Source organism: bacterium, assembly GCA_021372515.1.
Taxonomy (GTDB): Bacteria; Gemmatimonadota; Glassbacteria; order GWA2-58-10; family GWA2-58-10; genus JAJFUG01.
The window spans coordinates 1-41,545 of record JAJFUG010000102.1 but is presented as its reverse complement, the minus strand read 5'-3'; the positions used below and the strand labels follow the sequence as shown (position 1 = coordinate 41,545).

Annotated in this window: 40 protein-coding genes; 33 read left to right on the top strand and 7 right to left on the bottom strand. The window is 62.4% G+C overall.

The window, feature by feature from the left end:
* The 28 genes from LLH00_10075 to LLH00_09940 form a co-directional block, all read left to right on the top strand.
* Positions 1-193, top strand: a 193-nt coding sequence (locus tag LLH00_10075) for a hypothetical protein (GenBank protein MCE5271615.1), incomplete at its 5' end; no start/stop codon positions are given.
* 218 nt (positions 194-411) lie between these two features.
* The gene (proS, locus tag LLH00_10070; GenBank protein MCE5271614.1) at positions 412-1,842 is read left to right on the top strand and encodes a proline--tRNA ligase; all 1,431 of its coding nucleotides are present in this window, start codon (positions 412-414) and stop codon (positions 1,840-1,842) included.
* A 52-nt stretch (positions 1,843-1,894) separates the two neighbouring features.
* Positions 1,895-2,392, top strand: coding sequence for a metallophosphoesterase (locus LLH00_10065; GenBank protein MCE5271613.1), 498 nt, complete (start codon positions 1,895-1,897; stop codon positions 2,390-2,392).
* A gap of 82 nt (positions 2,393-2,474) precedes the next feature.
* Positions 2,475-5,687, top strand: coding sequence for a carbamoyl-phosphate synthase large subunit (gene carB / locus LLH00_10060; protein MCE5271612.1), 3,213 nt, complete (start codon positions 2,475-2,477; stop codon positions 5,685-5,687).
* Positions 5,684-6,040, top strand: a complete 357-nt coding sequence (locus LLH00_10055) for a response regulator (protein ID MCE5271611.1) — start codon at positions 5,684-5,686, stop codon at positions 6,038-6,040. The genes carB and LLH00_10055 overlap by 4 nt, the downstream gene beginning before the upstream one ends.
* Positions 6,028-6,585, top strand: coding sequence for a hypothetical protein (locus tag LLH00_10050; GenBank protein MCE5271610.1), 558 nt, complete (start codon positions 6,028-6,030; stop codon positions 6,583-6,585). The genes LLH00_10055 and LLH00_10050 overlap by 13 nt, the downstream gene beginning before the upstream one ends.
* 42 nt (positions 6,586-6,627) lie before the next feature.
* The gene (locus LLH00_10045; protein ID MCE5271609.1) at positions 6,628-6,822 is read left to right on the top strand and encodes a hypothetical protein; all 195 of its coding nucleotides are present in this window, start codon (positions 6,628-6,630) and stop codon (positions 6,820-6,822) included.
* Between the two features lie 124 nt (positions 6,823-6,946).
* Complete coding sequence (locus LLH00_10040) at positions 6,947-8,524, top strand: NAD(P)H-hydrate dehydratase (protein MCE5271608.1); 1,578 nt, start codon at positions 6,947-6,949, stop codon at positions 8,522-8,524.
* Positions 8,525-8,586: 62 nt separating this feature from the next.
* Positions 8,587-9,135 (top strand): DUF177 domain-containing protein, encoded by a 549-nt coding sequence (locus tag LLH00_10035; protein MCE5271607.1) that lies wholly within the window; start codon positions 8,587-8,589, stop codon positions 9,133-9,135.
* A 78-nt stretch (positions 9,136-9,213) separates the two neighbouring features.
* Positions 9,214-9,393, top strand: a complete 180-nt coding sequence (rpmF, locus tag LLH00_10030) for a 50S ribosomal protein L32 (GenBank protein ID MCE5271606.1) — start codon at positions 9,214-9,216, stop codon at positions 9,391-9,393.
* Positions 9,394-9,520: 127 nt separating this feature from the next.
* Entirely contained in the window at positions 9,521-10,552 is a 1,032-nt protein-coding gene (gene plsX / locus LLH00_10025) for a phosphate acyltransferase PlsX (protein MCE5271605.1), read from the top strand.
* Positions 10,536-11,519: a ketoacyl-ACP synthase III gene (locus LLH00_10020; protein MCE5271604.1), complete on the top strand. Its 984-nt coding sequence runs from the start codon at positions 10,536-10,538 to the stop codon at positions 11,517-11,519. Before plsX ends, LLH00_10020 begins: the two co-directional genes overlap by 17 nt.
* A gap of 33 nt (positions 11,520-11,552) precedes the next feature.
* Positions 11,553-12,476, top strand: coding sequence for an ACP S-malonyltransferase (gene fabD / locus LLH00_10015; GenBank protein ID MCE5271603.1), 924 nt, complete (start codon positions 11,553-11,555; stop codon positions 12,474-12,476).
* Between the two features lie 41 nt (positions 12,477-12,517).
* Complete coding sequence (gene fabG, locus LLH00_10010) at positions 12,518-13,255, top strand: 3-oxoacyl-[acyl-carrier-protein] reductase (protein ID MCE5271602.1); 738 nt, start codon at positions 12,518-12,520, stop codon at positions 13,253-13,255.
* Between the two features lie 80 nt (positions 13,256-13,335).
* Positions 13,336-13,584, top strand: a complete 249-nt coding sequence (locus LLH00_10005) for an acyl carrier protein (GenBank protein ID MCE5271601.1) — start codon at positions 13,336-13,338, stop codon at positions 13,582-13,584.
* 215 nt (positions 13,585-13,799) lie between these two features.
* A complete protein-coding gene (gene fabF, locus LLH00_10000; GenBank protein MCE5271600.1) occupies positions 13,800-15,047 on the top strand; it encodes a beta-ketoacyl-ACP synthase II in 1,248 nt (415 codons plus the stop codon).
* A gap of 97 nt (positions 15,048-15,144) precedes the next feature.
* Positions 15,145-15,846, top strand: a complete 702-nt coding sequence (gene rnc, locus LLH00_09995; GenBank protein ID MCE5271599.1) for a ribonuclease III — start codon at positions 15,145-15,147, stop codon at positions 15,844-15,846.
* 54 nt (positions 15,847-15,900) lie between these two features.
* Entirely contained in the window at positions 15,901-17,061 is a 1,161-nt protein-coding gene (locus LLH00_09990; protein MCE5271598.1) for an acyl-CoA dehydrogenase family protein, read from the top strand.
* Positions 17,058-18,182 (top strand): aminofutalosine synthase MqnE, encoded by a 1,125-nt coding sequence (gene mqnE, locus LLH00_09985; GenBank protein MCE5271597.1) that lies wholly within the window; start codon positions 17,058-17,060, stop codon positions 18,180-18,182. The genes LLH00_09990 and mqnE overlap by 4 nt, the downstream gene beginning before the upstream one ends.
* A gap of 62 nt (positions 18,183-18,244) precedes the next feature.
* The gene (locus LLH00_09980) at positions 18,245-19,771 is read left to right on the top strand and encodes a sodium:proton antiporter (GenBank protein ID MCE5271596.1); all 1,527 of its coding nucleotides are present in this window, start codon (positions 18,245-18,247) and stop codon (positions 19,769-19,771) included.
* 165 nt (positions 19,772-19,936) lie between these two features.
* Positions 19,937-20,983, top strand: a complete 1,047-nt coding sequence (gene mqnC, locus LLH00_09975) for a dehypoxanthine futalosine cyclase (GenBank protein MCE5271595.1) — start codon at positions 19,937-19,939, stop codon at positions 20,981-20,983.
* Between the two features lie 15 nt (positions 20,984-20,998).
* Entirely contained in the window at positions 20,999-21,931 is a 933-nt protein-coding gene (locus tag LLH00_09970) for an MTAP family purine nucleoside phosphorylase (GenBank protein MCE5271594.1), read from the top strand.
* A gap of 78 nt (positions 21,932-22,009) precedes the next feature.
* Positions 22,010-22,417: a 5-(carboxyamino)imidazole ribonucleotide mutase gene (gene purE / locus LLH00_09965; GenBank protein ID MCE5271593.1), complete on the top strand. Its 408-nt coding sequence runs from the start codon at positions 22,010-22,012 to the stop codon at positions 22,415-22,417.
* Positions 22,410-23,114 (top strand): L-threonylcarbamoyladenylate synthase, encoded by a 705-nt coding sequence (locus tag LLH00_09960; protein MCE5271592.1) that lies wholly within the window; start codon positions 22,410-22,412, stop codon positions 23,112-23,114. Before purE ends, LLH00_09960 begins: the two co-directional genes overlap by 8 nt.
* Positions 23,111-23,677, top strand: coding sequence for a low molecular weight protein arginine phosphatase (locus LLH00_09955; GenBank protein MCE5271591.1), 567 nt, complete (start codon positions 23,111-23,113; stop codon positions 23,675-23,677). Before LLH00_09960 ends, LLH00_09955 begins: the two co-directional genes overlap by 4 nt.
* Before the next feature lie 157 nt (positions 23,678-23,834).
* Complete coding sequence (locus LLH00_09950; GenBank protein MCE5271590.1) at positions 23,835-24,512, top strand: hypothetical protein; 678 nt, start codon at positions 23,835-23,837, stop codon at positions 24,510-24,512.
* A 32-nt stretch (positions 24,513-24,544) separates the two neighbouring features.
* Positions 24,545-24,913: a polymer-forming cytoskeletal protein gene (locus tag LLH00_09945; protein MCE5271589.1), complete on the top strand. Its 369-nt coding sequence runs from the start codon at positions 24,545-24,547 to the stop codon at positions 24,911-24,913.
* 83 nt (positions 24,914-24,996) lie between these two features.
* Positions 24,997-25,719 carry a HEAT repeat domain-containing protein gene (locus LLH00_09940; GenBank protein ID MCE5271588.1) on the top strand — a complete coding sequence of 241 codons (723 nt, stop codon included), beginning with the start codon at positions 24,997-24,999 and terminating at the stop codon, positions 25,717-25,719.
* Between the two features lie 170 nt (positions 25,720-25,889).
* Here LLH00_09940 and murA read toward each other — a convergent pair whose 3' ends face one another.
* Together murA and prmC are read right to left on the bottom strand one after the other, a co-directional pair.
* Entirely contained in the window at positions 25,890-27,155 is a 1,266-nt protein-coding gene (murA, locus tag LLH00_09935; GenBank protein ID MCE5271587.1) for a UDP-N-acetylglucosamine 1-carboxyvinyltransferase, read from the bottom strand.
* Between the two features lie 19 nt (positions 27,156-27,174).
* Complete coding sequence (gene prmC, locus LLH00_09930; GenBank protein MCE5271586.1) at positions 27,175-28,053, bottom strand: peptide chain release factor N(5)-glutamine methyltransferase; 879 nt, start codon at positions 28,051-28,053, stop codon at positions 27,175-27,177.
* 284 nt (positions 28,054-28,337) lie between these two features.
* Here prmC and leuS point away from each other — a divergent pair, with 284 nt between their 5' ends.
* Entirely contained in the window at positions 28,338-30,869 is a 2,532-nt protein-coding gene (gene leuS, locus LLH00_09925) for a leucine--tRNA ligase (protein ID MCE5271585.1), read from the top strand.
* Positions 30,870-30,985: 116 nt separating this feature from the next.
* Complete coding sequence (locus tag LLH00_09920) at positions 30,986-31,978, top strand: aldo/keto reductase (protein ID MCE5271584.1); 993 nt, start codon at positions 30,986-30,988, stop codon at positions 31,976-31,978.
* A gap of 253 nt (positions 31,979-32,231) precedes the next feature.
* On the opposite strand, the gene LLH00_09915 is transcribed toward LLH00_09920, so the two are convergent.
* Positions 32,232-32,711, bottom strand: a complete 480-nt coding sequence (locus LLH00_09915; protein MCE5271583.1) for a hypothetical protein — start codon at positions 32,709-32,711, stop codon at positions 32,232-32,234.
* 160 nt (positions 32,712-32,871) lie between these two features.
* Positions 32,872-33,582 carry a flagellar motor protein MotB gene (locus LLH00_09910; GenBank protein ID MCE5271582.1) on the bottom strand — a complete coding sequence of 237 codons (711 nt, stop codon included), beginning with the start codon at positions 33,580-33,582 and terminating at the stop codon, positions 32,872-32,874.
* 279 nt (positions 33,583-33,861) lie between these two features.
* Here LLH00_09910 and LLH00_09905 point away from each other — a divergent pair, with 279 nt between their 5' ends.
* Together LLH00_09905 and LLH00_09900 are read left to right on the top strand one after the other, a co-directional pair.
* Positions 33,862-34,470 carry a hypothetical protein gene (locus LLH00_09905; protein ID MCE5271581.1) on the top strand — a complete coding sequence of 203 codons (609 nt, stop codon included), beginning with the start codon at positions 33,862-33,864 and terminating at the stop codon, positions 34,468-34,470.
* Positions 34,471-34,517: 47 nt separating this feature from the next.
* Positions 34,518-35,237: a DUF1573 domain-containing protein gene (locus LLH00_09900; protein ID MCE5271580.1), complete on the top strand. Its 720-nt coding sequence runs from the start codon at positions 34,518-34,520 to the stop codon at positions 35,235-35,237.
* Positions 35,238-35,314: 77 nt separating this feature from the next.
* On the opposite strand, the gene LLH00_09895 is transcribed toward LLH00_09900, so the two are convergent.
* Both LLH00_09895 and LLH00_09890 read right to left on the bottom strand, forming a co-directional pair.
* Positions 35,315-38,998 (bottom strand): hypothetical protein, encoded by a 3,684-nt coding sequence (locus tag LLH00_09895; GenBank protein MCE5271579.1) that lies wholly within the window; start codon positions 38,996-38,998, stop codon positions 35,315-35,317.
* Between the two features lie 4 nt (positions 38,999-39,002).
* Positions 39,003-39,707: a DUF4159 domain-containing protein gene (locus tag LLH00_09890; protein ID MCE5271578.1), complete on the bottom strand. Its 705-nt coding sequence runs from the start codon at positions 39,705-39,707 to the stop codon at positions 39,003-39,005.
* 57 nt (positions 39,708-39,764) lie between these two features.
* On the opposite strand from LLH00_09890, the gene LLH00_09885 reads away from it, so the two are divergent.
* Positions 39,765-40,241: a hypothetical protein gene (locus LLH00_09885; GenBank protein MCE5271577.1), complete on the top strand. Its 477-nt coding sequence runs from the start codon at positions 39,765-39,767 to the stop codon at positions 40,239-40,241.
* Between the two features lie 94 nt (positions 40,242-40,335).
* On the opposite strand, the gene LLH00_09880 is transcribed toward LLH00_09885, so the two are convergent.
* Positions 40,336-41,301: a fatty acid desaturase gene (locus LLH00_09880; GenBank protein MCE5271576.1), complete on the bottom strand. Its 966-nt coding sequence runs from the start codon at positions 41,299-41,301 to the stop codon at positions 40,336-40,338.
* Between the last annotated feature and the right edge of the window lie 244 nt (positions 41,302-41,545).

Genomic DNA, 41,545 nt, shown 5'->3' with positions numbered 1-41,545 from the left:
ACTGGCCGAGGACCAGTCGTTCGATTCGCTGGTGAGCGTCAACTCGGCCGAGGCCGACCTGGTGATAACCGGGTTCTCCATCGGCAAGATGAAACAGGACGAGGGAGAGTTTCTCAAAGGCTTCGAGAATATCCAGGACCTTCTGTTCGTCCGGGCCGGACAGGACATTCTGATCGCAGAGAACGATGAGTGACGCTTTGCGAAAGCGCCTGGTGCACATTACCGCCGCGGTGTATGTACTGCGGCTTTTTTGTGCCCGTGAGGGCTGAGAAACAGTTATATCGGGCCTGCCGGGCCAGGCCCGAACGGGTTACTAACATTGACACCTCTTTCATTGACGTTTAAATTAGAGCAATTTATGTCATTTCTTAGAGCAAACTTTTAGCTTGGTTTACAAGACGCGGGGTTTGAATGGCCAGGGACCTTGTTTCACGCAGTGAAGATTATTCGCGCTGGTACCAGGATATCGTGCTCAAGGCCGAGTTGGCCGACTACGCCCCGGTCAAGGGCTGCATGGTTATCCGCCCGTACGGTTTCGCCATCTGGGAGAAAATGCAGAAGACCCTGGATGCGATGTTCCGTGAGACCGGGCATGTGAACGCCTACTTTCCGCTGCTCATCCCCGAGAGTTTCCTGAAAAAGGAGGCCGAGCACGTGGAGGGGTTCTCGCCCGAGTGCGCCGTGGTGACTCACGCCGGCGGGCAGAAACTGGAAGAACCCTACGTGATCCGCCCCACCAGCGAGACTATAATCTGGAGCATGTACCGCAAGTGGATCCAGAGCTACCGCGACCTGCCGCTGCTGATCAACCAGTGGTGCAACGTGGTGCGCTGGGAACTGCGCACCCGTCTGTTCCTGCGCACCACCGAGTTCCTCTGGCAGGAGGGACACACCGCCCACGCCAGCGCCGAGGAAGCCGAGGAAGAAACCAAGCGCATGCTGGAGGTCTACCGCAAGTTCGCCGAGGAAACCCTGGCCCTGCCGGTGATCACCGGTCAGAAGACCGAGCGTGAAAAGTTCGCCGGGGCGCTGCGCACCTACTGCATCGAGGCGATGATGCAGGACCGCAAGGCGCTCCAGGCCGGCACCAGCCACAATCTGGGCCAGAATTTCGCCAAGGCGTTCGATGTGACGTTCCTGGACCAGGACGGGGAGCGCAAGTTTGTCTGGGCCACGAGCTGGGGCGTGAGCACCCGGCTGATCGGCGCGCTTATCATGGCCCACAGCGATGACAACGGCCTGGTGCTGCCGCCGAAGCTCGCCCCGCTGGAGGTGGTGATCGTGCCGATCTACCGCTCGGACGAGGAAAAGGCCGCCGTGCTCGAGGCCGCCCACAAGGTCAAGCGCGAGTTGGCCGCCTCGTTCACCGTGAACCTGGATGACCGTGAGCAGTTCAAGCCTGGGTTCAAGTTCGCCGAGTGGGAGCTCAAGGGTGTGCCGCTTCGCCTGGAGTTGGGGCCGCGGGATGTGGCCGCCGGCCAGGTGGTGCTGGTGCGGCGTGACAACGGCGCCAAGAGCGCCGCGCCCCTGGAGGGGCTGAGCGCCACGGTCAGGCAGGCCCTGGAGGACATGCAGGCCGGGCTGTATCAAAAAGCCCTGGAATTCCGTAAGAACAACACCAAGAAGATCGACACCTGGGATGAGTTCCGTCAGTTCGTGGAGGGCGACGGTGGTTTCGCGCTGATCCACTGGGCCGGCGACTCGGCGGATGAGGCCCGCATGCAGGAGGAGACCAAGGCCACGATCCGCTGTATCCCGTTCGAGGCCGAGGAAGAGGAGGGAGTCTGCATCCTCACCGGCCGGAAGTCCACCCGCCGGGTGGTGGCGGCCCGCTCCTACTGAGGCCGTCCAACGCAGCACCGCCCCGGCGTGATATCATACAGGGGAGGGGACGATGCTGGTCGGAATCATGTCGGACAGCCACGACAACCTGCCGCTGGTAGGGCGCGCGGTGGAATTTTTCAACTCCGAGGGCTGCGACCTGGTGCTTCATGCCGGGGATATAATCTCGCCCTTTTCCATCGCAAAGCTGGGCGAGCTGAAATGCCCGTTCCGGGCGGTGTACGGCAACAACGACGGGGAGAAGGTGGGCCTCAAGCTCAAGGCCGCCTCCGTGGGCGGCTCCATCGATAACCCGCCGATCACAGTCGAAGCGGATGGCCTCAAAATCCGCATGCTGCACGACTGCGACAACTGGCAGGCCGAGGCGGCCGCCGGCGGGGCGGATGTGGTGGTGTTCGGCCACACACACCAGGTGGTGGTGGAGCAGGAGGGTGAAGCCATCGGGATCAACCCCGGTGAGACTGGGGCCTGGCTTTCGGGCGTGTCCACCGTGGCCCTGCTCGACACCGCCACCCGACAGGTGCGGATCGCGGAGCTGTGGCGAATGTAGCAGAGGGTTTTGTTGCGCCTGTTAAACTATTGAAAATCAATTGAGACGGCGGGTCAACTTAAAGCGGGATGTAAAGCAGAAAATGCCCAAACGGACAGATATCAAGAAGATCATGATAGTCGGGTCGGGACCGATTGTGATAGGCCAGGCCTGCGAGTTCGACTACTCCGGCACCCAGGCCTGCAAGGCCCTGCGTGAGGAGGGCTACGAGGTCGTGCTGGTCAACAGCAACCCGGCCACGATCATGACCGACCCGGAGATGGCGGACCGGGTGTACCTCGAGCCGCTGGCCCCGGAAATCGTGGCCAAGATCGTGGAGAAAGAGCGCCCGGATGCGATCCTTTCGACCATGGGCGGCCAGACCGGGCTGAATGTCTCGGTGGCCCTGCACGAGATGGGGGTGCTGGAGCGTTTCGGCGTGGAGCTGATCGGGGCCAAGATCGATTCCATCCGCAAGGCCGAGAACCGTGAGCTGTTCAACCAGGCGATGAAACGGATCGGCCTGGAGGTGGCCCGCGGTGGCTACGCCCGCTCGATGGACGATGCGCGGCGGATCGTGGATGAGATAGGTCTGCCGGTCATCATCCGTCCCTCCTACACCCTGGGTGGCACGGGCGGCGGCATGGCCTACGACCGCAAGAGTTTCGAGGAGGCCGCGGCCAGGGGGTTCTACCACAGCCCGGTGCATGAGATCCTGGTCGAGGAGAGCGTTGTCGGCTGGAAAGAGTACGAGCTGGAGGTGATGCGCGACCTGAAGGACAACGTGGTCATCATCTGCTCCATCGAGAACCTCGACCCGATGGGAGTGCACACCGGGGACTCGATCACCGTGGCCCCGGCCCAGACCCTCACGGATAAGGAATACCAGCGGATGCGCGATGCCTCTCTGGCCGTGATCCGTGAGATCGGCGTGGAGACCGGCGGCTCGAACATCCAGTTCGCCGTGCACCCCGAGACCGGACGGCTGGTGATAATCGAGATGAACCCGCGCGTGAGCCGTTCCTCGGCCCTGGCCAGCAAGGCCACCGGGTTCCCGATCGCCAAGATCGCGGCCAAGCTGAGCGTGGGGCTCACTCTGGATGAGATACCCAACGACATCACCAAGAAAACCCCGGCCTCGTTCGAGCCGACAATCGACTATGTGGTCACCAAGATTCCGCGCTTCACGTTCGACAAGTTCCCCGGCGCGGATGACACCCTGACCGTGCAGATGAAGAGCGTGGGCGAGGTGATGGCAATCGGCCGCACTTTCAAGGAGTCGCTGCAGAAAGCCCTGCGCGGGCTGGAGACCAACCGCTACGGCCTGGGTGCGGACGGCCGCGAGATCGCCGACCCCGAGAACCTGGAGGCCAAGCTCGCCCGCCCCAACGCCGAGCGCCTGTTCTACGTGCGCCACGCCATGCTGAACGGCATGGAGAACGAGCGCCTGTTCGAGCTGACCAAGATCGATCCCTGGTTTCTCAGCCAGATGCGCGAGATCGTGGAGTTGGAGGAGCGCCTGCGTAAGCTGAAAAACATCTCCGGCCTGAACCTGGACCTGTTGCGCCAGGCCAAGCAGATGGGTTTCTCCGACCGTCAGCTCGCCTCTCTCTGTGGCTCGGATGAGATTTCGGTGCGCAAGCTGCGCAAGGGCAAGGGGGTCCAGGCCGTGTTCAAGCGCGTGGACACCTGCGCCGGCGAGTTCGAGGCCATGACCCCGTACCTCTACAGCACCTACGAGAGCGAGGACGAGGCCTATCCGACCCGGCGCAAGAAAGTCATGATCCTGGGCGGCGGGCCCAACCGGATCGGCCAGGGGATCGAGTTCGACTACTGCTGCGTGCAGGCGGCGTTCGCCCTGCGCGAGGAGGGTTTCGAGTCGATCATGGTCAACTCGAACCCCGAGACCGTGAGCACGGACTACGACATCTCGGACCGTCTGTATTTCGAGCCGCTGACCCTGGAGGATGTGCTCAACATCGTGGACACCGAGAAGCCGGACGGGGTGATCGTGCAGTTCGGCGGCCAGACCCCGCTCAAGCTGGCCATTCCGCTGGCCGAGCAGGGCGTGCCCATTATCGGCACCTCGCCCGAGAGTATCGACCTGGCCGAGGACCGCGAGCGTTTCGGCGAACTGATTGTCAAGCTGGGGCTGAACCAGCCCGAGAGCGGGATCGCCTACAACCTGGAGCAGGCGCGCAAGATCGCCGCGCGGATCGGCTACCCGGTGCTGGTGCGTCCCAGCTACGTGCTGGGCGGCCAGGCGATGAAAATAGTCTACGACGAGGGCTCGCTGACCGGTTACATGAAGAACGCGGTGGACGCCTCGCTGGGCAAGTCGATCCTGATCGACGACTACCTGGAGGACGCGGTCGAGGTAGATGTGGACGCGATCTGCGATGGCGTTACGGTGGTGATCGGCGGGATCATGCAGCACATCGAGGAGGCGGGCATCCATTCCGGAGACTCGGCCTGCGTGATGCCGCCCTACAGCCTTCCGGCCGATATCATGGACCAGATGCGCGAGGCCACCCGCAGGCTCGCCCTGGCCCTTCAGGTGAAAGGCCTGATCAATATCCAGTATGCGATACAAAAGAACAAAGTTTACGTTCTTGAGGTGAACCCGCGCGCCAGCCGCACCGTGCCCTACGTGAGCAAGACCATCGGGGTCTCGCTGGCCAAGCTCGCCGCCAAGATCATGATCGGCAAAACTTTGCAGGATCTGGGGTTCACCGAGGAACGCAAGATCAAGCATATTTCGATCAAAGAGAGTGTCCTGCCGTTCATCAAGTTCCCCGGTGTGGACACCCTTCTGGGACCCGAGATGAAATCCACCGGCGAGGTGATCGGCCTGGACCATAACTATGGGATCGCCTACGCCAAGGCCCAGATCAGCGCCGGCAACAGCCTGCCCCTGGAGGGCGGGGTGGCGGTGAGTCTGGCGGACAAGGACAAAAAGACTCTCCTGCCCACGATCAAGAAACTGGACGACATGGGGTTCAAGATCCACGCCACGGAGGGCACCTACAACCTTCTGCACGCCAACGGCATCCATGCCGAGCGGGTGTTCAAGGCCGGCGAGGGCTCGCCCGACATCGTGGACCTGATCAACGGCAACCAGGTCAACCTGCTGATCAACACTCCGGTAGGCGAGAAGAGCAAGTACGACGCGGCGTCGATGCGGCGCGCGGCGCTCCAGCACGGCGTGCCCTATGTCACCACCACCAGTGCGGCGATAGCGGCGGTGGAGGGGATCAACGCCCTGAAGAAAGAGAAGATCACGGTCACCTCGCTGCAGGAATACTACGCCAAATGAAGACCGTACTCGTCATTGACGATGTCGCGGGAAACCGCGAGATTTTCGCCAGCTTGCTGGAGGGTGAGTACAAGGTCGTGCAGGCGGCGGACGGCAGGAAAGGTATGGAGCTGGCCGAGAGCGAGAAGCCGGACCTGATTTTCATGGATGTTTCCATGCCCGAGATCGGCGGGATGGACCTGATCCGCGAGTTCAGGAAACACCCGACCCTGTATGCGGTGCCGGTGGTGGCCATCACGGCGCACTCGCTCTACAGTGCGCGCAAGATGGTGGAACGGGGCTGTAACGACTTTCTGCTCAAGCCGCTGACACCGCACAAGATCAAGGATATGCTCGACAAATGGATCTACTGAGCGGTCCGGTCAGATCGAAACTGAGTGTGTCGCTGCTGGTGCTGCTGGGGGCGGGTTTGCTTTCGTGTGGCTGCTCGAAGGCGGTGAACAGCCCGGAGCAGGTGTCGCGGGTCTTTGTCGAGGCCCTGCGCTCCGGCTCGACCGCGACGCTCGATACGCTGGTCGACTGGGAGCGGGTGGTGCTGCAAGACAACTATGTCACGGACAGCTATTTCAGCGCACTCGGCCAGTCCGGCAAAGACAGCGTGACCGCCTCTTATCGCGCAATCTTCCGGGACACCGTGATTCCGCTGTTCGCCCGGGCGAAGATCAGCATAGTCCAGGTGGCGGTGATGCGCAAGGAGGCGGAGGGCTGGTTGGAGATCGAGTTCCAGTCACAGAGCGGCCAGATCGCCGAGGCCAACAAGTGCTCGATCAGCCTTGTCTACCGTCCGAACACCCGTCACTGGCGGATAGTCGACCTGGGGAAGGTCCTCGAACTGGCCCGGGCGGGCGTGGATTACGACTCGAAGCACTATTACCTTCAACAGCCGGCTAATCCGTGATTGCGGTTAATCCTGTATCAACTACGGGGGATGGGAGAAAAAATGAATGACCAGAGTTTTCCGACCTGCCTCAAGTGCAAGCAGGGTGTGCTGATCCCGTTGAGCGACTACGGTCGCGACGGGGCATCGATCATGTACAAGGCTTGGGTCTGCACCAACCCTGAGTGCGGGTTCCACCTGCGCATAGACAACGGCGAGGTCAGTATCGGCAAGGATATCGGCCAGTCGTTCAAGTAAGATCGGAGTCCGGGCCGGGGTGTGCTGCGCTCAGAGCGGCCCATCTCCGGCCAGAAGGCGCTTTCGGGGCAGCAAGGCGCTGAAAGCGTGGATAACTCCAGAACTCCACCGGGGAGAGAGTCTCATGCAGCCGGTGCTGACCGCTGAGCAGATGCGGCGGATCGACCGGGCCTCCATCGACGGCCTGGGTCTGCCGGGCGCGGTGCTGATGGAGTCGGCCGGCCGGGCCGTGGCCTGCGCTGTCGTAGAGTTCGACCTGACCGCGGATTGCCGCCGCCCGGTCGTGCTCTGCGGTAAGGGCAACAACGGGGGCGATGGTTTCGTGGCCGCCCGCTGGCTGACCGAGCACTGCGAGCCCGGCTGGCCGAAAGTGTTCCTGGCCGGCAGCCTGGAGGCTCTTACCGGCGCTGCCGCGACCATGGCCCGGGTGGCTGTCGCCTGCGGCCTGAACGTGCTGGAGCTGGAAAAGAGCGGCCTCGACCCGTTGAAAGACGCCCTGGGCCGGGCCAACCTGGTCCTGGACGCTCTCCTGGGGACCGGAGCGGCCGGTGCGCCGCGCGGCCTGGTGGGAGCGGTCATCGACCTTCTGGCCGGCTGGACCCGTCCCCTGGTGGCGGTGGATGCCCCCAGCGGGGTGCAGATGGATGACGGCCAGGCGCCCGGGGCCTGCCTGAGCGCCGATCTGACTGTCACTTTCGGCTACCTCAAGGTCGGCCACCTGATCCAGCCGGGCCGCGCCCTCTGCGGCGAGGTTGTGCTGGCGGACATCGGGTTCCCGGAGGCGGCCGAGGCCGGGCTGGAATTCGACACGTTCCTGACCGATTCCCTGGATGTGGGCCTCAATTTCCCGCCCCGCGAGCCAGATTCTCACAAGGGCGATTACGGACGGGTGCTGGTGGTGGGCGGCTCCACCGGATTGACCGGCGCGCCGGTCATGGCCGCGCAGAGTGCGATGACTATCGGCGCCGGGCTGGTCACGGCCGCGCCGCCCGCCTCGCTCAACGCGGTGTTCGAGGCCAAGCTGACCGAGGTGATGAGCGCGCCCCTGCCGGATTCCGGACTCGGGTATCTGGCCGCCGGGGCCCTGGAGCCGCTTCTGAAGCGATTGAGCGCCGGGGTGGATGTCCTGGCCCTGGGGCCGGGCCTGGGACGGGCGCCGGAGACCGCCGATCTGGTGCGGGAGCTGGTCGGGCGCCTGGAGTGTCCGGCCGTGCTGGATGCGGACGGCTTGAACGCGTTCGAGGGCTGTGCCGAGCGGCTGTCCGGTTGCAAGGCTCCGCTCGTGATCACCCCGCACCCGGGCGAGATGGGACGGCTGAGCGGCCTGTCCGCCGCGCAGATCAAGGCCGACCCGCTGCGGGTGGCGCGCGGGTTCGCGATGAGTCACGGCCTGGTGTTGGTGCTCAAGGGCAACCCGAGCCTGATCGCCGACCGCGACGGCCGGGTGGTGATAAATCCCACCGGGGGGCCGTCCCTGGCCAAGGGCGGCAGCGGAGATGTCCTGACCGGGATGATAGCGGGGCTGCTCGCCCAGGGGCTGGAGCCGTTCGAGGCGGCGGTCTGCGCGGTGTACCTGCACGGGCTGTGCGCCGACCTGGCTGCGAAGAAACTTAGTGAGTATTGTGTCAGCGCCACGGAGCTTCTTCGCGTTCTTCCCGAGGCGATAAACAGTGTGTCGGCGGAGGCTTACGGGACGGAATAAACGTCCAAAGCCTTGCCAGTACTGTTTTAACTTGACTTAAAAAAAGATTGAGGATATTTTACATGTCTGTACTTGTAATAGAGCTTGAAAAGCTGCGCGGCGGGTCGTGCCGCAACTCCGGGGCTGTCGATCCGGTTGAGTTGCAGTTCGCCGATCCGGCCGAGTTGGTGTTCGAGGGCCCGCTGGAACTGGATGTACGGGTCAGCACCACGGACCGTCTGAGTTTTTACGTGCACGGCACGCTGAGCTACAGGGTCAGCGCCGAGTGCCGCCGTTGCCTGCGTCCCGTTTCGGTGGAGCGCAATCCGGAAGTGCGGGGGATGTTCGCTTTCAACGAGGCTCTGGAGCGGCTCGAGCTGAACGATGAGGAGCGCGAGCTGCAGGATATTATTCCCCTGGCCGCGGACAGCGACAGCCTCGACCTGACCAGCTTGGTGCGCGAGGCGGTGGTCCTGGATTATCCGCATTTCCTGCTCTGCTCCGAGAGTTGCCGCGGGCTGTGCCCCGGCTGTGGAGCCGACCTGAACGTTGAGGCCTGCCGTTGCCATCACGAGAGCGACGACCCGCGCTGGGCCAAGCTGCTTGGGCTGAAAAAAAAAGAAGACAAGTGACATTTCAAGGCAAGTGCTGTTAAACGGAAACCGGCCGTAATACAAAGCGGCCGGTTAGCTTTGAGGGGAGAGACAATCATGGCCGTACCACGCAGAAGGACCTCCAAGACCGCCAAGCGCAAGAGAAGGACCCATTTCAAGCTGGAAGCCATCGGCGCGAGCCTGTGTTCGCATTGCGGCCAGAGCAAGCCGCAGCACACCGTGTGTCCGCACTGCGGATACTACAACGGCCGCGAAGTGGTGGCAAAATCGGAGTAATGGCGGAAAGGCAATTCTGGACCCCGGCGCTGTCGGCAACGCGACCCGCGCCGGGTGTTCACGTTTATCCGTCTCTCCCGGACGCGGGTGGCGGAGCACCGAGGCTTAAGGACCGGGAACATTTCGAATGAAAATCGTTCTGGATGTCATGGGGGGAGACCACTATCCGGTCGCACCGCTTAAAGGAGCGGTCGAGGCGATAGAGCAGCTCGATTCCGATTTCGAGCTGGTGCTGGTTGGCGATGAGGCCCTGATCCAGAAGCACTTGGAGAAAAGCGGCTCGTTCGACCGTGGCCGGATTCAGGTGGTGCATGCTCCCGAGGTGGTCGAGATGGGGGAGAGCCCGACCGTGGCCCTCCGCAAGAAAAAGAATTCCTCCATCTCGGTGGGAGTGGACCTGGTGGCGCGCAAGGAGGCCCAGGCGTTCGTGAGCGCCGGCAACACCGGTGCGGTGATGGCCGCCTCGTTCCGTGGTCTCGGGCGGATCGGCGGTATCAGCCGCCCGGGTATCTGCAGTGTCTTCCCCACCGTGGACAAGCCCTGCGTGGTTCTGGACGTCGGGGCCAACGTAGATTCCAAACCTTTGCATCTGTTGCATTTCGCCATGATGGGCGCGGTCTATTCCCATAAAGTGCTGGGAGTGGCCAACCCGCGGGTCGGCCTGCTCAATATCGGCGAGGAACCCTCCAAGGGCGATGAGCTCTCGATCGAGACCCACAAGCTGCTCAGCGACAGCCCGCTCAATTTCATCGGCAACGTGGAGGGTGGCGGTATCTTCGAGGGCCTGGCCGATGTGGTGGTCTGCGACGGGTTCGTGGGCAACGTGGTGCTCAAGCTGAGCGAAAAGGTGCTCAGCCTGATCGTGAACCAGTTGCGCACCCAGATCAAGGCCAACCCGATGTCGGCCCTGGGGTTCCTGCTGATGAAGCAGGTGTTCGAGCAGATGAAGAAGACTTTCGATTATGCCGAGTACGGCGGTGCGCCGCTCCTGGGAATCGACGGTACGACCATAATCTGCCACGGCGGCAGCAGCCCGAGAGCGATCCGCAACGCGATCCGCTCCGCCCGCCTGGCGGTGATCAAGAATGTCAACGAGCTGATCCGTGAATCGGCGGCCAACTACCAGATGGATAACAGCACGAATGGGAAAGTATCTTAAGGTTCTGTCCACCGGCATCGCATTGCCGGAAAAAGTGCTGACCAACTCCGACTTGGAGCGCATGGTCGACACCTCGGACGAGTGGATTGTTACGCGCACGGGCATCAAGGAGCGCCGGATCAGCGAACCCGGTATTTCCACCAGCGACCTGGGGGCCCAGGCCGCGGCCATGGCCCTGGAGCGGGCCGGTATTACCGCGCTGGACATTGATCTGCTGATTGTCGCCACCGCCTCGGGGGATTACCTGTTTCCCTCCACGGCCTGTGTGATCCAGAGCAAGCTGGGCGCCACGCGCGCCACGGCGTTCGATATCTCGGCCGCGTGCAGCGGTTTCCTCTACGGTCTGACCATTGCCTTTTCCATGCTCAGCAGCGGTTTTTTCCGCCGGGCCCTGATCGTGGGCGCCGAGACCCTGACCAAGATCACCGATTACACCGACCGCTCGACCTGCGTGATTTTCGGCGATGGGGCCGGGGCGATGCTGGTCAGCCTGGCCGAGGACGGTAAAGGCATGTTTGAGAGCCATCTGGGCAGTGACGGCACCTTTTCCGGCCTGCTCAACCTTCCCGCCGGCGGCACTCATCTGCCGGCCTCGCACGAGACTGTCGACAACCATATGCATTTCATCAAGATGAACGGCAACGAGCTGTTCAAGGTGGCCGTGCGTTCGATGGTCGAAACCGCGGAGACGATCCTGCAGAAAGCCAAGCTTACCTCTGCGGACATCGATCTGCTTATCCCGCACCAGGCCAATATCCGGATCATCCAGTCGCTGGTCAAGCGCCTGGCTATTGATGAGGGTAAGGTCTATGTCAACATCGAGCGTTTCGGCAACACCTCGGCCGCCTCGATCCCGATTGCCTATCACGAGGCGCGCAGCCGCGGCCTGATCGATGCCGAAAAGCTCCTGCTGATGCTGGCGTTCGGCGGCGGAATCACCTGGGGTGGAGTGCTGCTGCGCGGTTGATTCTTGAGTTTGACAACACCCGGAGGAATTCGGATGTCGGATGAAGTTAAAACAGCGGTGATATTCCCAGGCCAGGGTTCGCAGTACGTGGGCATGGGCCGTGATCTGTTCGATGCGTTCACTCCGGTGCGCGAGTTGTTTGGCCGGGCTTCGGAGAAGCTGGGTTTCGACCTGGCGAAGCTCTGTTTCGAGGGTCCCGAGGAGGAGCTGGCCCAGACCCGGGTGACACAGCCCGCCATTTTCGTGCACTCGGTGGCCGTGTTCAGGCTCCTGGCCGAGCGCGGGTTCGCGCCAGCGGTGGCCGCCGGTCACAGCCTGGGCGAGTACAGCGCCCTGACCGCGGCCGGGTTCGTGGATTTCGAGGAAGCTGTCGGGCTGGTGGGCCTGCGCGGCCGTCTGATGCAGGCGGCCGGTGACAAGGCCCCCGGCGCGATGGCCGCGGTGATCGGTCTGGATAACGCGGTGATAGAGGGCCTCTGCCGCGACAGCGGCGAGGTCGTGGTGCCGGCCAACCTGAACGCTCCGGGCCAGGTGGTGGTGAGCGGCAGCGTGCAGGGGGTGGACAAGGTGCTGGAAGCGGCCCAGAAAGCCGGGGCGCGGATGGCCAAGAAACTGAAAGTGAGCGGGGCGTTCCACTCACCGCTGATGGAATACGCCTCCGCCCCGATGCGCGAGCGCCTGGCCTCGGCCAATATCCACGCCGGATGTATCCCGGTGGTGCCCAATGTCACCGCAACGGCCGAGGAGAACCCGGAAACCCTGCGCGAGCTGCTGGTGCGCCAGATTGTCAGCCCGGTGCTCTGGACCGCCTCGATCAACACGATATCCGGGATGGGAATAAGGAAATTCATCGAGGTCGGGCCGGGCAACGTGCTGGCCGGACTGTGCCGCCGGATCGAGCGGGAGCTTGAAACCACAAGCGTTGGAACGCTGGAGCAGCTTGAATCTTATCGCTGAGCGGCGGTTTAACCTTTACTTTTTTAACGGGTAATATTAAAATGGTCTTACAAAATCAAGTCGCGCTGATCACGGGCGGCGCACGTGGAATTGGCAAGGGTGTGGCCGAGCGGCTGGCCTCCGATGGAGCCAGCACGGTGCTGGTGGATATCGACGCCGTCATGGCCGAGAAGACCGCGGCCGGACTCGGTGGACCGGGCAAGCACATGGGTCTCGCCTGTAACGTGTCCGATGCGGATCAGGCCCAGGCGGTGGTGGACAAGGTGGTCGAGCAGTACGGCCGTCTCGACATCCTGATCAACAACGCCGGGATCACCCGCGACAACCTGATCATGCGGATGAAGCCCGAGGACTGGGAACTGGTGCTGCGGGTGAACCTGACGGGCAGTTTCAATTTTGTCCGCGCGGTCAGCCGTCAGATGATGAAACAGCGCTCGGGCCGGATCGTCAATGTATCGTCCGTTGTCGGTCTGATGGGCAATGCCGGGCAGGCTAACTACTCGGCCTCCAAAGCCGGGTTGATCGGCCTGACCAAGAGCGCGGCCAAGGAGTTCGCCTCGCGCGGGGTTTGTGTTAACGCGGTGGCCCCGGGCTTTATCGAGACCGAGATGACCGCCAATCTGCCGGAGGAGGTCAAGGCCGGCTGGAACAAGATTATCCCCCTCGGTCGCGGCGGACAGATTGCGGATGTGGCTGCCGCCATCGCGTTCCTGGTCGGCCCGGACTCCTCCTATCTTACCGGGCAGGTGATTCAGGTGGATGGCGGAATGGTGATGTAGTAAACAGTGTTAGCTGTCAAGCAGCTTGAATACAATTTTCATTGTTCATACCCACAAAACCAAAGCCGGAGGTTATTTTTATGGCGGACCTGGCGCAGAAGGTGAAAGAAATCATCGTCGAGAAGCTGGGCGTGGATGCTGAAAAAGTCACTGATGACGCCTCGTTTGTTGAGGATCTGGGCGCCGACAGCCTCGACACGGTCGAGCTGGTGATGGATTTCGAGGAAGAGTTCGACCTCGAGATCCCGGATGAGGAAGCAGAAAAGCTGACCACGGTCGGCTCGGCGATCAAGTACCTGGAAGAGAAACTCGCCTCCAAGTCTAACTGACTGGTCCAGGAATGAGGACATAGACAGAAGGCCGGCTCGATGCATACACGGCCGGCCTTCTGTCTGTCTGCCCGGCTCCGGGAGATACGGGCGCACGATTTGCTGCGCGCCGATCGAGTCTCGTGGCCGCCCTTCGGAGTGACCCGTGGATTTTGACAACTCCCTCCAGTCGTAGTGGGATGTTGTATTGTGAGAATTCGAACAACCGAGAACCGATGATGACAAGAAGAGTAGTAGTCACCGGAGTGGGAGCCGTGACCCCGCTCGGCAACGATGTTGAGACCACCTGGCAGGGCCTGTTGGAGGGCCGCAGCGGGATCGGCCCGATAACCACGTTCGATGCGAGCGCGTTCGATACACATTTTGCCGGTGAGATCAAGGGTTTCAATCCCGAGTTGTTCATGGACCGCAAGGAGACCAAGCGTACCGACCGGTTCGTCCAGTATGCCGTGGCCGCCAGCACGATGGCCCTGCGTGATGCAGGGATCGAGCAGGTGAGTGACCCGGCTGAGCAGGAGCGTTTCGGGGTCATTATCGGCTCCGGGATCGGCGGGCTGGAAACCCACGAGGCCCAGCACAACCGCTATCTGGCCGGAGGGCCGGGGCGGATCAGCCCGTTCTACGTACCGATGATGATTTCGGACATGGCCGCGGGCTATGTCTCGATCCACGTGCAGGCCAAAGGCCCCAATTTCTGCACCGTATCGGCCTGCGCCTCGGCCGGGCATGCGATCGGAGCGGCGTTCCGCTCGATCCGCTACGGTGAGTCGGACATGATGCTGGCCGGCGGCACCGAGTGCTCGATCACCCCGATGGGCCTGGGCGGGTTCAACGCCTGCAAGGCCCTGTCCACCCGGAACGATGACCCGCAGGGCGCCTCGCGTCCGTTCGATGTCACCCGGGACGGGTTCGTGCTGGGGGATGGCTCGGGCGTGGTCCTGATCGAGGAATACGAGCATGCGGTCAAGCGCGGCGCGAGGATCTATGCCGAGGTGGTCGGAGTGGGCAATACGGGCGATGCCTATCATATCACCGCCCCGGCCGAGGACGGAAACGGCGCCAGCCGCGCCATGGCAGCCGCCATGCGCGAGGGTGGGCTGAGTGTGGACGATGTCGACTACATCAACGCCCACGGCACCTCGACCGAGCACAACGACCAGATCGAAAGCTTGGCGATCCGCAACGTGTTCGGCGCGCGGGCGAAAAACGGCCTGGTGGTAAGCTCCACCAAGTCCATGACCGGCCACCTTCTGGGCGCCGCCGGCGGCGTGGAGGCGATTTTCACCTCCCTGTCGATCTATCACGGGATCGTTCCCCCGACCATCAACTACCGCAATCCCGACCCGAAATGCGACCTGGACTACTGCCCCAACCAGAAGCGCAGCCTGACCATACGGGCGGCCCTGAGCAATTCGTTCGGGTTCGGTGGTCACAACGTTTCACTGGCTTTCAGGAAAATCTGAGCAGCCGCGGAGCGGTGTAAACATGCGGGTCAACCCACTGAAATTGCTGCTTTCGCTTTTCGGCTGGAAAGGACCCGGAAGAGTTAGAAGAAAGAAATTGAGCCGTCTTGAGAAGAGCCTCGGGTATTCGTTCAAGGATATCAACCGACTCGAGACGGCTCTTTCGCATCTGTCGTACATCAACGGCAGCGGACGGCCGCACCTGGAGAGCAACGAGCGCCTGGAGTTCCTGGGGGATTCGGTGCTCGACCTGGTGGTGGCCGAGCACCTGTTCCAGGCGTACACCGGAGCGCGCGAGGGCGAGCTGACCCGGATCAAGTCCTCGCTGGTGTCGCGGGAGGCCCTGGCTGCCCAGGGGACGCGCCTGGGTCTGGACAGCTACATACTGTACGCGCGCGAAAGCGTGCGCGGCCGTCAGCGCGGGCTCAACACGATCATCTCAAACTGCCTGGAGGCGGTGATCGGGGCGATCTACTTGGACGGCGGCTACGAGGTGGTCCGGCGGGTGATCCTGAACGTGCTGCTCGAGGGCGGACAGGCCCGTCCCGGAGTGGATGACCTGCTCGAGGCCAAGAACCGCCTGTTGCACCTGTCGCAGGTGCATTACGGCGCCCAGCCCGTGTACCGGATTGTCGAGGTCAGCGGTCCGGAGCACGACAAGTGCTTTGTCTGCGAGGTGGGCGTGGGCGGAGATATCCTGGGCCGGGGCGCGGGAGCGAACAAGAAGGAAGCGGAAAAGCAGGCCGCCCAGCAGGCGCTGGGGCTTCTGATCGCCCGTCACGGCGATGAAATGTCCTGAAAACATATCGGCACATCTTGCGATTCACTCAATCCCCATCATTCTGGAGACCAAATGGAGTACTTCCTCACAGAAGAACAGCTCGAAATCAAGCGTCTGGCGCGACGCATCGCCGAAAATTACATCATCCCGCAGCGTGAGGAACTCGACCACAAGAGCGAGTTCCCGCACCAGATCATGGCTGAGATTGCCAAGGCCGGTCTGCCCGCGATCTACATCCCCGAGGAGTACGAGGGCATCGGCGGCGGCCTGCTGGAGCTGGTTCTGGCCACCGAGGAGCTGAGCCGCGCCTGCGCCGGCGTGGGCGTGACCTACGCCGCCAGCTCGCTGGGCAGTTTCCCGATCATTATCGGCGGCAACGAGGAGCAGAAGAAGAAATACCTGCCGACCATCGCCGCGGGTGAGGAGTATGCCGCTTTCTGCCTGACCGAGGCCGGGGCCGGCTCGGATGTGGCCGCCATGCAGACCAGCGCCCGCAAGGTGGGCGATGACTACGTGCTCAACGGCACCAAGCAGTGGATCACCAACGGCTGCGAGGCCCACACCTACACCGTGTTCGCCAAGACCGACAAGACCCGCGGCGCGCGCGGGATCAGCGCGTTCGTGGTGCGCAAGGGCAATCCCGGCCTCAAGTTCGGCAAGAAAGAGGACAAGATCGGTATCCGCGCCTCGGCCACCTACGAGGTGATTTTCGAGGACTGCGTGGTGAAGAAAGAGGACATGCTCGGCCGCGAGGGCGCGGGTTTCGGCATCGCCATGCGCACGTTCGACAAGAGCCGTCCGGGCATCGGCGCCCAGGCCCTCGGTATCGCCCAGGGCGCGATGGATGCCGCGCTCGATTACGCCTACAAGCGCGAGCAGTTCGGCCAGTCGATCATGAATTTCCAGGGTGTTTCGTTCATGATCGCCGACATGGCGATCCAGATCGAGGCCTCCCGCGCCCTGGTCTACCAGGTGGCGCGCATGGTGGACGGCGGGGTGAAGAACTACGGTATGGAATCGGCCATGGCCAAGGTATTCCCCTCGGACGTGGCGATGAAGGTGGCCACCGACGCCATTCAGGTGCTGGGCGGCTACGGCTACATGAGAGACTACCCCGTGGAAAAATATTTCCGCGACGCCAAGATCACGCAGATCTACGAGGGCACGAACCAGATCCAGCGTGCGATCATCGTGTCCAACCTGGTGCGTGAGATGGCCAGCCGGAGAGGTTGAGCGGTTTGATGGGGTTTTCGATCGATGTGTCGCGGCTCAACGACCCGCGCCTGCGGGAGATCGGCCGGGGCCTGGAACTGGGGCAGCGCCTGGGGCGGAATGAGGCCCTTATTCTGTGCGAGACCCCCGACATTCCGGGCCTCGGTCTTCTGGCCGACCGGGCCAACCTGGCGGCCAACGGCGAGCGGGTCTGCTACATCAACAACGCGCACATCAACTATACGAATATCTGTGCCAACCGCTGCCGGTTCTGCGCCTACCGTCGCGCCGGGGCCGACTCGCCCGGAGCGTTCTTCCTGAACCCGGACGAGGTGCTGGAAAAGGCCCGTGCCCTCTGGAGCGAGCGGGTGCGCGAGTTCCATATCGTGGGCGGCTGCCACCCGGATGCACCGCTGAGCTACTATGTCCATATGCTGGAGCTCCTGCGGCGGGAATACCCCGGGGTCTGCCTACAGGCTTTCACCGCGGTGGAAGTGGAACACCTGGCCCGCAAGGCCGGGCTGAGCGTGGCCGAGACCCTGGCCGAGCTGAAAAAGGCCGGGCTCGATTCGCTGCCGGGCGGCGGGGGCGAGATATTCAACCCCGCGGTGCGCAGCCGGATCTGCCCGGAGAAAATCAGTGGGGAGCAGTACCTGGAGGTGATGCGCCAGGCGCACGGTCTGGGTATTCCGACCAATGTGACCATGCTGTTCGGACACATCGAGAGCCGGGCCGACCGGGTGGACCACATGCTGGCCGTGCGGGAGCTGCAGGACGAGACCGGCGGGTTCAACTCTTTCATTCCGCTGGTGTTCCACCCGCAGAACACGGATTACCCGGACCTGGTGAAGACCGGCGCGGTGGATATCCTGCGCACTATCGCAGTGGCGCGGCTGCTGCTGGACAACGTGAGGCATATCAAGGCGTTCTGGATCATGCTCGGGTTGCCGCTCACCCAGGTGGCGCTCTTTTTCGGGGCGGATGATGTCAATGGGACGGTGATCGAGGAAAGGATCACCCACGATGCCGGGGCCGAAACCCCGCAGCACCTGAAAGAGCGCGAGCTGGTGCGGATAATCCGCGAAGCCGGACGACGGCCATTCGAGAGGGACACACTGTACAACGCGGTTGAAACGGTATAAATTGACGACAGAGACAGTCCGGTTTTCAGGTTTCCATCACCACCCCCGCCAAGGGAGCGAACATGAGAACATCCTTTCTGGTACTGACACTCTTTGTTGCCTTTGTCGCTTTCACCACCTCGCGCACCTATGCCGGGAGCCCCTCCAGCAGCGCCGAGATCGTCCTCGCCCAGCAGGATGCGGGACAGCCGGCCATCGTGGAATCCGGCACGGCCGAGGCAGAGGCCGCGGGTGGACATGGTGAGGACCTGGGCACGAAACTGCCCCTCTGGAGTGTCATTCCCTTTGCCGGCATTCTGCTGAGCATCGCCCTGTTCCCGTTGTTCGCCCCGCATTTCTGGCACCATCATTTCCCCAAAGTGAGCGCGGCCTGGGCGCTGCTGTTCGCGGTGCCTTTCCTGGTGGTGTTCGGCCACGCGGCCTGGCATTCGATCCTGCACATCTACCTGATCGACTACATCCCGTTCATCATACTGCTCTGGGGCCTTTTCACCGTGTCGGGCGGACTGCTGGTGCGCGGCAAGCTGGAGGGCACACCGGCGATCAACACGATTTTCCTGTTGATCGGCACGGTGCTGGCCTCCTGGGTCGGGACCACCGGGGCCTCGATGCTGATGATCCGTCCGGTGATCCGCTCCAACAAGAACCGCCAGAACAAGGTGCACATCATCGTCTTCTTCATTTTCCTGGTGGCCAACATCGGCGGCAGCCTCACCCCGCTGGGTGACCCGCCGCTATTCCTCGGGTTCCTGCACGGGGTCTCGTTCTTCTGGACTCTGCACCTGCTCCCGATGATGTCGTTCCTGTCGCTGATCCTGCTGTCGCTGTTCTTCGTGATCGACACGATCGTATACCGGCGGGAGACCAAGGGCGTGACCAAGGCCGCCACCGGCGAGAAAAGCGCCATCCGTATCGTCGGCCTGTACAACTTCATCTTCCTGGGCGGCATCGTGGCCAGCGTGCTGCTGAGCGGCATGCTCAAGCTGGGTGTGATCAACATCGGCGGGATCGAAGTCGAGGGACAGAACCTGCTTCGCGATGTCCTTATTATGGGCATGGGCGTTCTTTCGATGGTGTTCACGCCCAAGGACGTGCGCAAGGAGAACGAGTTCTCCTGGGCCCCGATCCTGGAAGTGGCCTACCTGTTCGCCGGGATTTTCATGACCATCATCCCGGCCCTGGCGATCCTGCGCGCCGGCGAGCACGGGGCGCTGGCATTTCTGATCAAGGCGGTCAACGAGCCCGCGCACTATTTCTGGGCTTCCGGCATCCTGTCCAGTTTCCTGGACAACGCCCCGACTTACCTGACCTTCTTCAACAGCGCCCTGGGCCAGTTGTTGCCGGGCATCCCCGAGGCCACCGCCGTACACGACCTGATGAATACACACACAGTTTTCCTCGAGGCGATAAGCTGCGGCTCGGTGTTCATGGGCGCCAACACCTACATCGGCAACGCGCCGAATTTCATGGTCAAGTCGATCGCCGAGGAGAGCGGTATCCGGATGCCCAGTTTCTTCGGCTACATGCTCTATTCGGTCGGGATACTTGTCCCGCTGTTCATCCTGGTGACAGTGGTGTTCTTCGGTTAAGAGAATTTAAGCCGGGGTTGCGGTAAGCCCGCGGCCGGCTTTGGATAAGAGAAAGCAGAACGCGGCAGAGAGCCGGTCAATCGCCTGTGATTACCGGCTTCTGTCGTTTACGGCATTGACTGGGTATTCAGGCCGCCGGAGCGAAGGGGCCGGGGATAGAGCGGAATGAAAAGCGAGCGGGCAGAGAGGCTGAGCCTCTGGCGCGTGGCGGAACAGTTCGAGCACGCGCCGCTCAACGAGCTGGGCGCGCGGGCCGACTCGGTGCGGCTGCGGCTGCACCCGGAGGGCCGGGTGACTTTCACCTCGGACCGGAACATCAACTACACGAATGTCTGTGTCAGCCGCTGCCGGTTCTGCGCTTTCTGCCGGCGGGATAAGGACCCGGAGGCCTATGTCCTGAGTTTCGCTGAGATCGGGGCGCGGATCGAACAGGCGCGCGCGGCCGGGGCGGTGCAGATCCTGCTGCAGGGCGGGATGAACCCGGCTCTGGGCCTCGGCTGGCACCTGGACCTGCTGCGTTTCATCCGGAGCGAGCACCCGATCCACGTGCACGGCTACTCGGCCCCGGAGATAGATTTCCTCTGCGGTCAGAGCGGCTTGCCCCTGCCCGCGGTCCTGGAGCGCCTGGTCGCCTCCGGGCTCGGCTCTATCCCCGGCGGCGGGGCCGAGGTGCTCTCGAGCCGGGTGCGGCGGCGGGTCAGCCCGCGCAAGATCGGGGTGCGGCGCTGGCTCGAGGTGCACGAGGCCGCACACAGGATGGGCCTCAGGACCACGGCCACCATGGTCTACGGCCTGGGGGAGACTTTCCGCGACCGCCTGGTCCACCTGCGGCATATTCAGCGTCTGCAGGCGCGCACGGGCGGATTCACGGCGTTCATCCCCTGGAGCTTCCAGCCCGGCAACACGACAATGGATATCGCCAAGAGCGGCCCGGCGCTCTACCTGCGGATACTGGCCGTCAGCCGTATCCTGCTGGACAACGTGCCCAACCTGCAGGTCTCCTGGGTCACCCAGGGGCCGGAGGTGGCGCAATTGGCCCTGTATTACGGGGCCAACGATTTCGGCAGCACGATGATGGAGGAGAACGTGGTGCGCGCCGCAGGGTGCAGTTTCAAGGTCATGGACGAGTCCGCAATCGCCGCTCTGGTGCGTGGGGCCGGTTTTATCCCGGCGCTGCGCCATCAGGACTACAGCCTGATTCGTACCCTCTGAGGAGCTTTCAGCCCCATGAGCCGGTTTCCCGAAAACATCCAGGTCCCCTCGGATTTCAGCGGTTTCGCCGTGATCGGCGGCAGCGGAGCCTACAGCCTGGGCCTGGAGCAAAGCGGCCTGGGAGTGCCAGCCGGCGCGGACCTCTGTCTGGAGACCCCCTTCGGCACGGCGGCGGATATCTCTTTCCTCCGTCCGCAAGGTGGCGCTGGCTGCTACGCTTTCATGTCCCGTCACGGGCGCCAGGGCTACAATGTCACCGCTGCGGAGGTCAACTACCGGGCGAATATCTGGGCGCTGAAGCTGATCGGCGCCACGCGGATATTCGCCTGGAGCGGCCCCGGCGCGGTGGACACGCGTTTCACTCCCGGCGAATATGTCCTGCCGGATGACCTGATCGACCTGACCCGCGGCCGCGAGAGCACGTTTTTCAAGGGCACCGGCCTGGGTTTTATCCGCCAGAACCCGGTGTTCTGCCCGCGGATGCGGCCCGTTCTGGCCGAGGCGGCGCGCGCGACCGGACGGCGGGTGCATGAGGGCGCGGTGTACGCGGTCACCGAGGGCCCGCGCCTGGAGACACCTGCCGAGGTGCGGATGATCGCCCGCCTGGGCGGGGCTCTGGTGGGGATGACCCTGGCCCCGGAGTGTTTCCTGGCCCGCGAGCTGGAGCTGTGCTACCATCCGGTCTGCTACGTGACCAACTGGGCCGAGGGTGTGCGCGAGCTGCCGTATCGCGAGGGCGAGCTGTTCGAGGGCATGCTGGAGCCGGAGCTGAGGCGCGAGGTCGATTCCGCGGTGGCGGGGTTTGCGGTCATCGTGCGCCACGCCGCGCTGGCCTTCGAGCGCCTGTCCGGGGAGAGGCGCGAGTGCCCCTGCTCGCGCTCCATGCTGCGCTACCGCAGAGCCGGGCGCATCCCCACCGACTGGCAGAGCTGGATCAAGCCGGAATAGGTTGACATCCGCGCCGGAATGAGAGACAATGCAATATTACGCATTTTCAACGTGTTCGTGACTCTGAAAGGAAAGACAATGCCGGGCAAAGTGCTGATCCTGATGGGCAGCGAGTCGGACCGCGAGGTGATGGCCAAGGCCGAGGCCGTGTTGAGCGAGGCGGGAGTGCAGTGGGAGACCCACGTTTCCAGTGCGCACCGCGCGCCGGATGCCACCCGCGAGCTGGTGCAGACCGCGGCGGAAAAGGGCTTCCGGGTGATAATCGCCGGGGCCGGCCTGGCCGCGGCCCTGCCGGGTTTCTGCGCCTCGTTCACCCGTCTGCCGGTGATCGGGGTGCCCCTGGCCTCCGGCCCCCTGGCCGGGGTGGATGCCCTGCTCTCGATCTCGCAGATGCCTCCGGGGGTGCCGGTGGCCACGGTGGGGATCAACAACTCGAAGAACGCCGCGCACCTGGCGCTGAGAATTCTGGAGTTGGCGCGTGGTTGAGCGTTTTCTGCTCCTGGAGGGGGATACGTTCCCGTCGGAGTGGGTGGCGCTGGCCGCGGAAAAGCTTGAGCAGGGCGCGGTGGTGGTCCATCCGACCGAGACCGTGCACGGTTTCGGCTGCCGTTGGGACAGCCGGGCGGCCCACGAACGGATCGTGCGGCTCAAGGGACGCGAGCCGGGCAAGGCCATGTTGTTCCTGGTCCCGGACACCGGGTGGGTCGAGCGCCTGGCGCAGGGGATTTCGCCCGAGGCTGCGGCCCTGATGCAGGCATTCTGGCCCGGGCCCCTGACCCTGGTGTTCAATGCCTCTGGAGCGGCCCATGAGCGCTGCCCCTGGCTGGGCGAGACTGTGGCCCTGCGCCGCAGCCCGCACCCGTTCACCGCGAAAGTGGTGGAACGGCTTGCGTTGCCGATGGTCTCGACCAGCCTTAACCGCTCCGGTCAGCCCGTGCCGGAGGACCCGGTCCGCTTTCTGACCGAGGTTCTTCCCGCCGAGCTGGGTGATGAGCCTCCGAAACCGCGGGTGGAGCTGGCGGTGATCGAGAGCCGAGCGCCTGGCAGCGGCGCCGGGACGGGCCTGCCCTCCAGCCTGGTCCGTCCGCTGAGCGGCGGATTCGAGTTGCTTCGCTCCGGGGCGGTCAGCGCGGAGGAGATTTCACGGCGCACTGGACTCGAACTCAGGCAGAGGTTGGGATGACAGACAAGGAAAACGGGACGGAAGAGAGCAAAGCGCCAGTGAAAAAGAAAGTCCTGTTCGTCTGCACGGGCAACACCTGCCGCAGCCCCCTGGCTGAGGCCGTGCTGAAAGCGAGGATCGCCGGGACGCCCCTGGCCGGGCGCATTGAGGTGTCCTCGGCCGGACTGCTGGCCTCGCACGGCCAGTTGGCCAGCGGCATGTCGCAGGAGGTGGCGCGCTCGCACGGCCTCGATCTGGAGGCCCACCGCAGCCGTCCCCTGACCCGCGAAATCGTGGCAGAGTCCGATCTTATCCTGGTGATGCAGGCCCTGCACCGGGTTATGCTGCAGAAAGACCCCTCGCCTGCCGGCAAGACAGTCAGGCTGCTGGGCGAGTTCGACCCAGCCCAGGCCGGGCCGGGGGGGGATATCGGCGACCCGTTTGGCGGGGACCGGCAGGCCTACGAGCAGTGCTTCGATACGATCAGCCGGGCGGTGGACAGGCTGTTCGAAAGCCTTCTGGCCGAACTGAACGTACCGGGCGGCGGAAAGAATGAAAAGCCCGATGGAACTGTTTTAAATTGACTTGAACTTGTAAGATGTATACATTAAAGCCTGATATGCGTGTTCCATGAAAGATTTTGCAGTCGCGGGAAAGAATGGTGTTTTGCCTCAGCAACCAGCGGACCGGACTCGACGTTTTAGACTCCTTTTTTGACAAGAAGGAGATTTAACCCTCCCAGTGAAAAAGAACCATCTTACCATCATTTTTATGAAAGACACCCGGCAGCCTGTCACGCTCGAAGTGTCGATCAAGCTGTTGATCCTAATAGTGGTGCTTCTTCTGGGAAGCGCATCGACGTATGCTTTTTTCATCCGCGGGTACCTGACCCTGAACAGCGACAACCAGAAGCTCGAACTGATTATTCGCTCCTTGAAAACCGACATCGGCCGTCTCCAGAACACAATCAACCGCATGAATACCGAGGATGAGACGGCATCGAGCGCCCAGTCAGCGGCGGCACAGACCCAGGAAGCCCCGCCGGATGAGAATGTCGCGGCCACACCCGAGAACATCGCGGTCGAGAACCTGAACCTAAACTACGACTCGGTCGCCGGGCAGGCGGATTACTATTTCATCCTGCATAAGATTGCAGAGGATGAGGAAGTGATGCGGGGCTACCTGTTCCTGGCGCTGAAAGATTCGAAGACCGGCGAGATACGGGCCTCTTTCCCGGAAGCGGAATACCGCACCGGCAAGCCGGTGGATTATCGCCGCGGCGACCGTTTCGCCATCCGCCGTTTCAAAGAGTACAAAGGTGTCCTTCAGTTTGCGAACCCCCCGGATATTCTGGAGGTGAAGGTTTATTCCGACACGGGCGATCTTCTGCTGAATTTCAGAAGAAGAATTCAGAAATAAAAGTTCAGGCGGTAAAAACCGGGCGAGGAAAAATGTTCAGTAAAAAGAACAAGATAGTCATCGACAGCATCAGCAGCGTGCTGGGAGAATCGACCCGGCTGGATGGAAAGCTGGTCTTTTCCGGCACCATGCGAATCGATGGGGCGGTGCAGGGTGAAATCGTCGCGGATCAGCAAAAAGGCGCACACAGCACGCTGATCATCGGTGAAAAGGCCCGGATCGACGGCGACATCCATGTGGATACGGTGATCAACAGCGGCAAGATCTACGGCAACGTGACCGCGTCCCACCGTTTGGCGATCCACGACCCCGGCCTGCTTATCGGCGATGTTCAAACGTCTGAGATAACTGTCGAGGATGGAGTTATGTTTAACGGCCGGTGCAACATGGTGCGCCGCTGATCCAATTCAAACCGGCAGCCGTGGAAGGACTGAACACTGAAAGCTTGCGGCCCAGAACGACTGTCCCTGAAAGAGGAGAGTGTATGTCCAGAAATCAACACGTCCGCTCATTCTGTCTTGTCGGCCTGCTCGCCCTTATCTCCGGCTGCATGAGCGCGCCGCAGAAAGCGAAGCTGACCGAGGTCGAGGAATTGTACCAGCAGGGCCAGTACCAGAATGCGATGAGCGTGGCGCGCTACAACATCAACAACCATGAAAACGAGCCCGCCTCGATCGTGGTGGTTTGGAAAGTCCAGGTGTTGCAGGGCACGCAGAGTGTCGAGTACGTGCAGGCCCTCTACAACGAGGCCCAGTCGCGGGTCAAGGAGTTCGGCCCCACTCTGGTGCCGTTTCTCTGCCGCGGCCTGCAGGAGGACCCCTACAATACGGTCCGTCTGTTCTGCATGTACGCAATGTCTGAGTTCGATGACACCACTGCCACCCGGTGCGTCTCCCAGGTGCTCGATCCCGCCTACACCCTGGGGGCCAAGCCGAGCGATATAACCCTGGAATTCCTGCAGTCCGAGGCGGCAATGGTCTTGGGAGCGCGCAAGTACACAGCGGCGTTCGACGGGATCGCGAAACTGGCCGAAAGCAAGAACCTCGACACGCAGAACAAGGTGGCCCAGGCCCTGGGTATGCTGGGCGATCAGCGGGCCCTGCCGGTGCTGGAAAACCTGAAGAAAAATATCCCGCCCACGCGCGAGGGCAAGTTCCTGGAGGAGATGGCCGATTCCTCGATTGCCAGGATTCAGCGCGGCCAGTGAGCGGCGCGCTCGCCTGCGGAAGATGGACAATAAAAGGAACGGCCTGAATCAGCAGTGCAAAAACGTAGGGGCGGGTTTGAAACCCGCCCCTACAGTCGTTTGGGATGCAGACTCCGAAGACCTGAACTCCGTCCTGTTATCAAGTGTCACCCATTCCAACCGCCGCCTGGCTATTCCGAGATGCGCAGGATATGCGCTCCCAGGCGGGTAAGCTTGGCCTCCAGGTTCTCGTAGCCGCGGTCCAGGTGGTAGATGCGGCTGATCTCGCCGCCGCCCTCGGCCACCAGGGCGGCCAGGACCAGCGCGGCGCTGGCCCGCAGGTCGGAGGCCATGACCGGGGCGTGGCTAAGCGGGGTCGGGCCCTGGATGGTCACCTGCTGGCCGCTCACCTCCATGCGCGCACCCAGGCGCGCCAGTTCGGGCACGTGCAGGAACCGGTTCTCGAAAATGGTCTCGCAGATGCTGCTGGGGCCGTTGGCCTGGGTAGCCAGGGCGCAGAACTGAGCCTGCATGTCGGTGGGGAACCCGGGGTAGGGGGCGGTGCAGATGTCAAAGGGCCGCAGCTCGCCGGTGCGTGTCACCCGCAGGCTGTTTTCACTTCGCTCCAGCGTGGCGCCGGCGGCCTCGATCAGAGCCAGGACCGCCTCCATCTGGACAGGGCAGCAGTCCTCGATCAGGATATCGCCACCGGTTATCGCCGCGGCCACGGCGAATGTGCCGGCCTCGATCCGGTCCGGGATCACCCGGTGCACGGCCCCGCCCAGAGCTCTCACTCCCTCGATTGTTATCTCGTTTCCGCCCGCGCCGCTCACCCGCGCCCCCATTTTGTTGAGAAGCTCGGCCATGTCCCATATCTCGGGCTCTCGGGCGGCGTTCTCGATCACTGTCACACCGCGGGCCAGGCTTGCGGCCAGCATCACGTTGATCGTGGCCCCCACGCTGGAGCCGCGCGGGCCGCTCAGGTCCACCCGTGCGCCTTGGAGGCCACCCTCCGCGTGGGCGTGGATATAGCCGCGGGAGGTGTCGATGGAGGCGCCCAGGGCGGCCAGGCCCTTGAGGTGCAGGTCCATGGCCCGCTGGCCGATCGCGCAGCCGCCGGGAAGGCTCACCTCGGCCCGCGCTTTTCGCGCCACAAGCGGCCCCAGCACGTAGTAGGAGGCCCGCATCCGCCGCACCAGGTCATAGGGCGCGGTGAACCCCTCGGCCGCGGAGGCATCCAGGCGCATCCAACCCGGCTTGCGCTCCACGTTTACGCCCAGGTTCTGCAGCACCTGGGTCATGGTGCGCACGTCCATCAGGTCGGGCACGTTGCCCAGCTCCAGCGGGCTGTCGGTAAGAAGCGCGGCCGCCATCAACGGCAGGCAGGAATTCTTGGCCCCGCCGGTACGGACCACTCCGCTTAAGGGGGGGGATTTTTCGATAACGAACTTGTCCATGCAGGGTGCCTTTCAGTGTTCAGTCATTCAACCGGCGGGCCGTGACAAACCGTTCCCGTCCGGAAAGATCGCGGTGAAATTCCGGGGCGTTGAGCTTTGCGGACCGGGCGGCGAAAATCCGCTCCAGCGAGGCATGCTGGCTCTCGCCGGTCTCGATGGCGAGCAGCCCGCCGGGGCGCAGGCAGTCCACGGCCTGGGCGGTCAGGCGCTCGATCACAGAAGTCCCGTCCGCCCCGCCGCCGTCCAGGGCCAGTTGCGGCTCGTACAGGCGTACCTCATCCGGCAGGGAGAGCATCTCGGCCGGGCTGACATAGGGCGGATTGGAGACTATAATATCGAAAATCGGCCGGGCGGCGAACGCGCTCAAGAGGTCCGCGCGGCAGAAAGAGACCGCTCCCGCGCCCGCGGGCAGGGCTTGGGCGTTGCGCACGGCCCAGGCCAGGGCCTCGGCCGAAAGGTCGCTCAGCACGTACCGGGCGGCCGGGTGCTCCACGGCCAGGGCCAGGCCCACAGCGCCGGTCCCGCAGCCCAGGTCGAGCACGCGGGGTAGCAGGGTAGGGGATGCCACGCTCTCCCCTGCCTTGGCTTTCAGTTCCTCCAGCACCAGGTCCACCAGCAGCTCGGTCTCGGGACGCGGCACCAGAGCGCCGGGGCCGGTGGCCAGGTCCAGGTGACGGAACGCGGTGCGGCCGGTGATGTACTGCAGCGGCTCGTGCGCCGCCCGTCGACGCAACAGCTCCCGGCAACGCTCCAGCTCGTCCTCGGTCAGCGGGCGCTCGTGGTTCAGGTAGAGGCCCAGACGGTCCAGGCCCAGCACGGCGCAGAGGATCAGCTCGGCGCTGCGGCGCGCTCCCGGCACGCCGTGCTCCTCGAGGTGCGCCTGGCAGAGGCGGAGTATTTCAATCAGTTTCTTCAGTGTTGCATCTCAATGAAAGAAAATATGTTCCAAGCCTTTCTTAAGGCTGTGCGCAAAGCCGGAAAAGCTTCCGGTTTTCTGCTGTGACAATATATAACCTAAGTCTGCGCCGGGCAATCCGCCCGCGAGTCAACGCCCGTTTCCTTTGACAGGCGGAGGTGAGTTTATTAAAATTGAACCTTCATCAAGTGCTTGAACCTCAAGTGATACATTCATCCGGCCCCGCGGCGGGACGGAAATAATACGAACCGTTGGAAGGTGCCTGAATGGAAAAGTTCGATTTCAAGGCAGTGGAAAAGAAATGGCAGGCCTGGTGGGAAGAACAGGGCCTGCATCACGCCGACCTGAGCGATGCGGCCCGCAAGTGCTACACACTGGTGATGTTCATCTACCCCTCGGGCGACAAGCTGCATATCGGCCACTGGTACAACTACGGGCCCACCGACACCTGGGCGCGGTTCCGCCGCATGCAGGGCTGGAACATCTTCGAGCCCATCGGCTACGATGCGTTCGGCATGCCGGCCGAGAACTACGCGATCAAGCACGGCGTGCACCCCTGGAACTCCACCGGCGACAACATCCGGTTTATCCGCGGCCAGCTCAAGGCCATCGGAGCGATGTACGACTGGTCGCGCGAGGTCAACACCAGCGCGCCGGAATACTACAAGTGGACCCAGTGGATTTTCCTGCAGCTCTACAAGGCCGGGCTGGCCTACCGGGCCAAGGCCCCGGTCAACTGGTGCCCGAGCTGCCAGACCGTGCTGGCCAACGAGCAGGTCCTGCCCGAGGGAACCTGCGAACGTTGCGAGACCCCGGTCACGCGCAAGGATTTAGTCCAGTGGTTCTTCGGGATCACCCGCTACGCCGACCGTCTGCTGGCCGGGCTGGACAAAATCGACTGGCCCGAGAAGACCAAGACCATGCAGCGTAACTGGATCGGACGCAGCGAGGGGGCCGAACTCACGTTCAGCTTCGCCACGGACACCCCCGGCGCCGACCGTCTGGGCCCCGAGGAACGGAATTTCAAGGTCTTCACCACCCGTCCCGACACGCTGTTCGGCGTTACCTACGTGGTGATGGCCCCGGAGCACCCGCTGGTGGAGCGGATCACCGTGCCGGAGCGACGCGCGGACGTGGCGGACTATGTCGCGCTGGCCCGCAGCCAGAACGAAATCCAGCGCACCAGCACGGTCAAGGAGAAAACCGGCGTGTTCACCGGGGCCTACGCGGTCAATCCGGCCAACGGCGAGCGGGTGCCGGTCTGGATCGCGGACTACGTGCTGGCCTCCTACGGCACCGGGATTGTGATGGCTGTGCCGGCGCACGATGAGCGCGATTTCGAGTTTGCGGGCAAGCTGGGCCTTCCGGTGCGCGAGGTGATCGCTCCGCAGGGTGGTCAGGCCGGGCAGCCGCTGGAGCAGGCCTACACCGAGCCGGGTACCATGGTCGACTCGGGCGAGTTCAACGGCCGCGAGTCGCGCGCCGGCGGCCGCGCCCTGGTGGAAAAGCTGAAAGCGGCGGGCAAGGCCGATTTCAAGATCAACTACAAGCTGCGCGACTGGCTGATCAGCCGTCAGCGCTACTGGGGCGTGCCCATCCCGGTGGTCTACTGCGAGGAGCACGGCGAGGTGCCGGTCCCGGAGGACCAGCTCCCGGTGCTGCTGCCCTACGAGGTGGATTTCAAGAAAGCGGTCAAGGGAGTGAGCCCGCTCGCCACGAACCAGGAGTTTGTCCACACCACCTGCCCGCTCTGCGGCAAGCCGGCCCGGCGTGAGATCGACACCATGGACACCTTTGTCGACTCCTCCTGGTATTTCCTGCGCTACCCTGACCCGGCCGACAGCACACAGCCTTTCAACAAAGAGATTGTCTCCAAGTGGCTGCCGGTGGACCATTATGTCGGCGGGGCCGAGCACGCCGTGATGCACCTTCTGTACGCCCGTTTTGTGACCATGGTGCTCCACGACCTGGGACACATTCCGTTCGAGGAGCCGTTCCAGCGCCTGAGCCACCAGGGGACGATCACGAACCAGGGCGCCAAGATGAGCAAGAGCCGCGGCAACGTGATCAACCCCGAGAATTTCCTGGAGCGCTACGGCGCGGACGCGTTCCGCTGCTACATCATGTTCATGGGTGACTACTCCCAGGGCGGCGACTGGGACGACACCGGGATCCAGGGCATGAACCGTTTCATCGGCCGGGTCTGGCGCCTGGTGCAGCACAATGCCGAACGGGTGCGCGGCGTGGAGCCCGCGCGGACCACACCGTCGGCCCTGGCGGGCCTGGGCCGCGCCGAGCAGGACATCCTGCGCGTGATGCACAACTCGATCCGTGGTGCCGGGGACGACCTGGAGCGCATGCATTTCAACACCGCGCTCAGCCGGATCATGGAGCTGGTTAACGTGTTGGTGCCGTACGCCGGCGAGGAAACGGGCAACGCGCCAGTAAGCCTGACGTTTCTGGCCGAGGCTCTGGAGGTTCTGGTGAAGCTCCTGGCGCCGTTCGCCCCGCATTTCTGCGAGGAGCTCTGGCAGAGCGCCCTGGGGCGCAACGGCAGCGTGTTCCGCAGCGAGTGGCCGTCCTGGGACAAGGAAATCCTCAAAGAGGATGTGGTCACGCTGGTGGTGCAGGTCAACGGCAAGCTGCGCTCGCACCTCGATGCGCCGCGGGGCTTAAGCCAGGATAAGGCCTGCGAGCTGGCCCTGGCGGATGAGAAAGTCGGCCGCTACGTGGACAGCAGCAAAATCCGTAAGATTATCTACGTGCCCGACAAGCTGCTGAATTTCGTGGTGGCTTGAACCGCGGGCCGGAAAGCAGTATAATGAAGCGGGCAGGGAAGCCTCCATACTGGAGATCAGTCTGGAGGCTTTTTTATTTGTTTCAGTGTGTATCGGACAGCCGAAGGAGGCTTGGTATGCAGTACAGGTATCTGGGCAGCCAAGGTCTGAAAGTGTCGGCCCTCGGGCTTGGCTGTATGGGGATGTCGGAGTTCTACGGCAACGCGGATGAGGCCGAGTCGATCCGCACGATCCACCGGGCGCTGGAGCTGGGCCTGAATTTCCTGGACACAGCGGACATGTACGGCGTGGGCCGCAACGAGGAGCTGGTTGGGCGGGCTATCCGCGACCGCAGGGACAAGGTGGTCCTGGCCACGAAATTCGGCAACGTGCGCGGTGCGGATGGCAGTTTTCTGGGGGTGAACGGCAAGCCGGAGTACGTGCGCAAGTGCTGCGACGCCAGTCTGAAACGTTTAAATATTGAAACTATAGATCTTTACTACCAGCACCGGGTCGATCCGGACACGCCAATCGAGGAGACCGTGGGCGCGATGGCCGAGCTGGTCAAGGCCGGAAAGGTGCGCTATCTGGGGCTATCCGAGGCCGGCCCGGCCAATATCCGCAAGGCCCGGGCCGTGCACCCGATAAGCGCCCTGCAGAGCGAATACTCGCTCTGGACCCGGGACGTGGAGTCCGAAATCCTGTCCACCTGCCGTGAGCTGGGGATCGGTTTTGTGGCCTACAGTCCGCTCGGACGCGGGTTTCTGACCGGAAAGATCAAGGACAGCACTGGGCTGGATGAGAAAGACAGCCGCCGCAGCGGATATTTCCCGCGTTTCAGCGGGGACAATTTCGAGCAGAACCTGAAGATAGTCCGGGCGCTGGAGGCGATAGCCGCGGACAAGAAATGCACTCCGGCGCAGTTGGCGCTGGGCTGGCTGCTGGCCCAGGGCGCGGATATCGTGCCGATAGCCGGGACCAAGCGCGTGAAATACCTGGAGGAGAACATCGAGGCGCTGAACGTGAGTCTGGGACGCGAGGACCTGGAACGGATCGACCGGGTGGCGCCGAAGGGTGTGGCGCAGGGATTGCGTTACGCGGAGTACTCGATGAAGACGATCGACTGGTAGGTCGTGCTGAATGGCAGGTACGATTTAAGGAATGCGCATTCCGGCATAAGTTACGGATCGCATTGGCCGCCAAAGAGTTGATTTAACCGATGTCGCATAAGATATATTATGTAAACCATGGGAAATGTTTCTCGTCAGAGAAGCGTTCGGCCGGTGGAGCTTTTCGGCAATCCCCTCCCTGATAAAAGAAGCCCCGGTCCGTGTCGAGCAATTACACGGACCGGGGCCTTTGCTTTCCACCGAACTTGACGGGTCAGAAACCGCGCAAGGAATACCGGTTGCGGATTACCATGTACAGGAACGCGAGCACGCCGATGAAAATAATCAGCAGGCCGGCCTGCATGTAGAACTCGGATTGAAGGTTCTTGGCCAGGAACATTATATAGGCCGTGGTCAGGATCAGGATTCCGCTCACCACGACAAAAGTCGCAAGTATCTTGCCTCTTTCCTGACGCTGGTAGCTGTGGCAGAATTGGCAGCGCACAGCGCGCACATCGATCTCCTCGCCGCAGAAACAGCAGCGTTTCATGCCCTCGGACACGGGTATCTTTTCGAGTTCGCTCTGCTCACCCCGCTTGCGGAACCAGGACAGAAAAGTCCCCAGGCCATAGACCAGGAAACCGATATAGGCCATGAAAATTCCGACCCGCATGAACAGAATGGTCATCTCGTTAAAATTGGACAGGTACCAGATGTAGCTGGCCGCGCCCCCCAGGATGCCGCAGATCATCATGCAGGTGCCCCAGAATTGTCCCTCGTTGATTCTGGGACGGATATAGGACAGGCATTTAGGGCATTTAATGGCATGGGCGTTAATCTGGGAATAGCACACCGGGCAGGGTTTCATCGACACCTCGCAGTTAATTGTGTGTGGCGGCGCACAATGCGAGAAACTACGTCAAGGGATCGAGATTAACTTTATATTCTATAAATATTTCGATCCTGCGGTTTTTCTTACGGTTCTCCTCGGTGTCGTTCGGGAATGCGGGACGGAACTCGCCGTATGAAACAACGGAAAAGCGTTTCGGGTCGAGCTTGGAATAGTTCATGCCGAACTTGGCCACGTTGCGCGCACGGGCGTAGGCCAGCTCCCAGTTGGAATTGTAGAGTCCTCCGCTGATCGGAGTGTCATCGGTGTATCCGCAGACCCGGATATCGTTATCGAAGGTCTTGGCCAACTCGAATATCTTGGCCAGGTACGGCATGCCCTGGGGGCGTATCTCGGCGCTCCCCTGCTCGAAAAGGATCGGAGTCAGGACACGCACCGCGATCCCCTCGCTGGTGATCTTGACGCTGAGGCTTTTCTTCTCATTCTGCGTTTCGGCGAAATCCTGCAGCGCTGAAATAGCCATGGACAGTTCGCCCATGTCCACGTCGCTGACTTTCCAGACCACCGCCTGTTGCATCTCTGGAGACGAGGAATCCTCGGTGAGAACGCCGAGAGAACCTTTCAGCGCTCCCACGGCTTTGTTGAATGGGTTCGGGTCGGTCGAGGACATCGAGACGATCAGAACGAAAAAGCACAGCAGCAGCGACATCAGGTCACTGTACGTACACAACCAGGGCGGTGCGCCTTCCGGGCATTCGCATTCTTCTTTGGCCATTGTCTGTATCCGTGTCTGAGAGCATGCCGATGAAAAAGAGAAAAACCGGTTTCACTCTTGTATGCAAAAACCGTGCAACACAAACCGGAGACTGCCCCACCCGGGTTCGGAAAATATCAGCGCGCAAACAAGAGATGGTAATTGCCGGAAGGCGGTTTTTTCGAATCATCTATACTATAGGTCTCTCGGCGGGCATTTGTCAATAAACCGTGGCATAGCGCTTGCCAATGAAACATTGTCGATCTATATTAATTAATCACCTTTTTGGCGAGGTCTCCGATGCCGAACATGATAATCGTAGCCGGCATTTTTGTAGTGATCCTCTTTGTTGTGGCTGTATTTATCGCCCAGCAGATGAGCAATGTCGAAAAGATGAACCTGAACCGCAAGCCCAAAACCCTGAGTGACAAGCTGCGGGAAAGCGGCCTGGCGCCGTTGGACACCGAGCGTTTCCGCGAGATAGTCATGTCCGGTGGCAACCAGGAGGTGGAGCCACTGCTGGACACTGCCGATACGAGATCCACCTCCATCGAATCCCCGGATGACATAGATTTCAGAAGCCTCGAGATGTCCGGGCTCCGGCTCAATCTGGAGGGCAAGGACCTTCAGACTGTCTACGCCGAATACCTTTCCGCCAAGAACCTTAACCCGTTCGATGTGGAGCCGGAATTCACCCTGGGCATCGCCTATATGCGATTCGCCCAGTATGACAAGGCTCAGAACCAGTTTCAGAAAGTGATTGACTCAAAGCCTGAATTTCCGGGTATATATTACTATCTCGGAGAGTCTTTACGCTGCAATGGTCAGTATTACGAGGCCATGAACGCCTACAAGAGCTCCTGGGAGATGGACAAAAAACTGAGCGAGAAAGCCGCAGGACTGTCCTGAAGCCGTCTTTAGGAAATGCTTAAGCCGCACTGGGAGGATATGCAGGAATGAAATCTTTGCAGGAATTTATTTCCCCTCTGGTCACCGCGACCGTGCTCGGCATGTCTGTTCTGTCGTTGGGAGAACTCTCGGCGCAGCAGCCGCAGAGCGGTCCCAAGATCGAAGCGTTGCAGCCCAATTACGAATTCGGCGCCATCTACCGCGGGGCCGTGGTCACGCATAAGTTCTCCCTGCGCAACGTGGGCCGGGCAACTCTCGTGATCGACAATGTCCGTTCGAGCTGCGGCTGCACCGTGGCCCTGGCCGACAAGAAAGAAGTCGCCCCGGGCGAAAGTACGTACATTTCGGCTTCCTTCGATTCGGGACGCTTCTCGGGCAAGGTGCAGAAAGAGATATACGTGCAGTCTAACGACTCGCTCCAACCGGTGACCAAGCTCTCCCTGGAGGGTGAGGTCCGGGTGGACCTGAGCGTCTCGCCCAATCAGATGTATTTCTCCGGGCTCAAGGAGGGTGAGCGGATCGAGCGCAAGATCAACCTGCTGAACACCTCCGAGATCACGATCGGGATCACCGAGGTCTCCTGCACCGTGCCGGATGTCCGTTTCGAGCTGCCCAAGCTGAAACTGAAGCCCGGCGAGAACACCCAGATGCTGCTGGTCGTGGACAAGGTCACGCGCGAGACCAAGCTCACCGGCAGTATGACCATCCATTTCACCGGCCCGCAGAAAGAAGTGACAATCAAGCTTTACAGCCGGGCGGTGGACTAAGGTCCGCTAACAGGCGCTGACAAAAAGGCCGTTGTCCGGGTGACCGGGCAGCGGCCTTTCACGTTCCGGTTACAGCTCTACTCGTTACCGTCGGCCCGGCCTTTCTCCGGCCCGGCCTGCGGAGCGTTCAGACGTTCGTAGTACTTGCGGATCAGGTTCTCGTAGCTTTCAGGGTAGGCGCCGTTCCATTTCTGGAATATGGCCTCCAGCTCCGACTGTCTGGCCGCCGGATCGAGCAGGTCGGGGCTGAGCGCCGAGGGTGGCGCCGGAGTGTAATCCCGCGCGGTCTCGCTCTTGCGCTCGTTGTCGCGGCTGTCGTTGTTGCGCAGGGAGTGCTGGGCGCTTAGCATGCGGTCGAGAAGGCGCTGCTGGCGCTGCAGGGTTTCGGGCGTCACACCCCTTTTCAGCATCTGTTCCGCCACCTCGCTGGCCTCTTTTTCCATCCCCTCCAGTGCGTCCTTGAGCCGCCCGGTCTGCGCCGACTGGCCGGCCTGCTCGGCCATGCGGGCCAACTGCTCCTGGATTGCCCGCTGCTCGGCCGCCATCTGGCGCAGCATCTCCTGCATCTGACCCTGTGCGGACTGCGGCGGCAGCGAAAGCCCGGAGCCTGTGCCGGAGGGGTTCTGGCCGTTCCGGCGGCGCTGACTGCTACCCATCTGCTGCTGCATGTTCCGGTTCAGCTCCTCCTGGCGGCGTGAGAGTTGCTCGAGCTGCTTCATCATCCGGTCCATCCCTACCCCACTGCTCGACTGCAGAAGGTTGTCGTGGTCTTCCATCAGGCTGAGCATGCCGGCGTTGATCGCGGCCAGGGCGCCGGCCGCGGCCTGGAAGGCTTGGTCCTTGTTGCGCTCCTCGGCGCTGAGCAGGCTGGCCGCGCTTTCGCTGCGTGCGCTGGCCGCATCCACTATATCCAGAAGGCGCACGCTGATGAAAAAATTGTCCCGCGCGGACTCGACCAGCCCGGCCAGCACCGTGGACAGCCCCCGTGAGACCTCCTGCTGCTGTCCCGCGATCTTGAGCACGTCCGGATGGCTGAAATCAGTCTCCGCCTGTATCTGCTCGGCCACCTCCTCCTGGTGCCTGGACAGATAATCCAGGTTGTCGAACGCCCGGAGTATGGCCTCGGAAACCTCCTGCCGCCATTTCTCTTTCAGTTCCCGGCTGTATTTCTCCATCCGTTCGTGCAGTGCATCCATCCTGCGGCCCGCGCGGCGCTGGGAGCCGGCGGCCTTGCCCGGCTGCTCGGCCTCCAGGGCTTGTTCTGTCTCCTCGTAATCCTGCTCGAAAGATTCCCGCTGCTCGGGCGCCGACTCCTGGCCCAGCTTCGCGGCCAGCTCTTTCTGGCCCGCCCGGTCGAAGCTCTTGACCGCGTTTCCCATCCGGTCGAACACCTCGGCGGTCAGCTTTTTCATCTGGTCGAGGGCCTCGGCGGGCTCCTTGCCGGTCAGCTCGCGCTCCAGGGGTGACTGCTCGGTCTCGCGCTTGGAGGACTGGCCCCCGGCCTGCGTCGAGTCGCTGAGCGCGCTTCCGGGGGCGCCGAGGCTGTCGGCGGAGGCCTCACTGCCCGGTTGGCCCGGCTTGGCGCCTGAGGCGGCCAGCGAGTCGGCGCTCTCACCTTTCTGTTCACCGTCTGGAGATTTCACGGCCACGCTGTCGGCCAGGGCCTCGCTGGCCGCAGCCAGTTCGCGCGTGCGGCTGACCAGGAAATCCATCTGCTGTTCGAGCTTGACCTTTTCGAGCACGCTGATTGTCTTGTCCAGCTTGTCCAGCAGCTTTTCCTGCGAGAACTCCAGCTTGTTCATCTGGTCCGAGAGCGCCTTGTTGTCGAGCTTGTCCAGGGAGGACTGTATCTTGGAGAGCAGCTCTTTGACCTCATCGGTCGAGATCTCGTCCATCAGCTGCTGCACGCGCTGGAGTTTTTCGAGCAGCTCGGGCGAGCTGGCCCCCGCGCTTTGCATGCGCTCGATGTTCTGTTTCATCTGGTCGGCCAGACGGCCCACCTGCTCGGAGATCTGTTTCTGGCGCTCCAGGGCCTGCCCCAGGCGCTGTTTCTCCTGCCAGTCCATCTCGTGGCCGCGCTCCAGGGCCTCCTGCATTTTCTTGACCTGCTCCAGGGTTTTCTGGCCCTCCTGGCCCAGGTCATCCAGGCGCGATGCGATCTGCTCCTGCTGTTTCTCGCCCTGCTTGAATATCTCCTCAAGCGAGGGGAACTTGAGACGGAACTCGGCGCTGGCGGTGGCCTTGGGGCCGCTGACCCGGTCGTTGTCCCAGGCGGTCAGGCGATAGAGCACGGACTCACCGGGCAGAAGGTGCAACTCGCCCAGCTCCCAGTTGAAACGCTCCAGGACGTGGGTGGCCCCGCTGGAAGAACCCGCGGGCAGGCTCAGGCTGCGCTCCTGGTCCTCCCTCCGTCCGCCCGTTTTCTCCTTGCGGTAGCTCAGGCTGACCCGGCTCAGGCCGTAATCATCCGCCGCCTCGTACATCAGGGGCTGGACCATCTCCCGGCCCAGGTTGGCCTCGGCCTCCGGAAAAAGCAGCACTATCCGCGGCGCCTCATCGTTCAGCACAGTGACCGGGTACGGCAGAGTGTCGGTGTTGGCCAGGCCCCAGGTGTCGGTCAGGCGCAGGCTGTAGCGGGTGTCCGCATCCAGGACAAGAGTGTCGCAGAACACACGCTCCGCAGTGACCGGCATCCGGTGCACTTCGCCACGTTCCAGGCGCAACTCGGCCGCGGCCAGCGGGTTGCTGGCCCGTCCGCTCAGGACCACCCGTGTGCCGCGCAGGGCCTGGACCGCCCGGTCGCGCTCGGTCTCGTAGACTCCCAGGCCGGTGTAGGCCGGGTACTCGTAGCGCAGGTGAAGGCTGGTGACAAAGGGGTTGCTGGTCACGGTGACCCGGAAAGTGTCGGTCACTGTGCTCCCCTGCGACACCACGTAGCTCAGGTCGCTCTCAAGCGGGCCGAGGTCGGCGCGGTACTCAAACTGGTCACGCAGGTAGGACATTTCCCGGCTTTGGCCCACCTTACCGGCCTGCCACCAGTCCAGGCGCACCCGTCCCGGACGGTGGATCGAGCCGACCGCCCGCACGCTGAGCGAATCTCCCCGCATCAGGGTGATATTGCCGGGGCTTACGATCAGGTGGTAGGCGCGCTCGCGGCGGATCAGGTCGAACGGGTCGGCCCAGGCGCGCAGGCTCTGGCCCACGGCCAGGGGACGGTAGAGGAACAACCCCAGGCAGAGGCTGCAGGCCGCCAGCAGAATACGCCGTCTGCGGCGCACCTGAGCCGCGCGGGGCGCGGTGATATTGTCGAAAAGGCGTTTCTGCGCCTCAGACCCTCTCACATTGGAGGCGGTGCGCTCCAGCGCGGCTGCCACCAGTTCAGTCGAATAGAATTCTCCGGACCGGAAAGCCCCTCCCATGAACTGCAGGGCCGACTCCAGGCCGTTGTGCAACTCGGGCGCGGCATGGTCGCAGGCGCGGGCCACTGCTTCGAGACGACCGTATACCTGCCAGGCCCGCCAGAGGCCCCACTGGAGAATCCCGGCCAGAATCGCGGCCAATGCGGTCAGGAGCCCCAGCCGCCATACTCCCGGCAGCCAGAACAGGCTGTCCAGGCCGGTCAGGAGCACCACGGCCAGCGCGGCGGCGGCCAGAAGACGCTCCCCCACCGCGATTAAACCGGCGCGCAGCAGACGGGCGCGGACTCGCCGCAGGGTGGACTCTATCTGACTGGCTGGCGGTATGTGGTCGAATGTGGCCATACTTTCACTCGCGAGTCAGGGCGTACATGAATATGTTCACTCCCATGCGCAGGGCGGCCTGACGGACCGGCTCGGGGTCCTTGTGAACCTCCGGGTCCTCCCAGCCGTCGCCCAGGTCGGTGTTCAGGCTGTAGAACACCACCAGACGACCGGCGGCGAAAATTCCCAGCCCCTTGGGCGGGCCCCCGTCATGCTCGTGCACCTTGGGCAGGCCGCCCGGGAAATCGAACACCGTGTGGAAGATCGGATAGTCGAACGGCACCGGCACAAACTCCTTGTCCGGGAACACTTTTTTCATCTCACGGCGGAAACTGGCATCCATGCCGTAGTTATCATCCGCGTGCAGGAACCCGCCGCCCAGGAGGTACTTGCGCAGGCGGACCACCTCCTCCTCATCGAACGAGACATTGCCGTGGCCGTTCAGGTAAAGGAAGGGGTAGCGGAACAGCTCGGCGCTTTTCAGGCGCACTTGTGCCTCTTGCTTGTCTACCGACAATCCGGTATACTTTCTGATCGCAGCCAGCAGATTGGGCAGCGAGGAGGGGTTGGAGTACCAGTCTCCCCCACCCTCGTAGATCACCCGGGCGATTGTCAGCCGCGCACCCGTGGTGGATGGGGCCACAGGCGGGTTCGGCGTCTGGGCCGCTGACGGGCGCGTCAAGACCGCCGCGGCAAGAAGCAGCAGAGCAGTTCCGAGCCTGGGTTTCATTCTCGACAGCCTCATGTACGATTAACCTTTCCCCGGTCTCGCCCCGAAGGGTGGAGCATGGATTCAGACCTGCGCCGCAAAATCTACCTGGTCCTCGGTCTGCTGGCCGTGTACGCCGCGGTCAGTTTTTGGGTCCCCTATAGCAAGCTCTGGGTGATGAAAGACCTGATGCAGACCCAGTCGAGGATGTTTTTCGCCTCGCAGTCCGAGGAGCGGGTGCGCGCTTTCCTGGCCGCCAAGGCCGAGGACCTGAACCTGAGTGTCCGGCCGGAGGACCTCCGGGTGCAGACTATCAACGGGGAGATTATCTATATCGAGTTGAGCTGGAAGGCCCCGGTCGATATACTGTTCTTCCACACCAGCCTGGATTTCAACCCCAAGATTTTCGGCCTGATCCGAGGTTTCGAGGGCGCCACGACCGGGTCCATCGAATCGCCCGACAGCGCGGTCTCGGACCTTTCCGACAGCACCGCCCGGTTCCTTCAGGAACACAACATGCTGGGTGGCTCGATCAAGGGGTTTTTCTCCCGCTGAAACTCTGCACGCTCACCACGGATAGTACCCCCCGAATCACGCTCTGTTTAAGATAGCCCCCATTTTTATTCCGTTCAAGGGCCATGCCGTCCGCTCAGGCGAAATCCCACTCGGTGTGGGGCGTGCGGTTGAGCACCAGGTAGCCGTACAACAGGCGCGGGTACGAAAACGGCTCCAGGCCGTGGCGACAGTAGAGCGGGGTGAGAAGGCGCTGCAGGCGGGGCAGGTTGTAGAAAGGAACCCCCGGGAAATAGTGGTGTTCCAGGTGGTAGTTCGAGTTGAGGTAGAGGAAATCCCAGAACCAGTGGCCCGCGATCCAGGTGGTCCAGCCGGCCGGGTCCCCGGTCTTGATGTTGTAGTGCTGGCCCACCCGGTTGAGGGCGAAAACGAGCGGGAACACGAAATACACCGGCAGTGCATAGGCCCTGAACCAGGCCCCGGCCCCGCCCAGCCAGAAAAGAAGGACCTGGAAAGCCAGGTGGCCGGCGACAGAGACCAATCGCTCGCGCTTGATCCTGTTTCTGAGGTCCGACGGATAAGTGGCTGCTTCTCTTGCGGCTGCGCGAAAATAGATAAAGAACAGCGCCGGGGTGAAATAGAGTGTTTTCACCAGACGTGAATTTCTCTTGGGCGACAGGTGGTGACGCTTGGGGTCGAGGGTCGAGTGGCCTAACTGGAGGTGATGGTCGAGGTGCCAGCGGGTGAACTGCGAGCTGGAGATGCCGCTCCAGAACGCGTACAGGTGGCCGAGAAAACGGTTGAGGTGCGGGTGGTGGCCGCGGAAGATCAGGTTATGGAGCTGCTCGTGCAGCAGGACCGTGAAATTGAACACTGTCACCCCCGAGAGCAGCGCGGCAGGAACAACCACCCAGAGCGTGCGGTAGCGCACCAGGGCCCAGGTGGAGAGGCCCAGGAAAACGAACTGCCGCGCCGCGACCGCAAAGTGACGCCAGGGCTGCTTACGCTGCAAGCGGGCGGTTTCGTTATGATCGATCGTGGCCTTAAGCTCCTCGCGCAGCTCGCGCGAGGCCTCGGCCCAGAAATATTTCGGCTCGCTCATGCGTTCAATCCTAAATGAGATACATTCTCATGTTATTGGCCCACGGGCACTGTTTCTGTATCGCAACAACCTTAGTATTGATTAACGCTTCAGAAGCGGTATGTCAAGCAGCCAGATGTTTTTGGGCGGGAAAAGGCTTCCTGGCGGGCAATCCACGGCGGGAAGAGGGCTTGTCCTCCCCTGCCCCGGCTCAGATCAGGTAGAGGCTGAAAAACAGCAGCACCCAGACAATGTCCACAAAGTG

Excerpts from the sequence above, each read along its gene's own strand:
- proS (MCE5271614.1), top strand. The coding sequence starts at position 412 with ATGGCCAGGGACCTTGTTTCACGCAGTGAAGATTATTCGCGCTGGTAC.
- LLH00_10065 (MCE5271613.1), top strand. The coding sequence starts at position 1,895 with ATGCTGGTCGGAATCATGTCGGACAGCCACGACAACCTGCCGCTGGTA.
- carB (MCE5271612.1), top strand. The coding sequence starts at position 2,475 with ATGCCCAAACGGACAGATATCAAGAAGATCATGATAGTCGGGTCGGGA.
- LLH00_10055 (MCE5271611.1), top strand. The coding sequence starts at position 5,684 with ATGAAGACCGTACTCGTCATTGACGATGTCGCGGGAAACCGCGAGATT.
- LLH00_10050 (MCE5271610.1), top strand. The coding sequence starts at position 6,028 with ATGGATCTACTGAGCGGTCCGGTCAGATCGAAACTGAGTGTGTCGCTG.
- LLH00_10045 (MCE5271609.1), top strand. The coding sequence starts at position 6,628 with ATGAATGACCAGAGTTTTCCGACCTGCCTCAAGTGCAAGCAGGGTGTG.
- LLH00_10040 (MCE5271608.1), top strand. The coding sequence starts at position 6,947 with ATGCAGCCGGTGCTGACCGCTGAGCAGATGCGGCGGATCGACCGGGCC.
- LLH00_10035 (MCE5271607.1), top strand. The coding sequence starts at position 8,587 with ATGTCTGTACTTGTAATAGAGCTTGAAAAGCTGCGCGGCGGGTCGTGC.
- rpmF (MCE5271606.1), top strand. The coding sequence starts at position 9,214 with ATGGCCGTACCACGCAGAAGGACCTCCAAGACCGCCAAGCGCAAGAGA.
- plsX (MCE5271605.1), top strand. The coding sequence starts at position 9,521 with ATGAAAATCGTTCTGGATGTCATGGGGGGAGACCACTATCCGGTCGCA.
- LLH00_10020 (MCE5271604.1), top strand. The coding sequence starts at position 10,536 with ATGGGAAAGTATCTTAAGGTTCTGTCCACCGGCATCGCATTGCCGGAA.
- fabD (MCE5271603.1), top strand. The coding sequence starts at position 11,553 with ATGTCGGATGAAGTTAAAACAGCGGTGATATTCCCAGGCCAGGGTTCG.
- fabG (MCE5271602.1), top strand. The coding sequence starts at position 12,518 with ATGGTCTTACAAAATCAAGTCGCGCTGATCACGGGCGGCGCACGTGGA.
- LLH00_10005 (MCE5271601.1), top strand. The coding sequence starts at position 13,336 with ATGGCGGACCTGGCGCAGAAGGTGAAAGAAATCATCGTCGAGAAGCTG.
- fabF (MCE5271600.1), top strand. The coding sequence starts at position 13,800 with ATGATGACAAGAAGAGTAGTAGTCACCGGAGTGGGAGCCGTGACCCCG.
- LLH00_09990 (MCE5271598.1), top strand. The coding sequence starts at position 15,901 with ATGGAGTACTTCCTCACAGAAGAACAGCTCGAAATCAAGCGTCTGGCG.
- LLH00_09980 (MCE5271596.1), top strand. The coding sequence starts at position 18,245 with ATGAGAACATCCTTTCTGGTACTGACACTCTTTGTTGCCTTTGTCGCT.
- mqnC (MCE5271595.1), top strand. The coding sequence starts at position 19,937 with ATGAAAAGCGAGCGGGCAGAGAGGCTGAGCCTCTGGCGCGTGGCGGAA.
- LLH00_09970 (MCE5271594.1), top strand. The coding sequence starts at position 20,999 with ATGAGCCGGTTTCCCGAAAACATCCAGGTCCCCTCGGATTTCAGCGGT.
- purE (MCE5271593.1), top strand. The coding sequence starts at position 22,010 with ATGCCGGGCAAAGTGCTGATCCTGATGGGCAGCGAGTCGGACCGCGAG.
- LLH00_09955 (MCE5271591.1), top strand. The coding sequence starts at position 23,111 with ATGACAGACAAGGAAAACGGGACGGAAGAGAGCAAAGCGCCAGTGAAA.
- LLH00_09945 (MCE5271589.1), top strand. The coding sequence starts at position 24,545 with ATGTTCAGTAAAAAGAACAAGATAGTCATCGACAGCATCAGCAGCGTG.
- LLH00_09940 (MCE5271588.1), top strand. The coding sequence starts at position 24,997 with ATGTCCAGAAATCAACACGTCCGCTCATTCTGTCTTGTCGGCCTGCTC.
- murA (MCE5271587.1), bottom strand. The coding sequence starts at position 27,155 with ATGGACAAGTTCGTTATCGAAAAATCCCCCCCCTTAAGCGGAGTGGTC.
- leuS (MCE5271585.1), top strand. The coding sequence starts at position 28,338 with ATGGAAAAGTTCGATTTCAAGGCAGTGGAAAAGAAATGGCAGGCCTGG.
- LLH00_09920 (MCE5271584.1), top strand. The coding sequence starts at position 30,986 with ATGCAGTACAGGTATCTGGGCAGCCAAGGTCTGAAAGTGTCGGCCCTC.
- LLH00_09915 (MCE5271583.1), bottom strand. The coding sequence starts at position 32,711 with ATGATGATCTGCGGCATCCTGGGGGGCGCGGCCAGCTACATCTGGTAC.
- LLH00_09910 (MCE5271582.1), bottom strand. The coding sequence starts at position 33,582 with ATGGCCAAAGAAGAATGCGAATGCCCGGAAGGCGCACCGCCCTGGTTG.
- LLH00_09905 (MCE5271581.1), top strand. The coding sequence starts at position 33,862 with ATGCCGAACATGATAATCGTAGCCGGCATTTTTGTAGTGATCCTCTTT.
- LLH00_09900 (MCE5271580.1), top strand. The coding sequence starts at position 34,518 with ATGAAATCTTTGCAGGAATTTATTTCCCCTCTGGTCACCGCGACCGTG.
- LLH00_09895 (MCE5271579.1), bottom strand. The coding sequence starts at position 38,998 with ATGGCCACATTCGACCACATACCGCCAGCCAGTCAGATAGAGTCCACC.
- LLH00_09890 (MCE5271578.1), bottom strand. The coding sequence starts at position 39,707 with ATGAAACCCAGGCTCGGAACTGCTCTGCTGCTTCTTGCCGCGGCGGTC.
- LLH00_09885 (MCE5271577.1), top strand. The coding sequence starts at position 39,765 with ATGGATTCAGACCTGCGCCGCAAAATCTACCTGGTCCTCGGTCTGCTG.
- LLH00_09880 (MCE5271576.1), bottom strand. The coding sequence starts at position 41,301 with ATGAGCGAGCCGAAATATTTCTGGGCCGAGGCCTCGCGCGAGCTGCGC.